This window comes from Luteibacter sp. NPDC031894 (assembly GCF_050273135.1).
Classification (GTDB): Bacteria; Pseudomonadota; Gammaproteobacteria; order Xanthomonadales; family Rhodanobacteraceae; genus Luteibacter.
On the sequence record NZ_JBNNMV010000001.1, the window covers coordinates 1,181,745 to 1,239,415 of the forward strand.

At 66.9% G+C, this 57,671-nt stretch carries 41 protein-coding genes (2 of these 41 cut by a window edge); 7 read left to right on the forward strand and 34 right to left on the reverse strand.

Annotated elements, in window-relative coordinates; translation table 11 throughout:
- Both ACQKIE_RS05695 and ACQKIE_RS05700 read right to left on the reverse strand, forming a co-directional pair.
- Positions 1 to 1,333, reverse strand: partial view of a serine hydrolase gene (locus tag ACQKIE_RS05695; RefSeq protein ID WP_427456652.1) — the 5' portion only. It extends 302 nt beyond the left edge of the window; 1,333 of the gene's 1,635 nt are visible here — the first part of the coding sequence; its start codon is at positions 1,331 to 1,333; the stop codon falls past the left edge of the window.
- 66 nt (positions 1,334 to 1,399) lie between these two features.
- Complete coding sequence (locus ACQKIE_RS05700; RefSeq protein ID WP_427456654.1) at positions 1,400 to 2,299, reverse strand: DMT family transporter; 900 nt, start codon at positions 2,297 to 2,299, stop codon at positions 1,400 to 1,402.
- Between the two features lie 98 nt (positions 2,300 to 2,397).
- Between ACQKIE_RS05700 and ACQKIE_RS05705 the strand changes: the two genes are divergently transcribed.
- Positions 2,398 to 3,276 (forward strand): LysR substrate-binding domain-containing protein, encoded by an 879-nt coding sequence (locus ACQKIE_RS05705; RefSeq protein WP_427456656.1) that lies wholly within the window; start codon positions 2,398 to 2,400, stop codon positions 3,274 to 3,276.
- 2 nt (positions 3,277 to 3,278) lie between these two features.
- Here ACQKIE_RS05705 and ACQKIE_RS05710 read toward each other — a convergent pair whose 3' ends face one another.
- From ACQKIE_RS05710 to ACQKIE_RS05725, 4 genes are all read right to left on the reverse strand, one after another.
- Positions 3,279 to 5,111 (reverse strand): ABC transporter ATP-binding protein, encoded by a 1,833-nt coding sequence (locus ACQKIE_RS05710; protein WP_427456658.1) that lies wholly within the window; start codon positions 5,109 to 5,111, stop codon positions 3,279 to 3,281.
- 38 nt (positions 5,112 to 5,149) lie between these two features.
- The gene (locus ACQKIE_RS05715) at positions 5,150 to 5,785 is read right to left on the reverse strand and encodes a Pr6Pr family membrane protein (protein WP_427456660.1); all 636 of its coding nucleotides are present in this window, start codon (positions 5,783 to 5,785) and stop codon (positions 5,150 to 5,152) included.
- A gap of 11 nt (positions 5,786 to 5,796) precedes the next feature.
- Positions 5,797 to 7,716: a M1 family metallopeptidase gene (locus ACQKIE_RS05720; RefSeq protein ID WP_427456663.1), complete on the reverse strand. Its 1,920-nt coding sequence runs from the start codon at positions 7,714 to 7,716 to the stop codon at positions 5,797 to 5,799.
- 73 nt (positions 7,717 to 7,789) lie between these two features.
- Positions 7,790 to 8,284 (reverse strand): pyridoxamine 5'-phosphate oxidase family protein, encoded by a 495-nt coding sequence (locus tag ACQKIE_RS05725; RefSeq protein ID WP_427456665.1) that lies wholly within the window; start codon positions 8,282 to 8,284, stop codon positions 7,790 to 7,792.
- 206 nt (positions 8,285 to 8,490) lie between these two features.
- Here ACQKIE_RS05725 and gnd point away from each other — a divergent pair, with 206 nt between their 5' ends.
- A complete protein-coding gene (gnd, locus tag ACQKIE_RS05730) occupies positions 8,491 to 9,495 on the forward strand; it encodes a phosphogluconate dehydrogenase (NAD(+)-dependent, decarboxylating) (RefSeq protein WP_427456667.1) in 1,005 nt (334 codons plus the stop codon).
- 142 nt (positions 9,496 to 9,637) lie between these two features.
- On the opposite strand, the gene ACQKIE_RS05735 is transcribed toward gnd, so the two are convergent.
- The 5 genes from ACQKIE_RS05735 to ACQKIE_RS05755 all read right to left on the reverse strand — a co-directional run bounded on the left by ACQKIE_RS05735 (position 9,638) and on the right by ACQKIE_RS05755 (position 15,405).
- Positions 9,638 to 10,588 carry a cation diffusion facilitator family transporter gene (locus tag ACQKIE_RS05735; RefSeq protein WP_427456669.1) on the reverse strand — a complete coding sequence of 317 codons (951 nt, stop codon included), beginning with the start codon at positions 10,586 to 10,588 and terminating at the stop codon, positions 9,638 to 9,640.
- 121 nt (positions 10,589 to 10,709) lie between these two features.
- The gene (locus tag ACQKIE_RS05740; protein WP_427456671.1) at positions 10,710 to 11,693 is read right to left on the reverse strand and encodes a malate dehydrogenase; all 984 of its coding nucleotides are present in this window, start codon (positions 11,691 to 11,693) and stop codon (positions 10,710 to 10,712) included.
- 35 nt (positions 11,694 to 11,728) lie between these two features.
- On the reverse strand, positions 11,729 to 12,928 hold the full coding sequence (locus ACQKIE_RS05745) for an aminotransferase class I/II-fold pyridoxal phosphate-dependent enzyme (RefSeq protein ID WP_427456673.1): 1,200 nt from the start codon (positions 12,926 to 12,928) through the stop codon (positions 11,729 to 11,731).
- A gap of 90 nt (positions 12,929 to 13,018) precedes the next feature.
- A complete protein-coding gene (locus ACQKIE_RS05750) occupies positions 13,019 to 13,525 on the reverse strand; it encodes a peptidylprolyl isomerase (protein WP_427456675.1) in 507 nt (168 codons plus the stop codon).
- Between the two features lie 125 nt (positions 13,526 to 13,650).
- Positions 13,651 to 15,405, reverse strand: coding sequence for a 3-hydroxybutyrate oligomer hydrolase family protein (locus ACQKIE_RS05755; RefSeq protein ID WP_427456677.1), 1,755 nt, complete (start codon positions 15,403 to 15,405; stop codon positions 13,651 to 13,653).
- Between the two features lie 172 nt (positions 15,406 to 15,577).
- Here ACQKIE_RS05755 and ACQKIE_RS05760 point away from each other — a divergent pair, with 172 nt between their 5' ends.
- Together ACQKIE_RS05760 and typA are read left to right on the forward strand one after the other, a co-directional pair.
- The gene (locus tag ACQKIE_RS05760) at positions 15,578 to 17,767 is read left to right on the forward strand and encodes a pilin (protein ID WP_427456679.1); all 2,190 of its coding nucleotides are present in this window, start codon (positions 15,578 to 15,580) and stop codon (positions 17,765 to 17,767) included.
- Between the two features lie 123 nt (positions 17,768 to 17,890).
- Entirely contained in the window at positions 17,891 to 19,741 is a 1,851-nt protein-coding gene (typA, locus tag ACQKIE_RS05765; RefSeq protein WP_427456681.1) for a translational GTPase TypA, read from the forward strand.
- Positions 19,742 to 19,810: 69 nt separating this feature from the next.
- Here the strand turns inward: typA and ACQKIE_RS05770 are convergent, their stop codons facing one another.
- Together ACQKIE_RS05770 and ACQKIE_RS05775 are read right to left on the reverse strand one after the other, a co-directional pair.
- Positions 19,811 to 20,380, reverse strand: a complete 570-nt coding sequence (locus ACQKIE_RS05770; protein WP_427456683.1) for a DUF1003 domain-containing protein — start codon at positions 20,378 to 20,380, stop codon at positions 19,811 to 19,813.
- 100 nt (positions 20,381 to 20,480) lie between these two features.
- The gene (locus ACQKIE_RS05775) at positions 20,481 to 21,599 is read right to left on the reverse strand and encodes a mechanosensitive ion channel family protein (protein WP_427456685.1); all 1,119 of its coding nucleotides are present in this window, start codon (positions 21,597 to 21,599) and stop codon (positions 20,481 to 20,483) included.
- A 44-nt stretch (positions 21,600 to 21,643) separates the two neighbouring features.
- Here ACQKIE_RS05775 and ACQKIE_RS05780 point away from each other — a divergent pair, with 44 nt between their 5' ends.
- Positions 21,644 to 22,177, forward strand: a complete 534-nt coding sequence (locus ACQKIE_RS05780) for a mismatch-specific DNA-glycosylase (protein ID WP_427456687.1) — start codon at positions 21,644 to 21,646, stop codon at positions 22,175 to 22,177.
- On the opposite strand, the gene ACQKIE_RS05785 is transcribed toward ACQKIE_RS05780, so the two are convergent.
- Complete coding sequence (locus tag ACQKIE_RS05785) at positions 22,153 to 23,373, reverse strand: c-type cytochrome (protein ID WP_427456689.1); 1,221 nt, start codon at positions 23,371 to 23,373, stop codon at positions 22,153 to 22,155. The genes ACQKIE_RS05780 and ACQKIE_RS05785 overlap by 25 nt on opposite strands.
- Before the next feature lie 3 nt (positions 23,374 to 23,376).
- On the reverse strand, positions 23,377 to 24,081 hold the full coding sequence (locus ACQKIE_RS05790) for a c-type cytochrome (RefSeq protein ID WP_427456691.1): 705 nt from the start codon (positions 24,079 to 24,081) through the stop codon (positions 23,377 to 23,379).
- Between the two features lie 130 nt (positions 24,082 to 24,211).
- On the opposite strand from ACQKIE_RS05790, the gene ACQKIE_RS05795 reads away from it, so the two are divergent.
- A complete protein-coding gene (locus tag ACQKIE_RS05795) occupies positions 24,212 to 25,795 on the forward strand; it encodes an amidase (protein WP_427456693.1) in 1,584 nt (527 codons plus the stop codon).
- A 174-nt stretch (positions 25,796 to 25,969) separates the two neighbouring features.
- On the opposite strand, the gene galU is transcribed toward ACQKIE_RS05795, so the two are convergent.
- From galU to cmk, 8 genes are all read right to left on the reverse strand, one after another.
- Positions 25,970 to 26,857, reverse strand: a complete 888-nt coding sequence (gene galU / locus ACQKIE_RS05800; protein ID WP_427456695.1) for a UTP--glucose-1-phosphate uridylyltransferase GalU — start codon at positions 26,855 to 26,857, stop codon at positions 25,970 to 25,972.
- Positions 26,854 to 28,752: a polysaccharide biosynthesis protein gene (locus tag ACQKIE_RS05805; protein ID WP_427456697.1), complete on the reverse strand. Its 1,899-nt coding sequence runs from the start codon at positions 28,750 to 28,752 to the stop codon at positions 26,854 to 26,856. Before ACQKIE_RS05805 ends, galU begins: the two co-directional genes overlap by 4 nt.
- Positions 28,739 to 29,776, reverse strand: a complete 1,038-nt coding sequence (locus tag ACQKIE_RS05810; RefSeq protein WP_427456699.1) for an MraY family glycosyltransferase — start codon at positions 29,774 to 29,776, stop codon at positions 28,739 to 28,741. Before ACQKIE_RS05810 ends, ACQKIE_RS05805 begins: the two co-directional genes overlap by 14 nt.
- Positions 29,773 to 30,945: a lipopolysaccharide assembly protein LapB gene (lapB, locus tag ACQKIE_RS05815; RefSeq protein ID WP_427456701.1), complete on the reverse strand. Its 1,173-nt coding sequence runs from the start codon at positions 30,943 to 30,945 to the stop codon at positions 29,773 to 29,775. Before lapB ends, ACQKIE_RS05810 begins: the two co-directional genes overlap by 4 nt.
- Entirely contained in the window at positions 30,942 to 31,202 is a 261-nt protein-coding gene (locus ACQKIE_RS05820; protein ID WP_427456702.1) for a lipopolysaccharide assembly protein LapA domain-containing protein, read from the reverse strand. Before ACQKIE_RS05820 ends, lapB begins: the two co-directional genes overlap by 4 nt.
- Positions 31,203 to 31,331: 129 nt before the next feature.
- Positions 31,332 to 31,631, reverse strand: a complete 300-nt coding sequence (locus ACQKIE_RS05825; RefSeq protein ID WP_427456704.1) for an integration host factor subunit beta — start codon at positions 31,629 to 31,631, stop codon at positions 31,332 to 31,334.
- A gap of 82 nt (positions 31,632 to 31,713) precedes the next feature.
- Positions 31,714 to 33,387 (reverse strand): 30S ribosomal protein S1, encoded by a 1,674-nt coding sequence (rpsA, locus tag ACQKIE_RS05830; RefSeq protein ID WP_427456706.1) that lies wholly within the window; start codon positions 33,385 to 33,387, stop codon positions 31,714 to 31,716.
- 170 nt (positions 33,388 to 33,557) lie between these two features.
- Positions 33,558 to 34,238: a (d)CMP kinase gene (cmk, locus tag ACQKIE_RS05835; RefSeq protein ID WP_427456708.1), complete on the reverse strand. Its 681-nt coding sequence runs from the start codon at positions 34,236 to 34,238 to the stop codon at positions 33,558 to 33,560.
- 123 nt (positions 34,239 to 34,361) lie between these two features.
- Here cmk and ACQKIE_RS05840 point away from each other — a divergent pair, with 123 nt between their 5' ends.
- Positions 34,362 to 34,622, forward strand: a complete 261-nt coding sequence (locus ACQKIE_RS05840) for an acyl-CoA-binding protein (RefSeq protein WP_427456710.1) — start codon at positions 34,362 to 34,364, stop codon at positions 34,620 to 34,622.
- A gap of 6 nt (positions 34,623 to 34,628) precedes the next feature.
- Here ACQKIE_RS05840 and treY read toward each other — a convergent pair whose 3' ends face one another.
- From treY to ACQKIE_RS05895, 11 genes are all read right to left on the reverse strand, one after another.
- Positions 34,629 to 37,241, reverse strand: a complete 2,613-nt coding sequence (gene treY / locus ACQKIE_RS05845; protein WP_427456712.1) for a malto-oligosyltrehalose synthase — start codon at positions 37,239 to 37,241, stop codon at positions 34,629 to 34,631.
- A complete protein-coding gene (gene malQ / locus ACQKIE_RS05850; RefSeq protein WP_427456714.1) occupies positions 37,238 to 39,319 on the reverse strand; it encodes a 4-alpha-glucanotransferase in 2,082 nt (693 codons plus the stop codon). The genes treY and malQ overlap by 4 nt, the downstream gene beginning before the upstream one ends.
- Positions 39,320 to 39,323: 4 nt before the next feature.
- The gene (gene treZ / locus ACQKIE_RS05855; protein WP_427456716.1) at positions 39,324 to 41,075 is read right to left on the reverse strand and encodes a malto-oligosyltrehalose trehalohydrolase; all 1,752 of its coding nucleotides are present in this window, start codon (positions 41,073 to 41,075) and stop codon (positions 39,324 to 39,326) included.
- On the reverse strand, positions 41,072 to 43,180 hold the full coding sequence (glgX, locus tag ACQKIE_RS05860; RefSeq protein WP_427456718.1) for a glycogen debranching protein GlgX: 2,109 nt from the start codon (positions 43,178 to 43,180) through the stop codon (positions 41,072 to 41,074). Before glgX ends, treZ begins: the two co-directional genes overlap by 4 nt.
- A 12-nt stretch (positions 43,181 to 43,192) precedes the next feature.
- Positions 43,193 to 45,379 carry a 1,4-alpha-glucan branching protein GlgB gene (glgB, locus tag ACQKIE_RS05865; protein WP_427456720.1) on the reverse strand — a complete coding sequence of 729 codons (2,187 nt, stop codon included), beginning with the start codon at positions 45,377 to 45,379 and terminating at the stop codon, positions 43,193 to 43,195.
- Entirely contained in the window at positions 45,376 to 48,693 is a 3,318-nt protein-coding gene (gene treS / locus ACQKIE_RS05870; protein WP_427456722.1) for a maltose alpha-D-glucosyltransferase, read from the reverse strand. Before treS ends, glgB begins: the two co-directional genes overlap by 4 nt.
- 3 nt (positions 48,694 to 48,696) lie before the next feature.
- The gene (locus ACQKIE_RS05875; protein WP_427456724.1) at positions 48,697 to 51,966 is read right to left on the reverse strand and encodes a maltotransferase domain-containing protein; all 3,270 of its coding nucleotides are present in this window, start codon (positions 51,964 to 51,966) and stop codon (positions 48,697 to 48,699) included.
- A gap of 169 nt (positions 51,967 to 52,135) precedes the next feature.
- On the reverse strand, positions 52,136 to 52,765 hold the full coding sequence (locus ACQKIE_RS05880; RefSeq protein WP_427456726.1) for an FMN-binding negative transcriptional regulator: 630 nt from the start codon (positions 52,763 to 52,765) through the stop codon (positions 52,136 to 52,138).
- 5 nt (positions 52,766 to 52,770) lie between these two features.
- Positions 52,771 to 53,766 carry a cell division protein ZipA gene (zipA, locus tag ACQKIE_RS05885; RefSeq protein ID WP_427456728.1) on the reverse strand — a complete coding sequence of 332 codons (996 nt, stop codon included), beginning with the start codon at positions 53,764 to 53,766 and terminating at the stop codon, positions 52,771 to 52,773.
- A 22-nt stretch (positions 53,767 to 53,788) separates the two neighbouring features.
- Complete coding sequence (gene smc / locus ACQKIE_RS05890; protein ID WP_427456730.1) at positions 53,789 to 57,289, reverse strand: chromosome segregation protein SMC; 3,501 nt, start codon at positions 57,287 to 57,289, stop codon at positions 53,789 to 53,791.
- Positions 57,290 to 57,445: 156 nt separating this feature from the next.
- On the reverse strand, positions 57,446 to 57,671 hold the 3' portion of the coding sequence (locus ACQKIE_RS05895) for a BolA family protein (protein ID WP_427456732.1). The gene runs 38 nt beyond the window's last position; 226 of the gene's 264 nt are visible here — the last part of the coding sequence; its start codon lies off the right edge, out of view; its stop codon occupies positions 57,446 to 57,448.

Sequence of the window (57,671 nt, forward strand, 5' to 3'; positions counted from 1 at the left end):
GCGGCAACGACGGCTTCGCGCCCTTCATGCGTGCCGCCTCGTGCTTCTTCATGCTGTCGTCGGCGTTGGCCTCCGACTTCTTCACGCTCGCCGCGTAAGCCAGGTTCCAATCGGTCTTCGGCGCATCCATGAAGGCGTCGAGCGCGCGCATCGTCACCGCCTGGAAGGCCGCGCCGGATTCCTGGTTGGTCAGCACGACGATACCGAGCTTGAGGTCGGGCACCAGGGTGACGCGCGACACCATGCCGGGCCAGCCGCCGGTGTGCCACACGAGCTTGTGCCCCCGATAGTCGGAGACGAACCAACCCTCGCCGTACCCGGAGAAGTTCGGCTTCGTGGCCTTGAGCTCGGGCACGCTCGGCTCGGAGATGCGGATGGGCGTGATCAGCGACCACATTTCGGCCTGGCGCTTCTCGCTGAAGAGCCGCTGCTCCTTGCCGGAGGCGTCGGTATAGGTACCGCCGGCGAGCTGCATGTTCACCCACTTGGAGAGGTCGTGGACGCTTGAGTAGATGCCGCCAGCCGCCTGGTTGTTATTCCACGACATGGGCGCGACCGGCTTCAGGTCCTTGAAGTCGAACTTCGCATGACCGGTGGCGATGTCGTCGTTCGGACCGATGCTGTCGGGCGCATGCGTCTCCGATTCGGTCATGCCCAGGGGCGTGAAGATGCGCTCGCGAACGAAGTCCGCCCAGGGCTTGCCGGAAACCTGTTCGATGACGAGACCCGCGACGGCGAAGAGGATGTTGTCGTAGGCGTACTCGGCGCGGAAGCTGTTGGTCAGCGGAACGTGACGAAGCCGCTGCACCACTTCCTGGGTCGTATACGTCGTTGCCGGCCAGTACAACAGGTCGCCCGCGCCGAGGCTGAGGCCGCTGCGATGGGCGAGCAGGTCGCGCACGCGCATCTCGCGAGTCACGTACGGATCGGACATCTGGAACCAGGGCAGCCGGTCGACGACCCGGTCGTTCATGTCGAGCTTCTTCTCATCGGCGAGGATCGACAGAGAGGCCGCGGTAAACGCCTTCGTATTCGAGGCGATGGCGAAGCGCGTGTGCGCATCCACCCTTGCGGGCTCGCCGAGCTTGCGCACGCCCGAGCCCATCTCCAGCACGGTCTTGCCGTCCTTGACGATCGCCACGGCAATGCCGGGTACGTCGAACTGCTTGCGCGTCGCGTCGACATAGGCATCGAAGTCCGCGAGTGCCGCGGGGCGCGCGGCAGTGCCGACGGTTGCGGGAGACGCCGGCGCGGCGGCTTCCTGGGCTTGCGCGGCAAGGGCGACGACGAAGCTGGTGACGCCGAAGGCGAGGAGATGACGAAGGCGCGGCATGGACGGTCCCGGCGGCTGGAAAGAGCCGAGACTATGCCATGCCGCGCCTCCCGCGAAAGGGAACGATCAGGCCTTGCGTTTCTGGCTGAAGATGACGCTGCCCAGGATGATTGCACCCGCGAGAGCCATCGTCGGCGTCAGGGCCTCCCCGAGGAACATCCACGCCCAGCCCACGCCGAACAGGGGCACGAGGTAGGTGGACGTCGCCGCGCGCGGCGCGCCGATGCGCTGGATCAGCCGGAAATAGAACGCGTAGGCGAGCCCCGTGGAAAGCACGCCGAGCGCAATCACCGCGACCCACGACCTGGTCGGGATCGGCGCGTCGGGCCAGGTCGCCAGCGCGAGCGGCGCCATCAGGAGCGTGGCGCCGAGCAGGCACCCCGCAGCGACAGCGGTGGGGGCGATGTCGGCGAGGTACTTCTTGATGAGGTTGCCGGCGAGCCCGTAACAGAACGAGGCGGCGGCACCGGCGAGCGCGGCGGGGGCGACGTTCTCCCCGGCGGTACGGCCGCTGGCGAGGATGACCACGCCCACGAAGCCCGCCACGAGCGCGATCGCCTTGCGCGTGCCGATCTTTTCGCCGAAGCCGATGAAGGCCACGAGCGCGGCGAACAGCACCGTCATGCTGTTGGCGATCGCGCCGATGCCGGCGGGCGCCCTTTCCGCGCCCCAGGCGAACAGCGTGAACGGGATGGCGGCGCTCAACGCACCGAGGACGAGCATCTTCCAGAGATGGGCGAAGCGGATCGTGGCGCGGGCGCGCCAAAGCAGCGGCAGGAGGATCGCCGAGCCGAACGCCAGCCGCGTCGCGACCATCGGGAAGGGACCAAAGTCCTTTGCCGCCACGCGCATGAAGAGGAACGAGCCGCCCCAGATCGCTCCCAGGGCCACGAGTTCGACCGGCGTACGCCAGTCGCGTTCGGCGGGTGCGGAGAGCGAATCGACAGGGGCATCTACGGCGGACATGCGAACCTCACTTGTGGCTAGTGACCATTGTCCCTGGAACTGCGCGCCGGACAAGCGCATCCTTTGCAAGCCAGCCTCTCATATGATTCATCCCTGCCATGCGTTCCGCCCTGCTCCCCGCCCTCGCCGCTTTCGCTTCGGCGGCACGCCACCAGAACTTCGCGCACGCGGCCGAAGAACTGCACCTCACCGCCAGCGCGGTGAGCCACCACGTGCGCAAACTCGAGCTATCCCTGGGCGTGAGCCTGTTCCAGCGACATGCCCGCGGCGTGGCGCTCACGCCGGAAGGACGGCTGCTGGCGGATGCCGCCGGATCGGCACTGGCCGAGGTGGAGTCGGTGCTGGACAGCCTGCGCCAGCATCGCCGCGACAACGGACTGCGCCTGAGCGTGCTGCCTTCGCTCGCGGCGAACTGGCTCACCCCGCGCCTGCACCGCTTCATCGACGCGCATCCCGATGTGCGCCTCTCGATCGATACCGATCGCTCGCTGGCGCGTTTCGACGATGGTGGCCCTGACCTCGGCATCCGCTATGGCTTCGGGCAATGGGCGGGCGTGACGTCGCGGTTCCTGATGGATGACTCCCTGCAGCCGCTGGCCGCGCCCGCGCTCGCCGGAAAGGTCACGGAAGCAGCCGATGTCGCTACCCTCCCCCTCCTGACCGACATTGCCCCCGAGGGCTGGCGGGAGTGGTTCAAGGCGGCCGGCGTGCGGTACCCACGCAGTGGCACCATGCATACGATCAGCGACTCGGCGGACGGCCTCAATGCGGCCGCGACCGGACTGGGCGCCGTGCTGGCCCGGACGCGGCTGGCCTCGGCGCACCTGGCCGATGGCCGCCTCGTTCGTCTGCCGGGTCCGGAGCTACCGACGCGGTTCGCGTACTACGTCGTGCATTCGGCGCACCGGCCACCCACGGCGGCCGCGCTGGCCTTCATCGGGTGGATCGAGCGCGAGGCGCAGGAACCGCGAGGCTAGCCCTATTCCACGCCGACGAAGCCGCCGGTCTGGTGGGCCCATAGGCGCGCGTAGAGGCCACCGTGCGCGATCAGTTCCGCGTGCGTGCCCGTTTCGACGATGGCGCCGCGTTCCATCACCACCAGGCGGTCCATCTTCGCGATGGTCGACAGGCGATGCGCAATGGCGATCACGGTCTTCCCGCGCATAAGTATTTCCAGGCTTTCCTGGATCGCCGCCTCGGCCTCGGAGTCCAGCGCCGACGTGGCCTCGTCAAGCACGAGGATCGGCGCGTCCTTCAGCAACACGCGCGCTATCGCGATGCGCTGCCGCTGTCCGCCGGAAAGCTTCACGCCCCGCTCGCCCGCATGGGCATCGAACCCGGTGCGCCCCTCGCCATCGGAAAGACCCGGGATGAACTCGTCGGCGCGCGCCTGGCGCACGGCGGCGAGCATCTCGGGTTCCGTTGCGTCGGGACGGCCATAGAGCAGGTTGTCGCGGATCGAGCGATGCAGCAACGACGTGTCCTGGGTGACCACGCCGATGTGCGAGCGCAGCGATTCCTGGGTGACCTTCGCGATGTCCTGGCCGTCGATGGTGATGTGGCCGTCCTCGAGGTCGTAGAGGCGCAGCATCACGTTGACCAGGGTGGTTTTGCCGGCACCCGACGGACCGACGAGGCCGATCTTCTCGCCCGGGCGCACGATCAGGTCGAGACCGGCGATGACGCCGCCGGCCTTCCCGTAATGGAAGTGGATGTCGTCGAAGCGCACTTCGCCGCGCGTGACGCGCAGCGGCACCGCATCGTCGCGATCCACCACGGTGCGATCCTGCGAGATGGTGGTGATGCCGTCCTGCACGGTACCGACGTTCTCGAAGATGCCGTTCACGACCCACATGATCCAACCGGACATGTTGTTGATGCGGATCACCAGGCCCACCGCCAGGGCCACTTGCCCGGTGGACACCGTGCCGCGCACCCACAGCCAGAGTGCCAGCGCGCTGGTGCCCGCGATGAGCAGGCCGTTGAGCGATGTGATCGACACGTCCATCGCGGTAATCATGCGGCTCGAGGAGCGCACCTTCTCGGTCTGCTCGCGCATCGCTTCCTGTGCATACGCCTCTTCGCGATGCGTATGCGCGAACAGCTTCAACGTCATGATGTTGCTGTAGCCGTCGACGATGCGTCCCATGAGCTTCGAGCGTGCTTCGGAGGCGCGCCAGGAGCGCTCCTTCACACGCGGCACGAAGAACACGAGCATGCCGATGTAACAGCCGATCCACAGCACCAGCGGCAAGGCCAGCCAGACGTCCGCCTTGGCGAACAGGTACACCGACGTGCCGGCATAGACGCTTACGTACCACAGCGCATCCACGACCTGCACCGCGGATTCGCGCAGCGATGGCGACGTCTGCATGATGCGGTTGGCGATGCGGCCGGCGAAGTCGTTCTGGAAGAACGCGAGGCTCTGCTTCAGCACGTAGCGGTGGTGCTGCCAGCGGACCATGTTGGTCATGCCGGGGCTCAGCGCCTGGTTCACCAGCAGGTCGTGCAGCCCCATCGCCAGGGGGCGCAGGGCCACCACGACGAAGGCCATCCAGCCGAGCGTGCGCCAGTGCGTCTGGAAGAACGCCGCCGCGGGCGTCTTCTGCGCCATGTCCACCACACGGCCGAGGAAGTCGAACAGCGCGACCTCGATCAGCGCCACCGCCAGGCCCACGACCAGCGTCGCCACGAAGACCTTCCAGACCTGGCGAAGGTAGTAGGCGTAGAAGCGGACGACGCTCTTCGGCGGGGCCCGGTCCGGCGCCTCGCGGAAGATGTCGATGAGGGATTCGAACCAGCGGAAAATCATGCGGGCATTGTAACCCGAGCCGCGGCACCCCCCGCGGGTCAGGCTTGTCGTCTGGACAAGGTCTTGTCGACGGCCACGAAGCCTAATCCCAACGCGAGGAACAGGGCCGCGACCAGCGCGGCGTTGAGCAGCGCCGCCGGATAGCCCAGCTGGCCGACGTCGAGGAACGGGTACGGATACTCGTTGACGAGCGCGCCGCGCGCGAAGGTCCAGAGCGCGAACATCGACGGGAACCACAACCAGCGCAGGGCGTCGCGCCAGCCAAGCGCGCCATGCGGCAGCAATGTGAACCACCAGAGGAGGTACAGCACCGGCACGACGTAATGCAGCGAGCGATCGGCGATCAGCTGCGGCCCCATCGGATGCCACAGCGACCGCAGCACCACGACGTACACCAGCCCCGTCACCGCGATGCACAGCGCGGCCAGCCCGCGCACCCTGGGTGTGCGCAGGAAACGCAGGGGAGCCCAGTTCCCACCCATCGCCGCCGACGCCGCGACCAGCGCCACCAACAGGTTCGAGAGGATGGTGAAGAAACTGAAATAGCGCACGGTGACCGCGCCCAGCGAATCGGACCAGACCAACAGCCAGTACTGCAGCACCAATGCTGGCCAGGCCACCGCCGCAACGACGATGGCGAAAAGGTTCGATACGGCGGTGGCGCGATCAGTCATGGAGGGGTCCGTCAGCGGGGCCACGCATTATTGCCGCGATCGCGATCGGGGATCGTGTGGTCGGGATCGATCTCCGCACGCACGATCCGGCGGCCACCCGGCACGTCCACGTCGAACGACGTGTGTTGTTGCCATGTTTCCACCGGCACGCGGATATCACGCGTGGACTTGTCGTCGAAGGTGACCCGCAGCGTCGCCGGCATCACCAGCTGGTCGCGGTTGGAAACCGTGACGGTCGAACCGTCCACCTTGTCCACCGCCATGTCCAGTTGCCAGTTGTGCGCGAACCAGCCGCGCCAGAACCAGGACAGGTCCTCGCCTGCCTCGCTTTCCATGAGGCGGAAGAAATCCGAGGGCGTCGGATGCTTGAAGGCCCAGGTGGCGATGTACTTGCGGAACGCGGGATCGAAGCGCTCCGGCCCGATGATCTGCTCGCGCAGGAGCACGAGGCCGAGCGCCGCCTTGAAGTACGTCGCGGGATGGCGGTACTTCTCCTTGACCATGTCGGCGCCGATCAACAACGGCGGCGCATCCGGGTCCGCGAGCAGCGGCAGGATCTCGTCGACCGGGTTGCCGCCCTTCGGCGCGTATTCGCCGTCGCGCTTGGGAGCGAACTCGCCATGGTTGAACGCGTCCGCCTCATACACGTCGATGAAAGTGTTGAAGCCCTCGTCCATCCATGCGTTGCGGCGCTCGTCGCTGCCCACGACCATCGGGAACCAGGTGTGGCCGATTTCGTGCGCGGTCACCATGTGCAGCGGCTTCGCCGGCGCCTTCATGGGATCGAAGACGATGCCCGGGTACTCCATGCCGCTGGCCGCCGTGCCGGCCTCATTGATCGCCACGGGATAGGGATACGGGTACCACTTCGTGGAGAAGTGCTCGACGGAGGACTTCAGGTATTCGGTGGAACGGCTCCAGCGGTCCTCGCCGACGCTTTCCACCGGGTAGACGGACATCGCGAGCGCCGTCTTGCCTTCCGGCAGATTGATCCGCGCGGCGTCCCAGACATACGCCGTCGACGCGCCGAAGGCGACGTCGCGGGTGTTCTTCATGCGGAACTTCCAGGTCAGCGTCCCGCCCTTCTTCGGCCGGCTGGCTGGATCGGTCACCTCCGCCGGCGTGCGGATCATGACTGTCTTGTCGCTCTGGCGTGCCTTGGCGAGACGCTCGCGCTGCGCGGGGGTGAGCACGTCTTCCGGGTTCACGAGCTCGCCCGACCCGGCGACGATCATGTCCGACGGCACGGTAATGGCGTAATCGATATCGCCATATTCGAGGTAGAACTCGCTGTTGAGGTAGGGCGCCGTATCCCACCCGCGAAGGTCGTCATAGACACACATGCGCGGATACCACTGCGCCATCTCGTAGATGTTGCCGTTTTTCGATGGCGCGAATCCCGTCCTGCCGCCGAAGTCCCCTGGGAGATCGTAGGAATACGCGATGGTCAGCGATAACTTGCCGCCTTTCGGCGCGAGCGCCCCGGGGAGCCGCACCTGCATCCGGGTGTCGCTGACGACGTAATCCACCTTCTTGCCGTCGATCGTCACCGAGGCGATGCGATAGCCATCGGTATGACGTTTTTCCGCCTTGCCCGAGGTGAAGTTACCGCGGGCGTCCTGGGTGAAGCGGTTCTCGTCGAGCTGCAGCCAGAGCACGTCCAGCGCGTCCGGGCTGTTGTTCGTGTAGTGAATGATCGCCTTGCCGGATACGGTGTTCTTCACCGGGTCCAGCGTGGCCGCCAGGTCGTAATCGACGCGGTTCTGCCAGAACATCGGACCCGGCATGCCGCTGCCGGAACGATAGGCGTTGACCGGCTGCGGATACGTGAACGGCGCGAAGGTCTCGCGCGGGTCGAACGTGGCGGCCATGGCGCCGCAGGCGCCCGCGAGGGCGACGGCGGCGAGCGAAAGACGGGCAAGGTTTTTCATTGGCTACACTCGGGAGGCGACCCCTCAGCGTAACCGGCAACCGAATCCGGACTCCACCATGCCGGAAGTCAGGTCAGCGGAGATCGACCTTTCGGTTCTCGCCAGCATGCGGCGTCGTCCCCGTGACCCGCGCCTTGAGGTAATCGAAGGCCAGGACCATCTTCGAGGACGGCGCGTCCCAATACTCGGCCGTGTCGACGTCCACGCGCAGGAGGGCGAGGTCCGGATCGTCTTTCCCGTCCGGGAACCAGGATTTGATCCATTCGTTCCAGTGCGCCTCGATGGCGGCGCGGTCCTCGACGATGACGGCGTTTCCCGAAAGGGATACGTAGCTGTTGTCGGCCGAACTGGCATAGGCGACGTTGACCTGCCTGTGCCCTTCCACTTCGGCCACCTTCGGCGAGCTCTTGCGGGTGAAGAACCACAGGCTTCCATCGAAGCCCTTCTGCGATGCCACCATGGGGCGGCTGTAGAGGCGGCCATCGCGCTCGCTCGTCAGCATCGCCACGCGGGCGTCCTTGATCAGGGACCAGATCCTGTCCATCTCTTCCTGGCGTACGTCGGCCATGTCGGTGCTCCGGGCGTGGAAAACCGCACCGTCCCATCCCGCCGCTCAACGCGCCGTCAAGCCGCGCCGGCCGGAGGCAAACGCCGCCCTCACATCATCGGTCACCTGCGGCGTGGCACTATTAGCGGGCTGCATCCCTACGTATACCTTGCATATGGCCTGGGTATCCGCATATTTCCCGAGTTCATACATCGAGGACCCCACGCATGAAAATCGGTTTGATCGGACTGGGCCGCATGGGCGGCAATATCGCTCGCCGCCTGATGAGGGACGGTCATCAGACCGTTGTCTATGACAACAACCCTGCCGCCCGCGAATCGCTGGCGAAGGACGGCGGCGAAGCGGTCGAATCGCTCGAGGCCCTGGTCCAGGCCCTGCCCTCGCCCCGCGTCGTCTGGGTCATGCTGCCAGCCGGCGAGATCACCGAGGCGACCATCGCCCGGCTCAGCGACCTGCTGGGCAAGGACGACATCGTCATCGATGGCGGCAACACCTTCTACAAGGACGACGCCCGTCGCGCCGAGACCCTCGCGGCCAAGGGCCAGCATTACGTGGACGTCGGCACCTCGGGCGGCGTCTGGGGCCTGGAGCGTGGCTACTGCATGATGATCGGCGGCGACAAGGCCACGGTCGACTACCTCGATCCCATCTTCAAGACGCTCGCTCCCGGCGCGGGCGACATTCCGCGCACCGAAGGCCGTGAAGGTCGCGATCCGCGCGTCGAGAACGGCTACATGCACGCGGGTCCCGCCGGCGCGGGCCACTTCGTCAAGATGATCCACAACGGCATCGAGTACGGGATGATGCAGTCCTTCGCCGAAGGCTTCGACATCCTCAAGAACCGCAACGCCGCGCACTTGCCGGAACGCGAGCGCTACACACTGGACATGGCCGATATCGCCGAAGTCTGGCGCCGCGGCAGCGTGGTGTCGTCGTGGCTGCTCGACCTTACCGCCAGTGCGCTGGCCAAGGGGCCGGAGCTCGACAACTACTCAGGTTACGTCGACGATTCCGGCGAAGGCCGCTGGACGATCAACGCCGCCATCGAGCAGGCCGTGCCGGCCGAGGTCCTTACCTCCGCCCTCTTCGCCCGCTTCCGCTCGCGCCAGGATCACACCTACGCCGAGCGCCTGCTCTCCGCGATGCGCATGGGCTTCGGCGGCCACATCGAAGGCCGCGGCAAGCCACCGAAGGAAGGCGAGCATTCCTGAGCTAGCGGGCAAGCCGCTTTTAGAGGGCCTTTCTCTGTAGGAGCCGCTATAGCGGCGAGAGCAAGTTTGCGACCTTTCCGCAGGCTTTCCTCGCCGCTATAGCGGCTCCTACAAGGGCTCCGTCGGTCACCTGGGGTTGTGATCAGGTGCCGCCATCCAATTCATCCAATCGCTCACGCCAGCGCTCCGGCGTCTGCGGTTTGACGAACAGCGCCACGATGGGCAGGTTAGCCGCCTTCGTGCGCGCCTCGATCGTCCGCACGCATTCCTCGATCTCGACCGTCGTCAGGCGATCGTCGAAAGCCGCCGACACGGCGACCAGCACGTGATCCGGCCCCAGCTGCAGTGTGAGCACGCCATTCACCGCCTCGACGCCCTTTACGCGTCCTGCGATGCCGCACACGCGTGCCAGCAGGTTCGGATGCGCCGGCTCACCGATGAGCAGGGCCTTGCTCTCTCGCGCCAGCAGCGCCGAAGCCAGTGCCAGCACCACCGCGATGCCGATCGATGCCCAGCCGTCGATGCGCGGGTCGCCGAGGGCATGGGAGAGGTACACGCCCAGGGCGGCGATCGCCAGGCCGAGCAACGCCGCGCTGTCCTCGAACAGGACGGAGAACGTGGTCGGATCCTTCGTGATGCGGAACGCCTCGAAGTAACCGAGTTTCCCCTTCTTCCTCTGCACGCTCTTGAGCGACAGCCACCACGACGTGCCTTCGAACAGCACGCCCACGGCGAGCACGACGTAATTCACCGTCGGGTCGCGCAGCGGCTCCGGCGCCAGGATGTGGTTCACGCCCTCATAAAGGGAAAACCCGGCGCCGAGGGCCAACACGAGCAAGGCGACGATGAAGCTCCAGAAATACAACTCGCGCCCATAACCGAGCGGGTTCTGCCGATCCGGCGACCGCTGCGAACGACGCAGGCCATACAGCAGCAATACCTCGTTGACGCTGTCGACGAGGGAGTGCACGCCCTCCGACAGCATCGCCGAACTGCCAGTGACCGCGGCGGCGACGAATTTCGCGATCGCGATGCCGACATTGGCGGCGAGCGCGGCGTAGACGACGAGTTTCGGGCTATGGGCCACGACCATCCCTCACGTTGACGTATCGACCTTCGGGGCACTGGCCGAAGGTAGCAGGGCTGACAGTGAGCAAAAAGAAAAAGGCCGCGCCTTGCAGCGCGGCCTCCTCGTTTGCAGAACCCTGCCGCGATTACTTCGCGAACAGGTGCTCCACGCCCGCGCGCTCCTCGCGCAGTTCCTTGTTGGTCGCGTCGATGCGCGCCTGCGAGAACGCGTTGATCTCCAAGCCCTGGACGATGGCGTACTTGCCGTCCTTCACCGTCACCGGGTAACCGAAGATCACGCCCGGCTCGATACCGTAAGAGCCGTCGGACGGAATGCCCATCGAGACCCAGTCACCGTCGGTCGTGCCCAGCGCCCAATCGCGCATGTGGTCGATCGCGGCCGAGGCGGCCGAAGCGGCGGACGAGGCCCCGCGTGCCTTGATGATGGCCGCGCCGCGCTGCTGCACGGTGGGAATGAACGTGTCGGCGTACCAGGCCTGGTCCACCTGCTCCAGCGCCGCCTTGCCCTTCACGGTGGTCTCGTGCAGGTCGGGGTACTGCGTGGAGCTGTGGTTACCCCAGATGGTGACCTTCTTGATGTCGGTCGTGTGCGCACCGGTCTTCTCGGCCAACTGCGACAGCGCGCGGTTGTGGTCGAGGCGAACCATCGCGGTGAAGCACTTCGGATCGAGGTCCGGCGCGTTCTGCTGGGCGATCAACGCATTGGTGTTGGCCGGGTTGCCGACCACCAGCACGCGCACGTCGCGCTTGGCGTGGTCGTTGAGGGCCTTGCCCTGCGGACCGAAGATCGCGCCGTTGGCCTCGAGGAGGTCCTTGCGCTCCATGCCCGGGCCGCGCGGACGGGCACCGACGAGCAGCGCGTAGTCGACGTCCTTGAAGGCGACGTTCACGTCGTCCGTGGCGACCACGCCGGCAAGGGTCGGGAAGGCGCAGTCATTGAGCTCCATCACGACGCCCTGCAGCGCCGGCAGCGCCGGGGTGATCTCGAGGAGGTGCAGGATCACCGGCTGGTCGGGGCCGAGCATGTCGCCGGCGGCGATACGGAACAGGAGGGCATAGCCGATCTGGCCGGCTGCGCCGGTGACGGCAACGCGAACGGGTGCTTTCATCTTTCGACTCCTTGGTAGTCGCTGGGGACTGGCGATCAGGTGAGCTCGGCGAAGAACTCGACGATGCGGGCCATGCCCTTGTCGAGCGCCTCGTCGGGGCAGGAATAGGAAATGCGCAAAGCGCGCGGCTCGCCGAAAGCCGAACCCGGCACGCAGGCCACGCCCTTGGCTTCGAGCAGTACCGCGCAGAAGTCGACGTCGGAGTCGATCGCCACGCCGTTGTGCTTCTTGCCGAAGGCCACGGAAATATCGGGGAACGCGTAGAACGCGCCCTGCGGACGCGGACAGACCACGCCGGGGATGGAGACGAGCGCGTTGTAGACGCGGTCGCGCTTCGTCGCGAACTCGCCGCGCTTCGCGGCGGGAATGTCCTGCGGACCGGACAAGGCGGCCAGGGCCGCGGCATTGACCACTTCCGGCAGGCTCGTGATGTGATTGGAGTTGAGCGTGGTGACGGCGAGCGCGACCGATTCCGGCGCGGCGATGAAGCCCACGCGCCAGCCCGGCATGCCGTATGTCTTCGACAGCGAGTCGACGAAGATCACGCGGTCCTTCAGCTCGGGACGGACGTGCACGAAGTTGTGGTAGCCGACGTCGTCGAACACCATCGTGTTGTAGATGTCGTCGGTGATGACCCAGGTGTCCGGGTACTTCGCGATGACGTCGGCCAGCGCGGCGATTTCCTCGCGCGTATAGACCATGCCCGTCGGATTGGACGGGTTGTTGAACAGGAAGACGCGCGGCTTGCGCGCCAGCGCCGCGTCCAGCTGCGCCGGCGTGAGCTTGTAATGCTGCTCCGGTGGGCACGGCAGGATGTTGATCTTCGCGCCGACGATGTCGGCGATGTCGAGGTAGCTGGTCCAGTACGGCGCCGGGAAGGCGATCTCGTCGCCTTCGTCCAGCAGCGCTTCGGCAAGGTTGTAGAGCACCTGCTTCGCGCCGACGCCGGTGGTGACGTTCTTGCGGGTGTAGCCCGTGAGACCAAGCGCCTCGATATGAGCGAGGAAGGCGTCGATAAGCGCGTCGGGGCCGCGATTGCTGCCGTACTGACCGGAGTCCTTCGCCAGGGCCTCGCGCGCGGCGGCATACACGTGCTCGCCTGGCAGGAAGTTCGGCACGCCGATCGAGAAACTGACGATGTCGCGACCTTCGGCCTTCAGGCGCTTGGCCTTCTCGGCAATGACCATGATCGCGCTGGGCTTGGCACGACCGATACGCTTGGCGAGCTGCGGCATCGTTTCCTCGACGGCGGATGGGGCAAAGGCCGGTATTTTAACACGGCCCCGCCACCAACCGCTGTAGGGGGAATCGCCCCTCGCAGCCGCTCAGCGCGCGTCGAGCGTCGCGTTCCACTCCTTCACCTTGGCCGCCTGCTTCTCGAGCAGGGCGTCGACGTCACCGGAAACCTCGACCTTTTCGATGGTGTCGTCCTGGCGGGTCGCGTCGACCACTTTCTGGTCTTCCGGGCCAACGATTTCGCCGAACACGCTGTGCTTGCCGTCCAGCCACGGGGTCGGGCCATGGGTAATGAAGAACTGCGAGCCGTTCGTGCCCGGGCCGGCATTGGCCATGGACAGGACGCCCGGCTTGTCGTGCTTCAGGCTGCCGTCGAACTCGTCGCCGAACTTGTAGCCCGGGCCACCGCGGCCGGAACCCTCGGGGCAGCCGCCCTGGATCATGAAGTCGGCGATGACGCGATGGAACGACAAGCCGTCGTAGTACCCACGCTTCGCCAGGTTGACGAAGTTGGCCACCGTCATCGGGGTCTTCTCGTCGTGCAGGCGCAGGTTGATGTCGCCCTTGTTCGTCTTCATGGTGACGTTGATGGTCATCGCGGTTCCTGTAACTCGTTGAAATGCGGGCAGCCGCGCTCGTCGCGAACCGCCCGGGGGGATGCAAGGCTACCGAAGATGGCGCCCTCGTCACAGGAGTTCAAGCAAGAAAGCGTGACGACGGTTCAGGTCGCGGGCACGGCGAGCGCCGAGGCCGTGAGGGGACCAGGGCCCCGTGGGCGGGTATCGCGGACCGCCGCGTCCTCGGGAAGGGCGCGCCCTTCGGCAACACACGCCCAGGCACGGTCGAGGGCCGCATAACCGAAAGGCAGCAGCGGCGCGTGGCGGTCACCAAAATCCGGGAACGCCAGGAAGGCGTCGAAATGCTGGGCGTACGGCACCTTCCAGAACACGGGCGAGCGTCCGGAGGCGCGCAACCACGTCACATACGGCTCCGAGGAGAAGCCGACGGGGATGAGGCCATCCTGCGCGCCATGCACCACGAAGATCGGCAGATCGTCACGCGGCAAGGCGGCGGCCGTGGCGGCCACGGCTTCGCGCAGCCGTCGCGCATCCCCGCCCTGCCCCGTCCACAGTTCGCGCAGGCAAAGGTTGCCCGGCAAGGTGGGATCCAGCGACAGGTCCGTGCCGCCGGTCAGCAGGATGCCCGCTCCCGGCGGGGATCCCGAGCCGTCCGCCCACCAGGCAGCGCGCACGATGGCGTCGACCGGGCGTGCCATCCCACCGGTGTGCTGCGGCCGATACTGATAGCCGCAGGGCATGTCGCCGACGGGTCGCCGCAAATAGGCAGACGCATAGGCAACGGTCACGGTGCGCCAGAGATCCAGCGAGGTGGACGAGGCTCCCACCGCCATCGCATCGTCGCGCCACCCCGACGCGCGCAGCATCGCGAGCGCCTCGCTCGCCTGGGCAGTCGGCAGGGTTTCGCTCAGCCGGCCGTGGAGGCGCAACGAAGCGCCGCGCAGTGCCCATGCCGGAGGTTGTGCGTTGGCGACGCGAGCAAACGGCGCGTCGTCGAATGCCCCCGCCGCCAGCGCGGCCGGCAAGAGCACGGCCGCTTCCGTCGCGTAATCGAAGAAGGGGCGGCCATGTCCCGCCACATGGATATTCGGCGCGAGGGCCACGACGGCCGCCAGCATGCCGTCGGTATCTTCGCCGGCCGCGCGCAGGACGGCACCGCCGCCGTTCGACAAACCGGTCGCGATGATGCGCGTGTTGCCTGGCGTGAAGGGGGCCTCCTCGGGAAAGGCGCGATCGAGCATCGCGAGCCCGAAGCGGACCGCGTGGAGGACGTGACGCCCCCAGTCCGCCTCCGGGTTGTCGCCCGAATGCGCATGCTTCACCGCGATGCCGCCGAGGGTCGTCGCGCCCTTGGGTTCGAACTCGAGCGGAACCTCGCCCGCTTTGGCCCGCGTGCCGTCCAGCGCGACGCCGCTGTCGTCCGTGGTGTCGAAGTAACCGCTGCCCGCCGCCTTGTCGGTGTAGGCCACCGCGCAACCCTTCGGCAGACCCCAGGCTCCCGCGAGAGCGATCGAGCCGTAGATGCCTCGCGTTCCAGGCGATGCCGTGACGACGAGGCATCGCTTCGTGCGATCGAAGGCGTCCGGCACCTGCAGCAGCACGCGGTGCGAGGCTTGCGCACCGGGCAACGTCGCGAACGTGGTGAATTCCCTGCCCGGCACGTCGGGCACTTGCCCGTACAACGTGCCGAAGCCGCCGAGCGGACCGAGGTCGGCGATGCCTTTCCAACTGCTCTGGATGGCGCGACGGCGCAGTTCTTCCGGTGTCGGGGCTGCCGGCTGCGCAAACGGAGCGGGCGCCCCTGCGAGTCCTCGAAGGCCCAGACCGGCGCTGAGCAGGTCGTCGCCGTGGCGGTGCGTGGTGACGCGAATGGCGCCGAACTCTTCGGATGCGTACATGCGGCCTTCCTTCGTATCGAAGAACAGGTAGCACATTTTCCCGCCTGCCGCCCGATGTGGCAGACAGCAAAATCCGACCTCGACGCGAGCGTGGCTTCCTCCCCCGCTCTCAAGCGCGCTGCTATCCTCGCGCAGCCCGGCAGGAGCCGGATGAATCCAAGGGGAAAGAGCAATGATTGCCCGTCGCACCGTCCTGTTGTCCGCCACCATCGTCGCGGCACTCGGCCTCGTCGCCTGCCATAAGAAAGACGACGCCACGCCAGCCGATCCGAAGGCCGTCGCCGCCGCGCAAGCCGCCATCGCCGCGCCCGCCTGGATGCGCCAGCACCTGCCCGCGCAGACGGTCGCTTACCTGCGTATTCCCTCGCCATGGGCGATGCTCGGCGGCGTGCCGTCAGGCCGGCCATTGGACGCCGCGCTGTCGACGAAGGCGCACCTGGACGCCATCGCCCGCATTCGCGAAGGCATGGCAAAGGACAAGGTGCTCGCCGACCTGAAGATCGCGCCGCTGGTGAACCTGCTGCTCGGCGACCTTCGTTCGTCGGTCGAGGTCGCGCTGGTCGATCCCCTTGGCATCCCCGCTCCGACATCGCGCGCGGTGGTCACCGCCGTCCTCGACTATCCGTCGGTGGCCGCGCTCAACGCGCGCGTCGCCACGCTTGGCGGCACCTCGCCCCTGCTGGCGGCACCGCTCGATGCGCAAGGCTATGGAAGACTCGCCGGCGGCGGCGCCATTCGCTATGACGCGGTCACGCATCGCCTGTGGATCACCCAGGCGGCCCAGGCGCCCAGCGACAAGGCGGTCCTCGACGAGGTCGTCGCCTCGTTCGATAAGGCGACACCCGCAACGGTGCCCGCGACACTGACCGCGCTCGAGGCTCGCATCGATGTCTCCGGCGAAGGACTGTTCGGCTGGGTCGTCGTGCGCGGCATCGGCGGCGTGGCCGCGGCGCAGGCGGGCGATTCGCCGCTCGGGCGGTTGCCCGCCGATCTCGCCTCGAAGACGGATGCCATCGCGTTCGGTGGGGGCACGGTCGACGGGCGCGCGCAGTTCCGCGTGATCGCCCACGCACCCCAGGCTCGCCTGCTGCAGTACCTCGCACCGTCGTCGTTCGCCCCGACGCTGAAGAGCGTGGGCGAACCGCATTGGGCCATGACGCTGTCCCTGCCCGACGCAAAGACGTACAAGGGCTTCGAAGACAACCTCAACCTCGATTTCGGAGCAGATGCCGCTAAGGCGTACCGCGCATCCATCGGCAAGATGCAGGCGCGCTACGATGCCGGCCCCAACGACTGGTTCCGCTGGTTCGGTCCCGAGTTCCTCGTGTTCTCCGACGATGCGGGTCTGTTCTACGCCATGCGCACGCCGGATCGAAAGGACTGGTACGCGCGAATCGAAAGCATGGGCGCCAAGGGCTGGAAAAGCGGCGTCACCACCGTGGACGGCACCGAGGTGCACTGGATGTCCATGCCGGGCCCGGGCGAGGACGACCTTCCTCCCGGAACCGACCCATCGCTCAAACCGCTGATGGCGTTGATGACGCGATTCGGCGGGCGTTCTTATTGGGTCGAGGATGGCGACTGGGTGGTGATGGCCAAGGTGCCGCAGGCGCTTTCCGATCGTGCCGCCGCCAAGCCGGACACCTCACTGGACGACTGGTTCAAGGCGCGCGCCTACCCCGGTGGCCGCACACTGTTCGGCTATACCGCCACGAGCCGCGATGCGCAGCGCGAAGCCTACTACTCGTACATCCAGGTGCTCCAGATCCTCGGTGGCGCGGTGGGGGCGGATGTCGACGTCGCCGGCCTGCCCTCGGCGCACACGTTGCACCTGCCTGAAAAGGGCGTGCTCGGCGCGGCGGTCGAGGTGGACCGCGACACCCTGGCCGTGTCGCTCACCTGGGAGCAGAGCCCGGTCGAACTGGTTGGCGAGGTCGGGGGCATGGGTGCCATTGCCGGCGTCGCCATCGTCGCAGCGATCGCCGTCCCGCAGTACCAGGAGTACACGCTGCGCAGCCAGGTCGCCGGCGCGCTCGGCGCCGCGGATGCCGCCAAGGCGGCCGTCGCCCAGCGCCGGCAGGCGACGGGCAAGTTCCCGGCGAACAATGCCGCCGCCGGCCTCGGGTCGCCCGCCAGCCTCGGCAACGACTATGCCGGTGCCGTCGAAGTGGGCCCGGGCGGCGAGATCGTCGTCACGATGGATGCGAACCCGCCGCACAAGGCCGACGCCCGGCTGGCCTCGGCCACGCTCGTGCTCACGCCCCGGGTGGAGGGGCATGCGATCTCGTGGGGCTGTTCCGGCGAAGGCGTGGAGCAGAAGTACCTGCCGGCCCAATGCCGCGACGAGCCGCTGACGCCCTGATCGACCCGGCCGGGGCTGCCCCGAGGCAGTCCTGGCCGGTCATGCGGACGTCTCCATTTTCCTTTATAATCGGCGGCTTCCCATACCAAAGAGGTGCACCGGCTGAAGGCCGGCGCATGACGCATGTCGATCGAATTCCTGCGCAATATCGCCATCGTGGCTCACGTCGACCACGGCAAGACCACCCTCGTCGATCAGCTCCTCAAGCAGTCCGGCACGCTCAACGAGCGAACCGTGCTTGCCGAGCGCGTGATGGATTCGAATGACCAGGAAAAGGAGCGTGGCATCACGATCCTGGCCAAGAACACGGCCATCACCTGGGAAGACAAGAAGAAGGGCGTCAAGAACCGCATCAACATCGTCGACACCCCGGGACACGCCGACTTCGGTGGCGAGGTGGAGCGCGTGCTGTCGATGGTCGACACCGTACTGATCCTCGTCGACGCGATGGACGGCCCGATGCCGCAGACGCGCTTCGTCACGCAGAAGGCGTTCGCGATGGGCTTCAAGCCGATCGTCGTCGTCAACAAGGTCGACCGTCCGGGCGCCCGTCCGGAGTGGGTGGTCGAGCAGGTGTGGGACCTCTTCGCGAAACTCGGCGCGACCGATGAGCAGATGGACTTCCCGATCGTCTACGCCTCCGCGCTCAACGGTTACGCCTCGCTCGACGAGAACGTTCGCGAAGGCGACATGACCCCGCTGTACGAAGCGATCATGCAGCACGCGCCGAAGCCGGACGTCGATCCCGAGGGCGCGTTCCAGATGCGCATCAGCCAGCTGGACTACAACAACTTCGTCGGCGTCATCGGTATCGGTCGCATCCAGCGCGGCACCCTGAAGAAGGGCATGCCGGTCGCCGTGATCGATCGCGAAGGCAAGAAGCGCCAGGGCAAGGTCGTCCAGGTGCTGGGCTTCCTCGGCCTCGAGCGCATCGAGCAGGATTCCGCCGAAGCGGGCGACATCGTCGCCATCTCGGGCATTCCCGAGCTGACGATTTCGGACACCGTCACCTCGCTGGACGTGCCGGAAGCGCTTCCGCCGTTGAGCGTCGACGAGCCGATGATCAGCATGACCTTCCAGGTCAACAACTCCCCGTTCGTCGGCCACAAGGACCTTTCCGGCGGCAAGTTCCTGACCAGCCGCCAGCTGCGTGAGCGCCTCGACCGCGAGAAGGTGCACAACGTGGCCCTGCGCGTGGAAGACGGCTCCGATGCCGACAAGTTCCTGGTCTCGGGTCGCGGCGAACTGCATCTCTCGGTGCTTATCGAGAACATGCGCCGTGAAGGCTACGAGCTCGCCGTGTCGCGTCCGGAAGTCATCATCAAGGAAATCGACGGCCAGAAGATGGAGCCGATCGAGGAACTGGTGATCGACGTCGAGGAAATCCACCAGGGTGGCGTCATGGAGCGCCTGGGCATCCGCAAGGGTGAACTGAAGAACATGGTGTCGGACGGCAACGGCCGCGTTCGCCTCGAGTATGAAATCCCGGCTCGCGGCCTGATCGGCTTCCAGAACCAGTTCAAGACCCTGACCCAGGGTTCGGGCCTGTTGTTCCACGTGTTCAAGCATTACGGTCCGTACACGCCCGCTCCGATCGCCAAGCGCCAGAACGGCGTCATGATCGCGAACGCCCCGGGCACCACGCCGGCCTACTCGCTCGGCCCGCTCCAGGAGCGCGGCAAGCTGTTCGCCGCCGAGGGCGACTCGGTGTACGAAGGCCAGCTGATCGGCATCCATGCGAAGGACAACGACCTCACGGTCAACGCGATCAAGCCGAAACCGCTGACCAACATGCGCGCATCGGGCAAGGACGACGCCATCCAGCTGACCCCGGCCACGAAGTTCACGCTGGAGCAGGCACTGGACTTCATCGACGACGACGAACTCGTCGAGGTGACGCCGAAGGAAATCCGCATGCGCAAGAAGCACCTGACGGAAAACGATCGCAAGAAGGCGTCGCGCGGCCAGGGTTGATCCCCGGTTTGCTGCGATGACGAAAGGCCCGGCGAAAGCCGGGCCTTTTGGTTGTGGGCGCCGCCGTGTTCAGGAACGGTCGGAGGCCGTGCCCGTCTGTCCCGTCAGCTTCGTCAGCAACTCGATCTGCTCCTGCTGTGTCGCGATCAGGGTCGCCAGCTGGATCGCGCAGATCTGGTCCAGGCGATCGTGCAGGCCCATGATTTCGAGCTCGGCCTTCAGGTTCACCTTGTAATCGTTGGCGGCATCGAGCCGGTCCATCGCCGCCTGCCGGTTCTGGCTCATCATGATCACCGGCGCCTGCACCGCCGCGAGCATCGACAGGAGCAGGTTGAGGAAGATGTACGGATACGGATCGAACGGCTTGTGCAGCACGTACGTATTCAGGCCCGTCCACAATGCCAGGCATCCCGCGAAGATGAGGATGAAGGTCCACGAGCCACCGAAGCGCGAGACGTTGTCCGCCAGGCGCTGGCCAAACGTGAGGTCCGAACGGAACTCGGCGTTCACGTCCTGGGAGACGACCTTCCGCTGCGCGAGCTTTTCGAGGATCCGTTGCTCGGCATGACCGAGATCATCGATGCCTTTCGAGAACCAGCGGTGGGCCGACTGGTCGGTGCTTTGTTCGTTGTGTGCCACGGCGGTCTCCAGGGTCGATAGGCGCGGCACGCAAGCTAGCACGCGTGGCTTTCCCGGGCCTTGTCGGGCCTTGTCGTGACACGCCGTGCCATGCCCGCCGTCAGCGACGGGATGAGGCCGTGCGGCTCACGAATGGCGGCATGGCGGCGTCCGCGGCGCGCACGGCGCTTTCCATCTCGCCCCGAAAGCGCGGGAGGAACTGCGGGTATTCGCGGCGGACGAAGTCGATGAGTCCCTCGCGCACCTTGCAGCGCAGGTCCCACGATTTGCCCGAGTCCGGAGAACTCACCAGGGCCCGCAACTGCATCGCCTTCTCGTTGCTGTCCACGACCTGCAGGATGCAGACCCGGCCGTCCCATTCCGGCGCCGATTTGCAGAGGCGTTCCAGCTCCACGCGTAACGGATCCAGCGACAGCCCGTAGTCGAACCAGAGCATCACGGAGCCGAGGATCTGCGAATTCGTGCGCGTCCAGTTCTGGAAGGGATGCTCGATGAAGTACTGGAGCGGCACGATCATCCGTCGTTCGTCCCAGATACGCACCACCACGTACGTACTGCTGATCTCCTCCACCCTGCCCCATTCGCCTTCCACGATCACGACGTCGTCGATGCGGATCGGTTGGGTCAGGGCGATCTGTATGCCGGCGATCAGGTTGCCCAGGACCGGCTTGGCGGCGAGGCCGACAGCCAGGCCCGCCAGGCCGGCCGATGCGAGCAGGCTCGCGCCGAATTGGCGCACGGTGGGAAACGTCATCAGGGCCACGCCAATACCGAGCACCACCGCCACGACCATCGCCGTGCGGCTCAGCACGCGCACCTGTGTCTGCAGTCGGCGCGCGCGCAGGTTGTCCGCAAGGTCGATCGGATTGAACCGCGAGACCGCCGCCTCGAGCGCGCCCAGGCAACGCACGACGAACCATGTGCACGCGACGATGAGCCCCACGCCCAGCACGTGCTCCAATCCACGGATCCACCGCGCGGGTTCATCCGGCGCGGCGCGAAAGGCGAGCAGCAAGGTGACGAGGGGAATCATCGCCTCCGACGGCGCGTTGGCCCTGGCGACGATGGAGGCACCCATGGGATGGCGCACGGCGAAGCGGCGCAAGAGTGCTTGCACGATGCGGCGAAGAAAACCCGCGGCAGCCAGCGCGATAACGACGATCAGCGCGAAGCGCGTCCACGGATGCGCGAAGTCCAGCATCCAGTCGGGAACGTTCATGGCTTCCTAGCTTAGTCACGCGGATGTCGATGTAGAGTGTGCGCATGACGAGCCACCGCACCACCGAGGACTTCGTTCTCCCCGATCTCCTGCGCCCAGGGCTGCGCGTCGTCTTCTGCGGAACAGCTGCCGGCACGCGGTCGGCACGGGACGGCGCGTATTACGCGCATCCGGGAAACATGTTCTGGCGCACGCTCGTCGCCGTCGGGCTGACACCGCGCCTGCTCGCTCCGGCGGAATATCCCTTGTTGCCGACCTTCGGCATCGGTCTCACCGACCTTTCGAAATTCCACTACGGGAACGACGCCGAACTGCCTGTCGACGCATTCGACGTCGCGGCGTTGCGCAGCAAGGTCGAGCATTTCGCGCCGCGCGTCATCGCGTTCACGAGCAAGCACGGTGGCACCGCCGCGCTCGGCAAGGGCATCACTTACGGCTTGCAGGCCGCACGCTTCGGCGGTGCGATGACCTTCGTGCTGCCCTCACCCTCGGGACAGGCGCGGCGCTCCTGGGACCTGCGCCGATGGCAAGCGATGGCGGACGAAGTGGCCGCTCAGCTGCCCGGCGTGGAACGATAGGCGCGCACATCGCCGGGCGAGACGGATGCCGCCTTGTTCGACCATGCCTGACGGATATAAGTCACCACGGCCGCCGCGTCGTCGTCGCTCAGCTTCTGCGAGAACGGCGGCATCGAATACGGGCGCGGGTTGTCCGTCGTGGCGGGCGCGAATCCGCCTGACAGCACGATGCGGATGGTATTGATGCCCGTCGGTTCGGTCACTGAGCCATTGCCGTCCAGCGGCGGATACGCATCGCCCTTGCCGCGTCCATCGGCGGCATGGCAGGTCGCGCACTGCTCCGTGTATACCTTCGCGCCGCGCATCGCCAGCTCGCGGGCGTCGGCCGCCGACTCACGCCGGCGCGGCGCGTCACGATCGGGCAGCGACTTCAGGTAGGTCGCCATCGCCGCAAGATCGCCATCGTCGAGGTGCTGCGTGCTGCGCATGACGACCTCCGCCATCGGACCGAAAGCCGTGCCCCTGGCGGAACGCCCGGTCTTCAGCAACGCGACGACGTCGGCCTCCGTCCAGCCCGCCAGTCCCCCGTTAGCACCCATCGAAAGGTCGGGCGCGTACCAGTTCTGTACCGGCACCACGCCGCCGGCGAGGAAAGGCTCCCGCACCATCGCGCCGAAGCTGTTGCGACGCGCATGGCATTCGTTGCAATGGCCGATGCCCTCCACGAGGTAGGCGCCGCGGTTCCACGCGGCCGAACGCTTGGGATCGGGCGTGTATTCGCCTTCGTCGAAGTACAGCGTGCGCCACGCCGCCATCAACGGGCGCATGCGGTAAGGCCAGCGCAGGGTGTTGGGCGTGGCGACGTTCTTCACCGGGGCCAGGCTGCGCAGGTACGCGAAGATCGCATCGACATCCGCTCGCGTCGCCTTCGTATACGAGGTGAAGGGGAACGCCGGATAAAGCGACCTGCCGTCATGCCCCACGCCAGAATGCATCGCCCGATAAAAGTCGTCGGCGGACCACGCACCGATGCCGGTGTCCCGGTCCGGCGTCAGGTTGGGAGCGGGAATGGCACCGAACGGCGTCGGCAGGACACGTCCGCCCGCAAACGGTTGCCCGCTGCGCGAGGTGTGGCAGGCGGCACAGTCGCCGAGGGTGGCAAGGTACTTGCCGCGCTCGACATCCGTGGCGGCGCATGTGGCCGTGGTGGCGAGCAACAGCGCGAGCCATGCGAAGAGACGGGAGGACGTGGTCATCGGTCAGCCTCCCAGCACGCCGCAGTGCAGCGGCGGCTTGACGCTGCCCGCCGGTTCCGCGTGCGCGTCCGCCGGCACCGGGCGTTGCGCGAGCCACGCGGCCACGGCGCTGATGTCCGAATCGCTCAGCCTGCCCGCGATCGTCGCCATGCAATCGGGCGCGACGGTGCTACGGGTGTCCGTGCGCCATGCGCCTAGCTGTGCGCTGATGTAGTCGTAAGGAAGGCCCACCAGGCCCGGGGTGTCGGGCTGTACGCCGGTGAGGTTCGGGCCATGGCAGGCCATGCAGGCAGGCACGCCGCGTGACGGATCGCCCTGCGTCGCCAGCCGCTCGCCCCGCGCCATCGCCGCGGGCGTCGTCGGAGGCACCGGATGCGGCGCATAAGGCACGTCCTGGCTGGCGAAGTACTCGGCGATCTCGCGCATGTAGGCATCGGTGAGCGGCGCCACCATGTACTCCATGATGTCGTAATGGCGCAGGCCGCGCTGGAAGTCTTGCATCTGCCGATGCAGGTAGCCCGCCGGCTTGCCGGCGAGGCGGGGATTGAAACCGTTGTCCCCGCCTTCCCCGTGCTCACCGTGGCAACTGGTGCAGGCGGCGATGCGCTGCGCCAGCGTGTCCGGCACGGCCGGTGCATCCACGGCAGGCGCGGATGTGGCGCAGAGCACGGCGGCCGCGACGAGCAACCCGTGGAAGAGACGACGCATGTGGCACTCCCTGGCGAGACGGTGGCGCACCCCTGGTGGCTGCGCCGGAGCGTGGCATCGGGGAGTATATGCCGTCGCTGGCCCGGTTAAGATGAGCCTGCGACTCTTCGTCCAATCCGGGGGAATACCGATGCAGCATCGCTGGACCAGGCCATTCGTCCTCGCGGCCACCATGGCGCTATCGTTCCAGGCCACCATCGCCTACGCCCGCGCGCCCGGTGAGGACGATGCCTTCGCCTCCATCGACGGGGTACGCAAGGCGTATGCGTCGGGCGAACTGACACCCGAGGGCCTGACCCGACTGTTCCTCGATCGCATCGCCAGGATCGACAAGGCCGGACCGACGATCAACGCCGTGCTCGAGACCAATCCGGATGCCTTGGCGATCGCGCGCAAGAGCGGCACGACGGGTCCGCTCGCGGGCATTCCCATCCTGCTCAAGGACAACATCGACACGGGCGACCGCATGATGACCAGCGCCGGATCGCTGGCGCTCACGATGAAGCCCGCGCCGCGCGATTCCGAGGTTGCCGCCCGCCTGCGCAAGGCCGGCGCGATCATCCTAGGGAAGGCCAACCTCAGCGAATGGGCCAACATGCGCTCCAACCACGCGACCAGCGGCTGGACCGGTCGCGGCGGCCTCACCGTCAATCCGTATGTGCTCGATCGCAATGCCTGCGGCTCGAGCGCGGGTTCGGGCGCCGCCATCGCCGCCGGACTCGCCACCGTGGCGATCGGCAGCGAAACGGACGGCTCGATCATTTGTCCCGCGTCGATGACCGGACTGGTCGGCATCAAGCCCACGGTCGGACTCGTCAGCCGCACGGGCATCGTGCCCATTTCGCACAGCCAGGACACCGCGGGACCCATGGCACGCAGCGTCAGGGACGCGGCGATCGTGCTCGGTGCCATCGCCGGCAGCGACCCGCGCGATCCAGCCACCGCGGAAGCCGACAAGCACGCCACCGACTACACGAAGTTCCTCGATCCGAACGCGCTGCGCGGCAAGCGCATCGGTGTCGTGCGGCAACTCGCGGGCATCGAACCCAACGCCGACCGCGCACTCGAACACACCATCGCCCTGCTCAAGGCGCAGGGAGCGACGGTCGTCGACAACGTTGAAATTCCGCATCTGAAGGAGCTGAGCGAGCACGAGATCGACGTACTGCTCTACGAGTTCAAGCACGATATCGCCGCTTACCTCGCGACCCGCCCCGACCAGCCGATGAAGACGCTCGCCGACCTGATCGCCTTCAACAAACGCGAGGCGGCAAAGGAAATGCCGTGGTTCGGGCAGGAGCTGTTCCTCGCCGCGGAAGCGAAAGGTGGGCTGGACGATCCGAAGTACATCGCGATGCGCGACAAGAACAAGCGCCTCGCCGGCCCCGAAGGCATCGACGCCGCGCTGAAGAAAGACAAGCTGGATGCCCTGCTCGCACCTGGCTGGGGCCCGGCATTCGTTAACGACCTCGTGCTGGGCGATCACGTGGTCAGCGGCGACCCGACGGTCGGTGGCGTATCGGCTCCAGCGGCCATCGCGGGTTATCCGTCGATCACCCTGCCCGTCGAGTTCGCGCATGAACTGCCGATCGGCGTGGTGTTCTTCGGTGCGAAGTGGAGCGAGCCGACGCTTATCGCCATTGCCTACGGCGTGGAGCAGAAGGCGAACGCCTTCCGCCGGCCGACCTTCCTGCCGACACTGCCGCTGCGTTGAACTGCCGACGTTAGATAGCCGACTCTCGCTTGCTCGGTGGGAGCCGACCCTGTCGGCGATGGGACGAAGCAAGGTCTTGCACCTTGTCGCGAGCACCCATCGCGGACAGGGTCCGCTCCCACCGAGCCCGCGTCACCGAGCCGGCGTCAGCGAGCCGGCGTCAGCGAGCCCGGATCAGGCCGGTGCGGAGCTCTTGTTCGTGAACTCGCGCACGATAGGTGCCAGCTTCGGGTCTTCCATGGCCATCGCCATCGTGGCGCGTACCAGGCCGGCCTTGTTACCGCAGTCGAAGCGTGTGCCTTCGAAGCGATAGGCGAGGACCTTGCCCTTGTCCTTCAGCAGGTTCTCGATCGCGTCGGTGAGCTGGATTTCGCCGCCCGCGCCTTCCTTCGTGTTCCTCAGGTACTCGAAGATCTCGCACGGGAGGACGTAGCGGCCGACCACCGCGAGGTTGGAGGGAGCATCGGCCGGCTTCGGCTTTTCCACCATGTGCGTGATGACGGTGGCGCGGTCGCTGAGCTGTTGCGTCGCGTCGACGATGCCGTACTTGTCGGTGTCGTTCTCCGGCACCTCCTCGACGGCGATGACGCCGGCGTCATGGGCATCGGCGACCTCGGCCATCTGGCGCAGCGCGCCCTTGCCCTTGGTCCAGATCAGGTCGTCCGGGAGCATGACGCCGAAGCGTTCGTTGCCCACGACAGGCGCGGCGCGCAGCACGGCGTCGCCGAGGCCGAGGGCCTCCGGCTGGGTGACGAACACGCAGCGGACATGGCGCGGAAGGATGCCGCGCAGGATGGAGAGCAACTCCTCCTTGTTCTTCTCGGCCAGCTTTTCCTCGAGCTCGTACGCCTTGTCGAAATAGTCGGCGATCGCGTGCTTGTAGCGGTTGGTGACGAACACCAGCGTATCGGCGCCCGCGTCGACGGCCTCGTCCACCGCGTACTGGATCAGCGGACGGTCCAGCACGGGGAGCATTTCCTTGGCCACTACCTTCGTCGCGGGAAGGAACCGCGTACCGAGGCCGGCTACGGGAAATACGACCTTGCGCAGGGGTTGGGTCATGCAATGTCTCCACTTTCGTTTCGGCGTAGCGGCAGCACGTTGTCGGTCTGCGGCTCGCTCCAACGGAAGGACGGCAGCAACTGCGACACGCACCGGCGCAGGGTTTCTTCATCGAACGCGGCCACGGCCTCCTCGGCACGTGCCAGCTGCGTCTGCAGCAGTTCCCAGGACACTTGGCGATGCTGGGCCTGGAAGATCTTCGCGTGGGTCGTGCTCGTGTAGTTCTCCAGCGGGTGGAACAGTTCCTCGAACAACTTCTCGCCGGAGCGCAGCCCCGTGTACACGATCTGGATGTCCGAACCAGGCCGCTTGCCCGCCAGGCGAATCATCTGCTCGGCGAGGTCGCGGATTTTCACCGGGTCGCCCATGTCGAGCGCGAAGATCTCGCCGCCCTTGCCGAGGCTCGCCGCCTGAAGGATCAACTGGCAGGCCTCGGGAATGGTCATGAAATAGCGCGAGATCTCCGGATGGGTGATCGTCACTGGCCCGCCCTGGCGAATCTGCCGGCGGAACAACGGGACCACCGAACCGGCGGAATCCAGGACATTACCGAAACGCACCGTAATGAAACGTGTCGAAGTATGCGCTGCGAGGTTCTGGCACCAGATCTCGGCCATGCGCTTGCAGGCGCCCATCACGGACGTGGGGTTCACCGCCTTGTCGGTGGAAATCAGCACGAAGGATTCGGCGCCACAACGCACCGCGGCGTCCGCCACGATGCGCGTACCGAGCACGTTGTTGCGGAACGCCTCGCGCAGCTGGCTCTGCAGCATGGGCACGTGCTTGTACGCCGAGGCATGGAAGACGATCTGCGGCTGCGTTTCCTCGAACAGGCGATTGACCGCCGTCGCGTCGCGCGCATCGGCCAACACGCCGTTGAAGATCAGCTCGGGATAGGCCGAGGTCAGTTCCTGCCCGATGCGGTAGAGGTTGTACTCGGACATCTCCACCACGGTGAGGGAACTCGCGCCGAGGCGGGCGACCTGGCGGCAAAGTTCCGAACCGATCGAGCCGCCGCCGCCGGTGACCAGCACGCGCCGGCCGCTGAGGTTCTCGCGGATCGCCGTCCAGTCCAGCTCCACCGCGTCGCGGCCGAGCAGGTCCTCGATGGCGACTTCCTTGATCTCGTTGAACTGCGCACGTCCCGCGACCACGTCTTCGAGGCGCGGCACGGTACGGAACGGCAGCCCGGTGCTTTCACAGAAGGCGACGATCCGGCGCATCTGCGCGGTGGTCGCGCCCGGCACCGCGATGAGCAGCATCTGTACCGCCACCGCCTTGGACAGTTCGGCCAGCTGGTCGACGGTCCCGAGGACGGGGATGCCGCCGATCTGCGCGCCGCGCAGGGCCAGGTTGTCGTCGACGAAGCCGATCACGCTGTAACGGCTGTCGCGACGGAGGTCGCGCGACAGTGCCTCGCCGGCCCGGTCCGCGCCGACGATCAGCACGCGCTTGGTCGGTACGGACTGGAACAGGTCGATCCGGCTGTCCTTCCAGAAGCGATAGCTGAGCCGCGGAAGGCCCAGCAGCACCACGAGGACCACGGGATAGACCAGCAACACCGAGCGCGGCACGCCGTCCAGGCGCGCATACATGACCATGGCGAGGCCGATGATCAGGGCGCCGATCACGGTGGCGCGGATGATGTTCCACAGGTCGGGCAGGCTGGCGAAGCGCCATACCCCCTTGTACAGGCCGGTCCAGTTGAACACCGCGCCCTGCACCAGCAAGACGATGGGGAATTCCATCGGCAGGTAAGTTACCGGCGCGAGGTCCGGCATCAGCGCATAACGCAGCGCCTTGGCGATCCACCACGCCAATGCGGACATGGCGAGGTCGTGGGCGACGACCGCCGTACGGGGATGGATGATGCCGATGAACTTACGCAGAAACATGTCGCTCCCTTCGACGCAAGCCGTAACGCTTGCCAGTACGCCAGACCGCTGCTCCCAACAGGTACACCACCCCGAAGCACGCGGGCGCCGCCGCTGGCAAGCGGAACGCGATCCATGCGACGGGAATGCAGACGAGTACGTTCCATGCGAGGTAGCCCGTGGCCACCTTCCGATGTGACGCCCCCCGTCTCACGAGCCACTGATAAAGGTGTTCGCGGTGCGGAGTGTACCAGCGGGCACCGCGCAGCATTCGCACGAGCAGCGTCAAGGTCGCGTCGACGACGAACGCGGACGAAAAGATCAACGCCGGCCACAGCAAATTCGTGCGAAAACCCCACAACATCGCGGACATCGCAAAAACCATCAGTCCCAGCGTGCCGCTGCCCACGTCGCCCATGAATATCCTGGCGGGTGAGCGGTTGAACCACCAGAAACCGAGGGCCGCCGCCGCCATGGCGAGCCCCGCGATGGCAATGGCCGGGTTCCCCGCGGCCCAGGCAAGCGCGGCCGACGCGGCTCCGAAGAACATCGCCTGCTGCGCCGCCAAGCCATCGATCCCGTCCATGAAATTGTGCAGGTTGATGCACCAGACGCCCGCCAGCAGCAAAGGGATCGACCAGAGGAGGCTGGTCGTACCCGAAGCGACGGCGATGCAGAAAAGCAGCGTGGCCGCCAATTGGATCAGCAGGCGCGGCCGGATCGGGAGCGACCCGTGGTCGTCGAGCCAGCCAATCGCCGCCACGGCGATGACGGCCACGGTGAAGGCGCCCACGGTCGCCGCACCCGGCGAGCCCGGCAGGAGCAGCAAGCTGGCCGGCATGCCCACCAGGGCACCGAGGACGATACCTATCCCACCGCCGCGGGGCGTCGGCATGGTGTGCGAGCGCCGACGACCGGGGGCATCGACCATCCCCCGGCGCCGGGCATAGGCGATCGCCAGCCGCACGCTTGCGAAGGCAACGAGGAAGGCAGCCACGACGCAGCCGATCGACACGGACCCCGCATCGGCAAGGGCCGGCGTCATTCGTTGGCCACGCCGTGGATCGGCCGGACGGTACCCCAGCTCTTGCAGCTGGGACACTGCCAGTGGTGCGCCTTCGCGCCGAAACCGCAGCGGCTGCAGCGGTACATCGCCTGCCCTTCGAGCAGCTTGCGCGTGAGGTCGCGGAGGATCAGGTAGTTCTCGCGCGCCTCGCCCGAGACCTTGTCCATCGTCGCGTCGATCAGCGCCATCAGACCGCGCACGGACGGCCGCTTGCGTAGCTGGCCGGTGAGGAAGTCGATGGCCACGCGCTCGCCATCCCGACCGTCGTACAGGCGGGTGAGCGCGAGTACCGGCGAGATGCCGTGGTAGCGTTCCATGATCTCGCGGAGGAAAGCTTCCGCACGGTCCATCTGCTGCGAACGCGCATAGCAGTTCAGCAGGGGCGGCAGGATCTCGGGAACGAAGGCGATGTCCGCGGCGATGGCGGCCTCGTACGACGCGATGGCCTGCTCCAGCTCGCCGTCTTCCGACGATAGCCGGCCGGCGATCATATGGGCGCGGACGCAATCCTGCTGGCAAGCGAAGGCGTCGCGGATATAGTCGCGCGCCTCGGTGCGGGCGCCGTGCTGTCGCGACTGCTCGGCGAGTTCGCAATAGAACTGGGCGATCATCGCCGACTCGTCCTCGCCGGTCATCGTTTCCAAGCGGCGCGCATGGTCGATCGCCTTGTGCCATTCGCGCTCGTGCTGGTAGATCGCGATGAGGTGACGCAAGGCCGACGGTGCCAGGGCGTCCATGGCCACCAGATCGGAGAACAGCGTCTCCGCACGGTCGAGCAGACCGGCTCGCATGTAGTCCTCGCCCAACTCGAGCAGGGCCACCGTCTTCATCTCATCGGACAGTCCCTGGCGCGACACAAGGTGCTGGTGCAGGCGGATCGCCCGGTCCACCTCGCCGCGCTTGCGGAAGAGGTTGCCCAGCGCGAGGTGGGTCTCGACCGTGTCCCGGTTGTATTCGGCCAGGCGCAGGAAGACCTCCAGCGCCTTGTCCTGCTCCTCGTTGAGCAGGTAGTTCAGGCCCCGGAAGTAGTCGGAGGAAAGCTCGTTGACGCGTTCGCCGGACCGGCGCACGTGGCTCCGGCGGGCGAGCCACCAGCCGCAGGCGAAAGCCAGGGGAGGAACGAGCGCCAGCAACCAGATCGGATTCATGCGGTCGTCGCGTTCTCTACCTTGCGCGCGCCCCGCTCCCGGCGACGCCGGCGCCGATGCCCCAGCGAGGTACCCAGCCAGGCGGTGATGCCGCCCAGGATCCAGCCCACCAGCACGGCGGACAGCATGGCCCCGCCCTTGGGCAGCGACAGCTGCGCGAAGCCCAGGTCGAAGGACGCCAGGTCGGCGTTCAACGCGCCGAAAACCACGCCGGCGGCGACGAACAACAACAGGAAAATGATGACAATCAGACGCATCCGGCGACTCTACCCGAATCCTGAATAACGTGGTGCTACGTGGTTGGCTTTCCATACAGCTTCGCCGGCACGGACGTGGGGTAGGTGCCTGGAAAAGCCATGGCGGTTGCCAAAAAAAACGCCGCGTGATTACGCGGCGTCGGTGCCCTCGATAAGGTTCACGCGTTCGCGTAGTTCCTTGCCGGGCTTGAAATGCGGGACGTGCTTGCCCGGGAGGGCCACGGCCTCGCCGGTCTTGGGATTGCGGCCCATGCGCGGCGGACGGAAGTGCAGCGCGAAGCTGCCGAAGCCGCGGATCTCGATGCGCTCACCCGTCGACAAGGCATGGCTCATCTGTTCCAGCACGCTCTTAACGGCGAGTTCCACGTCGCTGAAGGCAAGGTGGGTCTGGCGCCGCGCCAGCGCCTCGATCAGTTCCGACTTTGTCATGGGTCCCCTGGTGGTTCTCGAGCTGACGCAATGATCTGTCAAACAACAGCGAGGGGCGGGATCGCCGCCCCTCGCCCGACGGTTAGTCGGCCTTGTTCATCTGTTCCTTGAGGAGCGCGCCGAGCTTGGTCGTGCCACCGGCGGCGGACTGGTAGTCGGCCATGGTGTCGGCCAGCTCTTCCTCGTCCTTCGCGCGGATCGACAGCTGGAGCTGACGGCCCTTGCGATCCATGCCCGTGAACTTCGCCTCGACGGCGTCGCCCACCTTCAGGTACTGGGTGGCGTCGTCCACGCGTTCCTTCGCGATGTCGTTCGCGCGGATGTAACCCTCCACGCCTTCGCCCAGGTCGATGATCGCGCCCTTGGCGTCGACTTCGCGGACCGTGCCGTTCAGGACCGTGCCGCGCGGATTCGTGGCCATGAACTGGCCGAACGGATCCTGCTCCATCTGCTTGATGCCGAGGGAGATGCGCTCGCGCTCCGGATCGACGGCCAGGACCACGGCCTCGACTTCGTCGCCCTTCTTGAAGTTGCGAACGAGGTCTTCACCCGAGGCCTGCCACGAGATGTCGGACAGGTGGACGAGACCGTCGATGCCGCCTTCCAGGCCGATGAAGATGCCGAAGTCGGTGATCGACTTGATCTGACCGGAGACCTTGTCGCCCTTCTTGTGCATGGCGGCGAAGGCTTCCCACGGATTCGAGCGGGTCTGCTTGATACCGAGGGAGATACGACGACGCTCTTCATCCACGTCGAGGACCATGACTTCCGTCTCGTCACCGACCTGGACAACCTTGGCCGGATTGACGTTCTTGTTGGTCCAATCCATTTCGGACACGTGCACCAGGCCTTCGACGCCCGGCTCGATCTCGACGAAGCAGCCGTAATCGGTGACGTTGGAGACCTTGCCGAACAGGCGGCTGCCGACCGGGTAGCGGCGGGCGATGGCGACCCACGGGTCGTCGCCGAGCTGCTTGAGGCCGAGCGACACGCGGTTGCGCTCGCGGTCGTACTTGAGCACGCGGACGTCCAGCTCGTCGCCGACGTTGACGACTTCCGACGGGTGACGCACACGCTTCCACGCCATGTCGGTGATGTGCAGCAGGCCGTCGATGCCGCCGAGGTCGACGAACGCGCCGTAATCGGTGAGGTTCTTCACCACACCCTTCACGACCGCGCCTTCCGTCAGGCGCTCGAGCAGCTTCTCGCGCTCTTCCGAGAACTCCGTCTCGACGACCGCACGGCGGCTGACGACGACGTTGTTGCGCTTGCGATCGAGCTTGATGATCTTGAACTCGAGGTCCTTGCCCTCGAGGTAGACCGGGTCACGGACCGGACGCACGTCGACCAGGGAGCCCGGCAGGAATGCGCGGACGTCCTTGATGTCGACCGTGAAGCCGCCCTTGACCTTGCCGGAGATCTTGCCGGTGATGGTCTCTTCCTTGTCGAACGCCTGCTCGAGGTCGTCCCACACCATCGAACGCTTGGCCTTCTCACGGGAGAGCTTGGTCTCGCCGAAGCCGTCTTCGAGCGCGTCGAGCGCGACCTTGACCTCGTCGCCCACTTCCACTTCCAGCGCGCCGGACTCGTCCTTGAACTGCTCGATGGGGACGATGCCTTCGCTCTTCAGGCCGGCGTTGATCACCACCACGTCGTTGCGGATTTCCACAACGATACCGGTGACGATGGAGCCGGGCTTCAGCTTGGAAATGGCCTGCTGGCTCTGTTCAAACAGTTCGGCAAAACTTTCAGTCATGTTGATTCCAGGGTTATGAAAGGTCGTACCCGGCGCCTGCGTACCTTCTTGATCGCAGACGAACGGGGGACCCGCCGGTCGGGGGTGCGCAGGAATGCCCGGATGGACGTCCCCTGCACCGTTGCCAAGAGCCCGCGCCCACTGCGCGGACACCGATGCCGCGATGCGCCTTACGGACGCACCACGGCGAATACTTTCGCCACTACCTCGTCGATCGGCATGCCGGTGGTATCGATGACCACGGCGCCCTCGGCGGGCTTCAACGGGGCGACCGGCCGCGACGCGTCCCGCTCGTCGCGCGCCTCGATCTCTCGCTGAAGGACCGCAAGTGTAACGCTCAGACCCTTATCCTTCAACTGCTTATAGCGCCTTTTCGCACGTTCGGCCGCGCTGGCGGTGAGGAAGAACTTATGGGCGGCCTCGGGGAAAATCACCGTCCCCATGTCCCGCCCGTCCGCGACGAGGCCCGGCGCCTTGCGGAAACCGAGCTGGAGGTCCACCAGGGCTTCGCGGACCGAGGGGATCACGGCGATCGCCGAAGCGGCCGCTCCTGCCGTTTCCGTGCGTAGTTCGTCCGTGGCGTCGTGGCCGTTCACCAGGACCCGGGTCTCGCCGCCGTCGGCGCTCGGCTGGAAGCGGATCTTCACCATCCGGGCGCAGCGAGTGACGGCCTCGGCATCGGAGAGGTCGATGCCCTCCTCCCCGGCCGCATAGCCCACCGCGCGGTAGAGGGCGCCGGAATCGAGGAGCCGCCAGCCCAGCCGATCCGCGACGAGGCGGCTGATGGTTCCCTTGCCCGAGCCGGAGGGGCCGTCGATGGTCAGGACAGGGACGGCTGCCGGATGGGCCATGGGGTCAACCTCGTTCGCGAAACCCGCATGATATCGCGTCGGGGGCGCCCGCCGTCCGATGGACAGCCCCAGGGCACCGTGCTACAAGCCCCGGACTTCCACGCACCACGGATGATACGTTCCATGCCCGACGACCTCCGGAGCCAGTTCGAACAGGCTTACCTGGACCTGGGCCGCCTGGGGCACCGACCGGACAACGACACCCTCCTGCGCATCTATGCCCTCTACAAGCAGGGTTCCGAAGGCGATGTCCATGGCGACAAGCCGGGCTTCTTCGACTTTGTCGGTACAGCCAAATACGAGGCATGGGCGACCTTGCAGGGCACGTCCCGCGAGGTGGCGATGCGGGATTACATCGCCCTGGTGAAGTCCCTCGGGGGCTGAGCGGCCCTACGCCTTGCTGCTGAACCAGGCGGCGACCGGCAGGTCGCCCATGACCTCGGACATGGCGTGCTCGCCGCCGCGCAGGCGCCCTGTCCCGAACACGTCCTGCCAATGGCCCTCGGGCAGCGTGAGGCTGGTGTCGGCCCAGCACGTCGCCGGGATCGCGGGCGCGTCGGCGCCACCCAGCCATTCCGCCGTGTGCCTCGCCACGGCCACGACGAGCTTCTGTCCCCGGTGTTCGCGCAGGAAGGCGAGGACGTGCCCGCCGGACGCACCCGAAGCCGCGAGCGGCCGGTAACCGCCACGCGCGAACAGGTCGGGATGGGCCTGTCGCAGGCGTAGCAGGGCCGCGATCACCGCCTGCTTGGGCGTCCCGTCCCGCCATGTCGTCAGCGCTTCCCCGGGCGTCACGCCCCGCTCCAGCGAGGCGGCACGGGCCAGGAAATCGACCGCCCGGCGGTTATCCGGGTCGACCAGGCTGAAATCCCAGTACTCCGTACCCTGGTAGAGGTCGGGCACGCCGGGCGTGGTCAGGCGCAACACCGTCTGTGCCAGCCCGTTGGCGGCACCGGGCGCGGCGATATAGCGCGCGAACGCGGCGAGTTCCTCGGCGCAGTCGCTCGAGAGGAGGCTGCGCAGGAAATCCTCGCAGGCGTCCTCGTAGGGCTCGTTCGGCGAGGTCCAGCGCGTCCAGCGCTTGGCTTCCCGCAGCGCCTTGCGCTGCCAGGCGGCGATGCGCGTGGCGAAGCGCTCCGTCCCATCCTCGTCGCCGGGCGCGAGGTCGAGCGGCCACGCCCCCACGAGCATCTGGTAGAGCATGAGTTCGTCGGCGGCGGACGGCGCCATCCGGCCATCTTCGGTGCGGCGGCGGAACTGGGCGTGGCGCGCACGCCAGCGTTCCACCGTCACCACCCAGCGACCCGCCACTTCCGAGAGCACGGCGAGACGGACGCGGAGGTCTTCGCCGCGCTTATGGTCATGGGTGGCCGTGGCGAGGAGGTTATGCGGGAACGTCGCGGCGCGGTCCGCGCAGTGCCGGTGGAATGCATCGGGCGTGATGGCCAGCAGCGCCGCATCCACGCCGACCTCGTTGCGCGACAGCAGCCGCCCGTACCGATAGCCGGCAGTGTCTTCCACGGCCTTCGCCGCCACCGGGGAGGTGGCTTGCTGGAAGATCGCCAGCGCGCGCTCGCGTGCACGGCGAACCGGGCCGGGCGGCAAGGATCGCGGCGCCTCGCCGCCCAGCCAGCCGGCAACCAGGTGCAACAGGTCGACGTCTTCCATGCGGATCGTGCGCAGCGCGCCTTCGACGGCCCGGGCGAACACCGCCTCGTCGAACGCATCGCGGCCCGCACCGCCGGCATAGGTGCGATAGACCGGGAAATGCACCAGCAACTCGATCAGCACGCGGCGCAGCGCGGCCAGGGAGACGTCGCGGGTCGCGACGTCGGCACGGGCCGCCGCGAACAGCGAACGCGCGGTCCGGTCCAGCTCCGCCTCGAAACTGTCGACGAGGATCTGCCGCCGTGCGCGCACGGCCTGCGTCGCGAAGTCGGCCGCATCCCCGGTGAGCTTGCGCCACAGTTCGGTGAGCGGCCCCTCGCCGTTGTCGTCGTGCAGTACGGCCGAGACCTGGTCCATGAACTCGTAGCCGGTGGTGCCGTCGGTGCGCCAGTCCAGCCTCAGCGATTCGTCGCTGGCAAGGATCTTCTCTACAACGAGGTAGGCGCCGTCACGCGGTGCGCCGGGCGGACGCTGGGTACGCAAGCGTTCCAGGCGATGGCGCAACTGCCGGCAATAGCGACGGGGATCGGCCAACCCGTCGACGTGGTCGCAGCGCACGCCGTCGATCAGCCCCTCCGCATAGAGCCGGAAGATCGTCTTGTGCGTATCCTCGAAGACCGCCGTCCGCTCGATGCGCAGCCCCGCCAGTTCGTTGATATCGAAGAAGCGCCGGTAATTGACCATGTCGCTGGCGAGCTTCCAGAACGCCAGTCGGTAGTGTTGTCGTTCGATCAGGGCGTGCAGCGCCGCCCTGCCCTCGTCGGTCGCCGGATCGTGCGTCGCCTCGGCGTCGTCCGCCAGCGAGGCCACCGATGCCGGCGAAAGCGGCAGGTGATCGTCGTAGACGCGCAGCATCCACTCGCCACGGCGGCGCACCAGACGGAGATGGCCCTCGTGCAGCGTCGCATCGTAGCCGGCACCGAGGATGGGAAGCAGCAGCCTGCCGCGCAACAAGGGATCCGGTGCCTGCCAGTCGATGTCGAAATAACCGGCGTACGGACTCTCGCGCCCGTGCCGCAGCACGTCCATCCACCAGGCGTTCTGGACACCCACACCCATGTGGTTCGGCACGATGTCGAGCACGAGTCCCATGCCGTGGGAGCGCAACGCGGCGACGAGCCGGCGCAAGGCGTCCTCGCCGCCGATTTCCGGATTCACTTCATGGCAATCGACGACGTCGTAACCATGCGTCGAGCCGGCGCGTGCGCGAAGGATCGGCGACGCATACAGGTGGCTGACGCCGAGGCGCGCGTAATACCCGACGACACCGACGGCATCGTCCAGTGTGAAGCCCGCATGGAACTGCAGGCGTGCGAGGGCGCGCGGCGGACTCATGATCGGTTCCGTGTCTGGTCGATGGTGGCGCACACGGCGTGGGCGATGGGGCCGTCGAACAGCCGCGACGAGGTGTCGGGCATGCGCCGGCGCCAGTTGGGATGGATGGCGTCCGTCGGGCCCGGAAGGTTCGGTTGCTCGTGCAGGCCGAGCACGTCCTCGACGGGAATGATCGCGAGCGGCGCAGGCGTCAGCGAGACATGATGGGCCGCGGCCCAGACGACCGGCGAGATGTCGTCCGGCGCGGGCGGCGAATCTTCGTTCCAGGCCGAGCCGGAGGCGTAAAGCGCGTGCCACAGCTGCACGCGTTCCCGCTCGCGCTGCTTCGCCTCGTCCACGGCGGGGTCGTCGAGCCCGGTCCGCTTCCGCCATTCGACGTCGCGCCCGCTCCACCAACCCGCGACCGTCGGCACGTCGTGCGTGCTGGTGGTTGCCATGGCCTGCTCCGACCATTCCGCCGGCGCGACGAAACCGCCGTCGGCCGCGCGCTCGAACCAGAGCACGCGGATGCCGAGCACGCCCTTGTCGGCGATGGTGTCGCGGAAGTCCGAGGGCACGGTGCCGAGGTCTTCGCCGATGACGATGGCGCGCTCCAGGTGCGATTCGAGCGCGATAAGGCGCAGCATGTCGGTGAGGGGATAGCGCACGTACGCGCCCTCGGTCGCGCCGGCGCCGTGCGGCACCATCCACAAGCGCTTCAATCCCAGTACGTGGTCGATACGCACGCCGCCCGCGTGGGCCAGCGCGGCACGCAACATGCCGATGAATCCGCGGAAGCCCGTTTCGCGCAGGCCGCGCGGCGAGAACGTGGTCAGTCCCCAGTCCTGGCCGAGTCGATTCAGCGCATCCGGTGGCGCACCCACGGAGAGCCCTGTGAGCATCTCCGCCTGGTGCGCCCAGGCGTGACTACCTCCCGCGTCGGCACCCACGGCGAGGTCGGCGATGAGGCCGATCGCCATGCCGGCTTCCCGCGCTGCCTTCTGCGCGCCTTCGAGGCCCTGCTTCGCCAGCCACTGCAGCCAGGCGTGGAAGGCCACCTCGCGCGAATGTTCACGGGCGAACGCGTTGACGGCGGAACCGGCGGGATCATGGAACTCGGGCGGCCAGCCTTGCCATCCGCCTGGCCGACCATGCGCGGTGAAGTCCGCATGCAGGGCTTCGAACCGGGCGTGCCGCTCGAGCGGTTCGCCCTGTTCCCGGCGGAAGGCCATGAAGCGTTCCGAATGGGCGAGGTCCGCGGAAGCGCCCTCGAAGATGGAGCGCAGGATCGTCATGCGCGCCCGTGCCGCACGGGGCCAATCGATGAGGTCGAGCCATTCCAGCTCGGCGAGTTCCTGGCGCAGGTTGTGCGAATCGATCACCGAGCGCACGGTTTGCTCACCGCTGCTGCGTGCCGGGTCGATGTACAAGCCGTTGAGGAAAAGCCGGCTCGACGGCGCGTAGGGGCTGTAACGCTCGGGCGCCGCGGCGAACAGCGCGTGCAGCGGGCTGATCGCCAGCGCGTCGGCACCCTTCTCCGCCGCCGCCCGCGCGCAGATCTCCAAGGCGGTGAAGTCGCCGATGCCGCCATCGCCCGGCCGGCGCAGTCCCGAGATCTGCACCGCCATGCCCCAGGGACGGCGACTGGCGGTCGTGATGTCGCGCACGCCGAAGCTTCGCGGCGGCGCGACCGCAAGCGTCGTCTCTTCGTCGCCCAGCGAAAGTGTGTAGTAGCCAGGTAGCGAAGGAACCGCAATGCCGGCGTCACCCGACGGCAAGCTGCCTTCGCTGATCGCCGTGCCATCATCCGTCACGATCTTCCAGGGCCGTGCGCGCGACGATGCGGCAACGTCGATGCGCGTGCCCGCATCGGCGGTCAGCATCCTCGGGAGGCGGCTCCCGCTGTGCTCCTCCTCGATGCGACGCAAGCTGTCCTCGACATCGTCGGCGTGATCGGCCGGAAGGCCGAGCGCCCGCAACACCGCGCGCAACGTGTCCGCCGGCGTCGTCTGCGGGCGATCGAGCGCGTCGCGCCAGTGCACGTCGATACCGGCCTTCCCGGCCAGCAGTGCGAGGCGATCGTCGAGGGGTGCATTCACAGCGTCAGGACTCCAGACAGGCAAGGGTACGGCGCGCCGGAAGCAGGCCGCGTGAAAGCGAGGCGACATCGGCGGCATCGCCGTGCAGCCATGCCGCCGATGGCGACGGCGGCTGGTCGACGGCGACGTCCGCGTCGCCGAGGTTGACGAACAACGTCAGGGACGCGCCGCCGATGGACCACGACGCAAAGAACGCCTGGGCGCCTAGCGCGCCGGCACCGAGGCTGCGCGCCTCTTCGATATGCGGGGCCACGTGCTTGCGCCGCAGCGCGATCAATTCGCGCACCAGCGTACGGCGTCGTTCACCGGCGACTTCATCGCGGACGGGGATCGACGCGGTGAACGTGTCGTACTCGTTGGGGTCCGGGATGTCTTCGCCGGCGAATCCCGTGAAGGCCTCGAATTCCTTTCGACGGCCATCGCGCACTGCCGTGCGCAACTCGTCGTTGGGGAAGTCGGTGAAAAACAGGAACGGCGTGCGGCTCGCCCACTCCTCGCCCATGAACAGCATCGGGACAAACGGGGCGAGCAGCAGCAGGGCCAGCGCGGCCTCCATCGTCTCGGGCGAGACCAGCGTGCTCAGCCGGTCCCCGAAAGCGCGGTTACCGACCTGGTCGTGGTTCTGCAGGAAGTTGACGAACCGAGCCGGGGGCAAGTCCCCGCTGGGCTCCCCGCGACGCCGACCCGCCATGGCCTCGCCCTGGAAAGCGAAGCCTTCGCGCAAGACGCGCAACAGCTTCTCCATGGGCCGGTCGTAATGCGCGTAGTAGCCTTCGTCTTCGCCGGTGAGCAGGACATGCAGCGCATTGTGGAAGTCGTCGTTCCACTGCGCGTCGAAACGTCCACGGCCCAGGAGGTGGGCCTGGTTGGCCTCGTTCTCCAGCACCAGGTGCACGTGGCGGTCCGGTCCGGTCGCCGCGCGGACGCGGGCCGCGAGCGAGGCGAGCCAGCCCGGGTTGCCGATCGCATGCACGGCGTCGAAGCGCAGGCCGTCGAAGCGGAACTCCTCGAGCCAGTAAAGCGCGTTATGTACGAAATAGTCGCCGACCTGTGGCGTCGCCACCCCTATCGCCGCACCCCACGGCGTATGCGCGGACTCGTCGAAGAACGGCGACGCATACGTGCCGAGATAATTGCCGTCGGGGCCGAAGTGGTTGTAGACCACGTCGAGGAAGACCATCATCCCCAGCCCGTGCGCCGTGTCGACCAGCGACTTCAGGTCGTCCGGCGAGCCATAAGCGGCGGCCGGCGCGTAGGGCAGCACGCCGTCGTAGCCCCAGTTGCGCTCACCGGGAAATTCCGCGATCGGCATGAGTTCGACGGCGGTGATGCCTAGCGAGGCCAGGTGCGGCAACACCATCTCCACGCCGTGGAAGCCTCCGAGCACACCCGCGTGGAGCTCATAGATGACCGTTTCGTGCCAGGGACGCCCTTTCCAGTCGTCATGGCGCCATGTGTAGGCCCGCGGATCGGTGACGATGCTGTAACCGTGCACGTCGCCATCGGCCTGCCGTCGCGATGCCGGGTCGGGCACCACGAGGCGGTCGTCGAGGCGGAAGCGGTATCCGGCACCCACGTCCACCGGACATACGCACTCGAACCAGCCGTCGTCGAGCGCGCGCATCGGGGCTACGTGACCGTCGTCGCACTCGATGGACACCGACTCGCGGTCGGGCGCCCATAGCCTGAAGCGCGTGCGGCCGTCACCCAGCGGCTTGAAGCCGTAGGGCATCGCATGGAAATGTCCCTGGCTCATGCGGGCTCCGTCTTCACGGTCGCCGCGAGGAGGACGACGCTACGCCCTTCCACTTCGATGGTCGGTTCGCTCCACGCGACTTCTCCGGCCGTCGGCGCCGCCGTGTTGCAACGGAGGCGCCAGTTCACGGCCGGCTCGGGCAGCTTGAACACATGCGTCTCCGGCGTGGCGTTGATCATCACGAAGGTCACGTCGGCCCGCTTCTCACCCTGGGCCTGGACGCGTCGAAGCGCCAGGAGCCGGCCCTCGGTGTAGCCCCAGGTTTCCTGGTTCATCTCCGCGCCGCTTTCGTCGAACCACATGACCTCACGCATCCCGGGCACGACCTCGGTGTCGCCACGCAGGAAATGCGCCGCGCGCAACGTCGGATGTTGTTCGCGCAGTTGCACGAGGCGCGCGACGAAGTCGGTGAGTTCCCTGCCCTGGTCCGACGTCGCGAGCTTCCAGTCGTACCAGGAGATCTCGTTGTCCTGGCAATAGGCGTTGTTGTTGCCCTGCTGCGTGCGTCCGAACTCGTCGCCGCCAAGCAGCATCGGCGTGCCGTGGGAGAAGAACAGCGTGGCGAGCATGGCCCGCTTCACCCGGTCGCGCGACGTGCGGACCGCCTCGTCGTCCGTCGGGCCTTCGACGCCGTAGTTGTAGCTCTCGTTGTCGTTGCCGCCGTCCCTGTTGTCCTCGCCGTTGGCCTCGTTGTGCTTGTCGTTGTAACTGACGAGGTCCTCCAGCGTGAAGCCGTCGTGCGCGGTGATGAAGTTCACCGACGCCCAGGGCCTGCGGCGATGGTGGTCGAACAGTTCGCCTGAACCCTGGAGCCGGCCCGCGAGCGTGCCGCGCATCGCCGGCTCCCCTTTCCAGAACTTGCGCATGTCGTCGCGGAACTTGCCGTTCCACTCGCCGAAGCCCGGCGGATGGTTGCCGAGCTGGTAGCCGCCCGGGCCGATGTCCCACGGCTCGGAAATGAGCTTGACGTTCGCGAGGACGGGATCCTGGCGCATCGCGTCGAACAGGCCGCAGCAGGGATCGAACCCGTGTTCCTCACGTCCCAGGCTCACGCCGAGGTCGAAGCGGAACCCATCGACATGGAAGGTCTGTACCCAATAGCGCAGCGAGTCCATCACCATCTGCAGCACGCGGGGGTGCGACGTGTTGACGGTATTGCCGGTGCCCGTATCGTTGATGCAATAGCGCGGGTTGTCCGGCATCAGCCGGTAATAGCTCTTGTTGTCCAGGCCGCGGAAAGACATGGTGGTGCCCAGCTCGCTGCCCTCGCAGGTGTGGTTGTAGACCACATCGAGGATCACCTCGATCCCTGCCGCGTGCAGCGCCTGGACGGCTGCACGGATTTCGTTCAACGCGCCTTCGGCGAGGTAGGCCGGCTCCGGGGCGAAGAATGCCAGGGTGTTGTAGCCCCAGTAGTTGCGCAACTTCATTTCGGTGAGGCGACGATCCTGCACGAAGGCGTGCACCGGAAGCAGCTCCACCGCGGTCACTCCCAGCTTCACCAGGTAGTCGATGACGTAAGGATCCGCGAGGGCGATGAAGGTCCCACGCTCGTGCTGGCGGATCCTCTTCAGGGTGCGCGTGAAGCCTTTCACATGCGTTTCGTAGATCACCGTCTCGTTCCACGGCGTATGCGGCCGATTGCCGTGCGTCCAGTGCATGGGCTCGTCGACCACCACGGCCTTCGGCATGGCGGCGGCGCTGTCACGCCGGTCGAACGAGAGGTCGGCGCGTGGCGAGGCGACCCGATAGCCGTGCAGGACGTCGGACCAGCGCACCTGCCCGTGCAGGAGCCGTGCGTAAGGATCGAGCAGGAGCTTGTTCGGGTTGAAGCGGTGCCCCTCCTCGGGCGCGTAAGGGCCGTGCGCGCGGAGACCGTAAAGGGTCCCGCCACGAACGCGCGGCAGGTAACCGTGCCACACCTCGTCGGTGCACTCGGGAAGATCGTAACGGGCGATCTCGCGCTTTCCGGACGGGTCGAAAAGGCACAGTTCAATGCGCTCCGCGTGGGCGGAGAACACGGCGAAGTTGGTTCCCATGCCGTCGCAGGTCGCGCCTAGCGGATACGGCGTACCGGGTTGCATGCGTTCGGGAAAAGCGGGCATTCGTGTTCCTCGTCAGTCGGCGACGAAAATGACAGTGGAGAGCGGCGGCAGGCTGAGCACCAGCGACCGGTCGAAGCCGTGCGAAGGGACGTCCTGGGCGTGGCGTTCGCCCTCGTTGCCGATGCCGGAACCTCCGTACTCGGCAGCGTCGGAATTGATGGCTTCCCGCCACCGGCCGCCTTCCGGCACACCGATGCGGAAACCATGTCGCACGGCGGGAGTCATGTTGCTGACCACCAGCGCCGGCCGCGCGCCTTCGGCGCAGCGCAGCCAGGCGAAGACGCTCTGCTCGGCGTCGTCGCCGATGACCCAGCGGAATCCACGGGGATCGGCATCCCACGCGTGCAGCGCGGGCGTGTCCGCGTACAGGCGATTCAAGTCGCGGACCAGCTTCTGCACACCGAGGTGCATCGGGTGGTCGAGCAGGTCCCACGCGATCTGCGCGTCGTGGTTCCACTCGTGCGGCTGCGCGATCTCGCCTCCCGTGAACAACAGCTTCTTGCCCGGGTGACCCCACATGAAACCGTAGTAAGCACGCAGATTGGCGAACCGCTGCCACTCGTCGCCGGGCATCTTTCCCAGCAGCGACCGTTTTCCGTGGACCACCTCGTCGTGCGACAGCGGCAGTACGAACTTCTCGGAATAGGCGTACACCATGCTGAAGGTCATCTCGCCGTGGTGCCAGCGACGATGGATCGGGTCGTGCGACATGTAATCCAGCGAGTCGTGCATCCAGCCCATGTTCCATTTGAACGTAAAGCCGAGTCCGCCCTGCTCCACCGGCTGGGTCACGCCGGGCCATGCGGTCGATTCCTCGGCGATGGTCATGCAGTCCGGGTGGCGCTCGACCACTAGCTGGTTCACACGGCGCAGGAATGCAATCGATTCCAGGTTCTCCCTGCCGCCGTACTTGTTCGGCACCCATTCGCCCTGCTTGCGCGAGTAATCGCGGTACAGCATCGAGGCGACGGCATCGACGCGCAGGCCGTCGACGTGGAAGCGCTCGAGCCATGCCAATGCGCTGGCGATCAGGTAAGCCGATACCTCGTTGCGGCCGAGGTTGAAGATCAGCGTGTTCCAGTCCTGGTGGAAGCCTTCGCGCGGATCGGCATGCTCGTACAACGGCGTGCCGTCGAAATGCGCGAGACCATGGATGTCGGTCGGGAAATGAGCAGGCACCCAATCGACAATCACGCCGATGCCCGCCTCGTGGCAGCGATCGACGAAGCGCGCGAACGCGTCCGGCGTACCGAAGCGCGACGTGGGCGCGAACTGGCCCAGTGGCTGGTAGCCCCAGGAACCGCCGAAAGGATGTTCCGAAATGGGCAGCAGCTCGATATGGCTGAAGCCCATGCCGGCGACATAGGGAATCAGCCGCTCGCCCAACTCGTCCCAGTGCAGGTCGTGGCCGTCCTTCCCGCGCAGCCAGGAACCGGCATGCAGCTCGTAGATCGACAGTGGCGATCCGGGGTGGTGCAAGGCACCGCGACGGCGCAGCCAGTCGTCGTCCGTCCAATGGAAGGCGGCCGGGTCCGCGACGATCGACGCCGTCGCCGGAGGCAGTTCCGACGACAGCGCCACGGGATCCGCACGCTGGGTGAGCGAGCCGTCGGCACCCCAGATCTCGTACTTGTAGCGGGCGCCCGGAAGCAGTCCTGGCACGAAGAGTTCCCAGACACCTGCCGGGACGCGCTTGCGCATCGGGTGGCGGCGACCGTCCCAGCTATTGAAGTCGCCAACGACGCTGACCCGCTTCGCATTGGGCGCCCAGACCGCGAAGCGCACGCCATGCACGCCGTCGAGCACCACGGGATGGGCGCCCAGGCAGCGGAACAGCTCGATGTGCGTCCCTTCCGAAAGCAGGCGCAGATCCTCGTCGCCGAGCAGCGTGCCGAAGGCATAGGCATCGTGCGTGTCATGCGCCGCCGCCGGCCAGTGCACGCGGAGGCGGTATGCGCCTTCCGCGTCGAGGAAGCCGGCGAACAGTCCACCGGAATGCACGCCCTGGAGCTCGCCGAGGACACGCCCGTGCGCATCGATGAGTTCGACGCCACGGGCGCCGGGCTGCAAGGTCCGTACGACGCGGCGGCCGTCCACGCGATGCGGCCCGAGCAGCGCGAACGGATCGCCGTGCCGGCCTTCGACGAGTGCGTCGACGGCGGCGGCATCGGTCAGCCCATAGGTGCGTGGATCGGTCACGAGTCCTCCTCCGCTTCATTCACGGGCTCGCCGGCGGCGATGTGCAGCAAGCCGCGCAACGGTACGTCGAGCCATCCGGGCCGGTTGGCGGCTTCGTAAACGATCTCGTAGGCAGCCTTCTCGATCACGAAGAGTTCGAGCAGGGGAAGGAAGGCATCCGCCTCCACCCAGCGTACGGGCGCTGCATCGAGCACCGCGCGGTACGCATCGAGGAACACGTGCGACGAGCGAGCACGGAAGCGCGCAAGGAAGCCACCGAAGCCTTCGTCCTCCACGGGCGCGAGGCCGTCCTCGCCCCGGCGTGCCATGGCGGCCGCATAGTCGAGCGAACGCAGGAAACCTGCGACGTCGCGCAGCGGCGAAGTCCTGCCCCTGCGCTCTTCGAGCGTCCGGGCGGGTTCGCCCTCGAAGTCGATGATGTACGCATCGTCCTGCACGACGAGTACCTGGCCGAGATGGAAGTCCCCATGGGTACGGGTCGTCAACGCGCCATGTCCCGATCCGGCGAGCTTTCCGATCCGTTCGTCCAGCGCGCCCGCAAGGCCGCGCACGACCTCCACGTCGGCGGCCAGCGGTTCGGCCATGTCCGCCGTCGAGTCGACCGCCATGAGCGCCCGGCCAACCTGGGCACGGATGCCCTCGCGCCAGCGTTCCACGGTGGCGTCATCCGCGGGCTCGGGCGAGAAGGCCGGCAACTCGCTCGGCTTCGCCAGCAACGCGTGCAGCTCGCCCAGCCGCGTACCGACCGCGGCGGCGAACGCGTCGTAGCCACCTTCCAGTTCCGCTTTCCGCTCTTCGTCACCGGAATGACTGAACTCGTCGTAGCTGCGACGAAGGAAGTCGAGGGTCCAGGCCCACGCGTCGCCCTGGTTCCGCAAGAAACCCTGCAGCACGGCCAGCGTTGTGCGCTCGCCATGCTCGCCAACGCGAACGACTTCGCCCAGAAGCGGCGCCGTGTTGGCGTAGCCGTTTTCAGTGAGGAACCGGCCCATTTCCACTTCGGGATTCACGCCCGCCGAAGTACGACGGAACAGTTTCACCACGCCGGCGTCGTGCAGGATCATCGAGCTGTTGGACTGTTCAGCGGTAAGCCAGCGGTTTTCGATGTCGTGATCGAAGGTGACGCCGGCGAAGGCGGCCGTCGTCTCGAAACGCACCGCCCCACCGTGCATGGGCAACTCCGCGTTCTGGCGCAGGCCGATCAGTAGCCCGCTCGCGAAGGCCTCGAGGGCGAAGCCGTCGGTCAGCAGCCCGATGCGACGGCCGCGGCGCACGCGTGCGAGCGCGAGCTGCTGGGCTCTCGGGGTGGGACTTTCGTCTTCCCACACGATGCCCGCCGGGAGGCTGTAGCGCTCCTTTCCGCCGTCGGAAAGGGTCGCTTCCACTTCGGTGAGGATCAGGTCGTCACCGCGATCGGGCCAGGGCACGGCATAGAGGATCTTCACCGATTCGATGCCCCGGTCCTTCGCGGCGAACCAACGGCGCACGGAGAGGTACCCCGGCAGCACCTGTTTCTCGATGACGCCGCGATGGTGCGCCATCACCGGGCCTTCCACGAGCGCGCCACGCAACACGAGCGTTTCGTAGTCGGGCATCGGCTCGGCCGGGACTTCGTGCCACGAAGGCATCTGCGCGTTCGGGCAAATCTGGAACGCGTAGAAGCCGTAAGGCGGCACGGTGAGCAGGTACGGCAGCTGGCCGATGGGCGGGAACGAGGAGCCGCCCATGATCTCGATCGGCACCTGTCCGTCGAAGGCGCCCAGGTCAAGTTCCACGGCCTGCAAGGCTCGCGACATGTTCGCCACGCAAAGGACGTGCTCGCCCTCGTATTCGCGCAGGTAGGCGAGCACCTTGCGGTTGCCCGGATAGAGGAACTTCAGCGTGCCGCGGCCGAACGCCTTGTAGCGTTTGCGCACGGCCAGCATGCGCCGCGTCCAGTTGAGCAGCGAGTGCGGGTCGCGGGACTGGGCCTCCACGTTGATCGCCTGGAAACCGTAGAGCGGGTCCATGATCGGCGGCAACACCAGGCTGGCCGGATCGGCGCGGGAGAAGCCGCCGTTGCGGTCCACCGACCACTGCATCGGCGTACGCACACCGTCGCGATCGCCGAGGTGGATGTTGTCGCCCATGCCGATTTCGTCGCCGTAATAGAGGACGGGGGTGCCGGGCATCGACAACAGCAACGCGTTCATCAGTTCGATGCGGCGGCGGTCACGCTCGAGCAGCGGCGCCAGGCGCCGGCGGATACCCAGGTTGATGCGCGCGCGACGGTCGGCGGCATAGGTCTGCCACAGGTAGTCGCGCTCGCTGTCGGTGACCATTTCCAGCGTCAGCTCGTCATGGTTGCGCAGGAAGATAGCCCACTGGCAATTCTCCGGAATCGCGGGCGTCTGACGCATGATGTCCGTGATCGGGAAACGGTCCTCGCGTGCGATCGCCATGTACATGCGCGGCATCAGCGGGAAGTGGAAGGCCATGTGGCATTCGTCGCCGTTGCCGAAGTAGTCCTGCGTATCCTCGGGCCACTGGTTGGCTTCGGCCAGGAGCATGCGGTCCGGGTAATGCTGGTCGATTTCCGCCCGCATCAGCTTCAGGATCGCGTGCGTCTCCGGCAGGTTTTCGTTGTTCGTCCCCTCCCGCTCGATCAGATAGGGCACGGCATCGAGACGGAGGCCGTCGACACCCATGTCCAGCCAGAAGCGCATCACGTCCAGCACCGCTTTCAGTACGGCGGGATTGTCGAAGTTGAGGTCGGGCTGGTGCGAGAAGAAGCGATGCCAGAAGTACTGGCCGGCTACCGGATCCCACGTCCAGTTCGATTTTTCGGTATCGAGGAAGATGATGCGCGTGCCGTCGTACGCCTGGTCGGTATCGGACCAGACATAGAAGTTACGCGCGGCCGATCCCTTCTTCGCGTGGCGCGCGCGCTGGAACCACGGATGCTGGTCCGAGGTGTGGTTGATGACCAGCTCCGTGATGACGCGCAGGCCCCGCGCATGCGCCTCGGCGATGAAGCGCCGCGCGTCGGCGAGCTTGCCGTAGTCGGGATGGACGGCCTTGTACTCGGCGATGTCGTAACCGTCGTCGCGGCGCGGGCTCGGGTAGAACGGCAGCAGCCAGAGCGTGTTCACGCCCAGCTCCGCGATGTAGTCGAGCTTGTCGATCAGACCCTGGAAGTCACCGACGCCATCGTCGTTGGCGTCGAAATACGACTTCAGGTGCACCTGGTAGATGATCGCGTCCTTGTACCAGAGCGGGTCGCTCGAGAAGTCGGGAGCGGCCGTCTTTTTCTTTCCTTTAGCGCGGGTTGCCATGGATCAGACTCCGGGAAGCCGCACTTGCCACACCGCGTAGGGCTGGCCGAGGCCGAGCCATACGTGTTGCGTCGTGCCGCGCCAGCTTATGGGTTGGTCATGCAGGAGGTCATGCGCATCGATGGCGGCGTCGGCGGCCAATCCCCAATCGCCCAGTGGCAGGACGAGATCCGCCGCCTGCGCGTTATGCGGATCCATGCTGATCGCCACCAGCACCAGGTCGTCGCCTGCGCGCTTCTCGAAGAACAGCACCTGGTCGTTGTTGGCGGGAAGGAAGCGCACGCCGAGGTGGCTCTGCAAGGCAGGATGCGCACGGCGGATGCGGTTGAGCTGCGTGATCTCGGCGACGATGTTTCCGGGCGCCTCGAAGTCACGGATGCGAATCTCGTACTTCTCCGAGTCCAGGTACTCCTCTTTGCCCGGGATGGGCGCGGCTTCGCAAATCTCGAAACCGGAGCACATGCCCCACAGCCCCGAGAGCGTGGTGGCCAGTGCCGCACGGATGAGGAACCCGGGCCGCCCCGAGGTCTGCAGGAAATACGGATTGATGTCCGGCGTGTTGACGAAGAAGTTCGGACGGAAGAATTCTTTCGGCGGCGTCGTGGTCAGCTCGGTGAGGTAGTCGATGAACTCCTGCTTCGTGTTCCTCCAGGTGAAATAGGTATACGACTGGCTGAAGCCGACCTTCGCCAGGCGATACATCGGCTTCGGCCGGGTGAATGCCTCGGAGAGGAAGAGCGTGTCGGGATACTTCGCACGCACCCTGGCGATCATCCACTCCCAGAAGGGGAAAGGCTTCGTGTGCGGGTTGTCGACGCGGAACGTCCGCACGCCCTCGGCCGCCCAGAACAGCACGACGTCGCACAGCGCCTGCCAGAGCGACGGCACCGCGCCATCGGCGTAGAAGTCGACGTTGACGATGTCCTGGTATTTCTTGGGCGGATTCTCGGCGTATTTGATGCTGCCGTCCGGCCGCCAGTCGAACCATTCCGGGTGCTCCTTGAGCCAGGGATGGTCGGGGGAGCACTGGATGGCGAAGTCGAGCGCGAGCTCGAGTCCGTGCGCCTGCGCCGCGTCGCGCAATGCGCGGAAATCGTCCAGCGTGCCCAGTTGCGGATGGATGGCGGTGTGCCCGCCCTCCGGCGAACCGATGGCGTAAGGACTGCCGGGGTCGTCGGGACCGGGAGTCAACGTGTTGTTCGGCCCCTTGCGGAAGGCCGTGCCGATCGGATGGATCGGCGGGAAGTAGAGCACGTCGAAGCCCATGTCGCGGATGGCCGGCAGGCGCGAGATGGTGTTGCGGAAGGTGCCGTGTTTTTCCTTGGCGTCCGTCATCGACCGCGGGAACAGTTCATACCAGCTGGCAAAGCCCGCTTCGCGACGGTCCACCTCGACAAGGTAGGTGTCGCTGCTGCTCGCCTGCTCGCGTGGATCCGTGGCCGTCATCAGGTCAAGCGTGCCTTCGGCGAGCAGCAAAGCCAGGCGCTCGTCGCCTTCGCTCTTCGCGACCGCCGTCGCCAGGCTGCGGAGCGCCTTCGCCTTCGGTCCCACCGCGCCGGCGGCGCGCTTTTCGACGAGCAGCCTGCCCTCTTCCAGTTCCAGCGCCAGAGGCACCTTCGCCGCGTGCTTCAATTCGATCTCGTGCCGATAGGTCGCGAACGGATCGCGCCACGCCTCGACCTGGAATTCGTAGCGGCCGATGCGCGTCGGCGTGAAGGTTCCGGTGTGGATGTCATTGTTCACGAGGTGCATGGGCGTCTCGCGCCAAGCTTTCTCATCCTGTGCGCGGTAACGCAGGCGCACGGCGAGGACGTCGTGCCCGTCCATGAAGATGTCGGCGGTAACCGTTACCGCCTGGCCGACGATGCGCTTGGTCGGGAACCGCCCGCCGTCGACGGTCGGTTGCACGGCCTCGATCATCACCCTCGGCGCCCGCGTCGCACCCTGCAGCCATTCCTTCTGCGCACTGGCACCCAGTTTTCGCTTGGCCGGAACCGACGGCGTACCGCGCAGGGTCAGCACCTCGCCCGGCGCGAGCGTGATCCCTTCGCCCTGGTCGAACACTTTGCGGCCGTCACGCCTGGTCCATGGCGAGAAATGCGTGGCGGCACCGATCAACGCGTCCGCCGCGGACACGGCGACCTCGCGATCGAGCGACGCGTTCACGAGCGTTAGCGTCGCGCCCGTCGCGGTGCGCGGATCGGCGGCGTCGACGGTGAGGAAGTTGGCGACGCCGTGCCGGATGACGATCTCCGGGCGCCCTGCCACGCGGTCGCCCACCGCGGCGTTCGCCGCCTTCACCGCGGCGGAGAGGTCCAGCACGCCGCCCTGTGCCAGGGTCGCGGGCGTGACGGCACTGCCGCGCCGCGGGTCGAGCGCGTCGTGCACGGCATACTCGAAGCCCATGGGCATCATCCAGCCCGCGGGCGAGGTGGCACTGAACGCGATCGCGCGACGGTACGCGTGGTCGAGTTGGTTCTCCTCCCCGAGTTCGTCGCCCAATCGCGTCGCGAACGGTTCTTCCGTGCAAGCGAGCGCGGGAGCCACGGCGGCGAGGCGCTCCGCCTCCTGTACGAACCATGGGGCGCGGAAGTCCCACCAGTTCGCCGACGAAACCACGGCGTCGAAACCGGCGCCTTGCAAGGCCTCGAGCTCCGTCGGCGTGAGCCCCGGCGTCCACGCGACGAAGGCCGCCCGCGGTGCGTCCGCGCGAACGGCGTCGATCAGTGCCTTCCACACGTCCGCGCCCAGCCGTTGCGGGTGGACGACACGAAAGCCCGAGACGCCGGCAGCGGTCCACGTCCGCAGGCGCTCGGCCCACCACGCGCTCGCCGCCTCGACGACGTCGGGATCGTTCAACCGCCAGCGCACGCTGTCGCTCTCGCTGGGCGTCCAGCGGGGGTCCGGGGTGCCGTGCTGGGCGGCCACCGCGCGGAACCACTCCGGATGTTCGGCGCGCATGGGCGCATCCGAAGAGAGCTCATCGAGCGGGAGGTCGAGCCACAGCGCCAGGTCGTGCGCGCGGCACGCCTTGGCGATCTGGCCCAGGCGCGTGGTGGCGTCACCATCGCCGATCGCGGGATGCATGCGATCGAAATCGCGCGTGACGAACACGTCGCCGCACGGTGAGGTTTCGAAGGGAGGCGCGACCAGCAGTTGCCGGAAACCGAGGTCGGCCGCGTGTTCGATCCACGCGTTCCAGGCGGTTAGCGGCCCCGCGAGGAGCGGATGCAGGTAATAGATACGAAAGGGCGCACTCTGGCTGGCCTGCATGTGACTCGCGTTCCTGGGCAATGGACACAAGCATGCCGGGCCGGATGTATGCATCGTGCCAATGACCCGGGCACGCGAAGGCTGCGACAGTGACGCATCCGGGCGTTGCGGTAACGTGAATGTGCCATGGCGCAGCCTGCGATTCTTGTATGCAGGCGGCCTCGGCGGGTCAGGTGGAGCGCATGGCTCTCGCGATCGCCTGCTCATTGTCGCCCGGACTCTGGCTCAGCAGCTCCGCGGCGCCCTCGCGGTCTTCGACCGGACGGTTCTGGCCGAGCTTCCATTTGCCTTCGATACGCGCGAGGGGAATGCGGATGCCGACGATGCCCTTGAGCATCGGCGCGACATAATCCATCGGTGCATCGCTCAGCTTCCAGGGCTGCGCCTGGCCGGTGTCATGCTCCGACTGCTCGGTGAGACGAGCCAGCAGGTCCAGGAGCCGCGCGGGATCGGTGAACGTTTCAGGCGTGCCGTACGCGTGCACGGCAATGTAGTTCCAGGTCGGCACTTCGCGGTGGTGCGTGGCCTTTCCCGGGTAGCCGTTCGGCGAGATGTACGCGTGCGGGCCCATGAAGATCGCCAGTACCTCGCCCGAATGCCGCGAGACGTGGTCGTTGCCGCGCGCGACATGCGCGTACAAGGTACCCAGCGGGCCCTCGTCCCTGGCGAGCACAAAGGGAACATGCGTCGCCTCGATGCCGCCCTCGCCCGCCGTCACCAGCGTGCCGAAGGCATGGGCGCGGATCGCCTCGTGCAAGACGGGCAGGCGTGCCTCGACGAAGTCCCTCGGCGTATACATGGTCGTTATTGGCCGAACTTGATTTCTTCGCCTTCGTGACCGCGATCCCATCCGCGCAGTTCGTCGCGGATGTGCGCGATGCGCTGGCGTCCCAGCGCATTGCGCTCCTCGTCCAGCACGAGGCCGTCGAGGAGCTCGGCCAGGCGCTGCGCCGTGGGCAGCATCGCGTCCCACGCGTCGAGCGCGGGGACCGGACCCGGGAGGGCCATGAAGAACGACAGGCCCGGCGTCTGCAGCGTGGCGATACGCGCCATGTCGAAATTGCCCGGCTTCACGAGATTGGCCACGCTGAAGATGGGCCCCTGTTCCGGGTGACCGTCCACTAGGCGGTGGTAAATGCCCATGTCCCCAAATTCGAGACCGGCCTTCTCGGCGGCCACGACAAGGTCGGAGCCGTTGAACTTGCTGCCTTCGCGCGAGACGACATACAAGCTGACGATGCGTTCGACGGGCGCGTTCGACGGGCGCCGACCCAGGTCGGAGCGCGGCGGGGTCTTCGGAGGCGGCGGTGCGGGCGCCGGCGCCGGTGCCGGTGCCGGAGGACGCGCGGCGGTGAGCGGCTCGTCCAGGTCGAACGGCAGGTCGAGGCGCGGGTCCGTGCGCCCGGTCCGCGGCGCCGGATCGTCCGGCAGCACCGGCGCGGGGGAGACGGTCTGCTCACCGGCGAGCGACGCGCCGAGCCGCTCCAGTTCCGCGCGGAGGTCGACGTCGAGCTCGCCTTGCGCGGGCCTCGGATTGAACAGCGGATCGTTCGCGTCGTCATCCTCTCGCGCGCGGAACGACTCGATGCCGTCGTCTTCCGCCGCCACGTCCGCCTCGCCGCCGAACACGGGTTCGCGCCGCTCGCGGCCACGCTCCGGTTGTTCGGGCATGGGCTTGCGTCGGCCCTGCTCCTTGCGCGGCTGGCCGAAAAGCCAGAGCAGCACGAGCACGACGACGCCCACGAAGAGCATCGGGATGCCTACCGCGGGGTTCCAGGCGAGGCCGATAGCGGGATTCATGGTTCGATTCCTCAGGTAATGCTCAAGCGACGCCGACGAGCTTCGATGCTTCGGCCAGGTCCACCTGGACGAGACGGGAGACGCCCGGTTCGCGCATGGTAACGCCGCAAAGCTGGTGCGCGGCTTCCATCGTGGCCTTGTTGTGGCTCACGAAGATGAACTGCACCTTCTCGCTCATCTCGCGCACCATGGCCGAGAAACGACCCACGTTCGCCTCATCGAGCGGCGCGTCCACCTCGTCGAGCAGGCAGAACGGGGCCGGATTGAGGCCGAAGATCGCGAACACGAGGGAGACCGCGGTAAGCGCTTTCTCGCCGCCGGACAGGAGGGTGATGTTCGACACGCGCTTGCCGGGCGGGCGGGCCATGATCGCCACGCCGGTGTCGAGCAGGTCCTCGCCGGTCAGTTCGAGGTAAGCGTGCCCACCGCCGAACAGGCGCGGGAACAACTCCTGCACGCCGGCATTCACCCGGTCGAAGGTTTCCTTGAAACGCTGGCGGGTCTCGCGGTCGATCTTCTTGATCGCGCCTTCCAGGGTCTCCAGCGCGCCGCCGAGGTCCGTCAGCTGCGCATCGAGGTATTCCTTGCGCTGCGACTGCTCGGCATGTTCCTGGATCGCGGCGAGGTTCACGGGCTCCAGGCGGGCGATCTTCTGCGACAGGTCGACAAGCTGCTGCTGCCAACGTTCCGGCTCGGCGTCCTCGGCCAGTTCGGCGAGCAGCGCGTCCAGTTCCAGGCCCGAGGCCGAAATGGCCTGGGCGAGCTGTTCGGCGCGTAGTTGCAGTGCCTGCGCGGCGAGGCGTTTTTCGGAGACGCTTTCGCGAACCTGGTTCAAACCATGCTCGATCCGCTGGCGGTCCTGCTCCAGCTTGCGGAACTCGGCGTCGCAGTCCTCCAGCGCCCGGCGCGCGTCCACCAGCTGCCGGTCGACCAGCAGGCGCTGGTCGAGGTAGGTCTGCCGCTCCGCTTCCAGTTCCGCGATGGGATCGGAGCCGGCCGCCAGTTGCTGGTCGATCTCATCGCGACGCGCCACCACTTGCCGCAGCTGCGCATCGAGGCGTGCGAGTGCCTGTTCCAGCGACGTCAGCGCCGCGCGCTTGGATTCCATGCCCAGGGCGAGCTGGTGCGCCTGGTCTGCCGCCTCGCGTGCGTTGATGCGCGCTTCTTCACGGGCTTCGAGCAGTTCGCGGCGTTCGTTCTCGAGGCCGCGGCGCTCGTCCTCGCGATCGCCCATGTGGCCCACGGCCTCGTCGAGGCGGGCACGGGCCTCGCGGGTCTGGCCCTCGAGTTCGTCGAGCTGCTCGACGATCGTCGATATCTCGCCGCCGACTTTCTCGGCGCGCGCACGCGCCGTTTCCATCTTGCCGCGATGGCTCTGCAACTGGCCCGCGAGCTCCGAGAGGCGACGATGCGCGGCATACAGGTCGCGCTGCGCGTCGTCGCGCTGGCGTTCGGTTTCGAACTTGCGCGTGCGCAGGCTTTCGAGCTGTTCGGTGCGCTCCTCGATGGCGGCCTCGAGCGTTTCGACCTGCTCGCCCAGCTGACGGAGTTCGCGCTCACGCGCGAGCACGCCGACCTGGTTGCCCTGCGCGCGGCGCACACGAACCCAGCCGGGCCCCATCCAGGCGCCGTCGCGCGTGATCACCGATTGGTGCGCGGCCAGCGCATCCACACGGGATGCAGCATCCTCCACCGAATCGACGACGAACACGTTGCCGAGCAGGTTCACGGCGGGAAGCGGACCGCGCACGTGCGCCGCCAGCGTACCGGTGGCACCGGGCCCGCCTTGCGCACTCGCAAAAAGCGCCACGTCGGCCTGGCCGAGGGAAGCGAATTCCGGCGTAAGCGACGCCGGTGCGTCGACGAGCACGCCGTCGAGCACCCCCGCCAGCACGGTTTCCACGGCCGATTCGTAACCGGCGTCGACCTGGAGCGCTTCGCCGAGTCGGCGCGACCGGTCCAGCCCCAGGCGGGACAGCCAGCCGCTGGCGGCGGATTCTTCCTGGCCGAGGGCGGCGGTCTGCAAGGCTTCCAGGGAGGCCTGCCGTCCGCGCGCCGTCTGCAATTGCTGGCGCGCGTCGTTGAGCGCCGACTGCACCTGGCGCTCTTCCTCGAGAGAACCCTCGTAGGCCGTCTTGTGCTGATCGAGCACGCCACCCAGTTGTTCCACCCGCTCGCGCTGGGTTTCGTGCTCGGTATCGAGTTGTTCGGCCGCGGCGTCGAGCGCGGCGACGTCGGTGGCGCGCTGTTCGGCCTCGAGCGCCTCGCGGCGACGGGAAAGATCGACAGCCTGGCGATCGAGATAAGCGAGCTTGGTCCGCTCGACTTCCGCCGCGCGGCTCGACTCCGAGGCGCCGCGGGTGTGCGCATCCCAACGTTGCTGCCAGTCGGCCAGACGGGCCTCGGTGGCACGCTGGGCTTCGCCGGTTTCTTCCTGGATCTGTTGCAGGGCTTCGAGCTTAGGTTCGCCTTCCGCCAGCGCCATGCGCAGTGTCTCGACCTGCTCGCGGTCCGCCGCGATGTGGCCTTGCAGCTCCTCGTGCTCGCGTTCCGCGTCGGCGCGCGAGCGAGTCAGCCGTTCGCTCAGGTCGCGGTTGTGCCGGACCTGCTGTTCGACGCGCGCGATCTCGGCGCCGACCTTGTAGACATCCGCCTGCACCTGGTTGAGGTGTTCGCTGGCACCGTGATGACGCTCGCGCACGCTTTCCAGCTGCGCCTCGACCTGCCGCTGGCTGGCGAGGTGCTTCTCGATCTCGAGCTCGGCTTCGCGCAGGCCGGACCCCTCGCCCTCGTGCTGGCGATGCAGGGTGCGGTATTCCAGGGCGCGCAGTTCCGCCTCGCGGCGGGTGTGCTCTTCCTTGAAGGCCTTCCAGCGCTCGGCCGCGCGAGCCTGGCGATTGAGGTGGTCCAGCTGCTTCTCGACCTCGTCGCGGACGTCGCGCACGCGGTCCAGGTTCTCGCGGGTGGACTTGATACGGCTCTCGGTTTCCTTGCGCCGCTCCTTGTACTTGGAGATGCCCGCGGCTTCTTCCAGGTGGGTGCGGAGTTCTTCCGGCGCCGCCTCGATGATCTGGCTGATCATGCCCTGCTCGATGATCGAGTAGGAACGCGGGCCGAGGCCGGTGCCGAGGAAAAGGTCGGTGATGTCGCGCCGGCGGCAGCGCCCGCCATTGAGGAAGTAGGCGGACTGGCCGTCGCGGCTGACGACACGCTTGACCGAGATCTCCGCGAAGCTCGCGTACTCGCCCTGGATGGTGCCGTCGCTGTTGTCGAAGATCAGTTCGACCGCCGCCTGGCCCACGGGCTTGCGGGCGCTCGAGCCGGAGAAGATGACGTCGGTGAGCGAGTCGCCACGCAGCCGGCTGGCCGCCGACTCGCCCATGACCCAGCGGATGGCGTCGATGATGTTCGACTTGCCGCAGCCATTCGGGCCGACGACGCCGGTCATGTTGGTGGGCAGGTGCAGCGTGGTGGGGTCGACGAAGGACTTGAATCCCGCCAGCTTGATCGTGGTCAGACGCATTATGGTTTCCGTTGGGACGCGGCCGTGGGCTCCGTTCGGGAGCCTCCCCCTGGCTGATCGATCACTTTGCCAAAGGGGGACGGGGTGCGCAATACGCGAAGACGGATGAAGTTAAGGCGCTAACCCATTGTTCCATCGGATTATGGTACCCGGAAACTATTCTCCCGGCGCCTTCGCCTCGATCGACAGGGCGTGGATGCCGTCCGGCATCATCTCCGCCAGGGCCTCGTACACCATGCGATGGCGCTGGATCGGGTTCTTCCCGGCGAAGGCCGGGCTGACGATGCGGGCGAAGAAATGACCCTTGCCCTGCCCCGTATGGCCGACATGCTTGTGGCCCTCGTCGATCACGTCCAGCTCGACCGGGGCCAGTGCCCCGGTG

Coding starts and splice junctions, on each gene's coding strand:
- ACQKIE_RS05805 (WP_427456697.1), bottom strand. CDS start 28,752: ATGTTTCTGCGTAAGTTCATCGGCATCATCCATCCCCGTACGGCGGTC.
- ACQKIE_RS05820 (WP_427456702.1), bottom strand. CDS start 31,202: ATGCGTCTGATTGTCATCATTTTCCTGTTGTTGTTCGTCGCCGCCGGC.
- treZ (WP_427456716.1), bottom strand. CDS start 41,075: ATGAGCCAGGGACATTTCCATGCGATGCCCTACGGCTTCAAGCCGCTG.
- rpsA (WP_427456706.1), bottom strand. CDS start 33,387: ATGACTGAAAGTTTTGCCGAACTGTTTGAACAGAGCCAGCAGGCCATT.
- ACQKIE_RS05715 (WP_427456660.1), bottom strand. CDS start 5,785: ATGACTGATCGCGCCACCGCCGTATCGAACCTTTTCGCCATCGTCGTT.
- zipA (WP_427456728.1), bottom strand. CDS start 53,766: ATGAATCCCGCTATCGGCCTCGCCTGGAACCCCGCGGTAGGCATCCCG.
- ACQKIE_RS05740 (WP_427456671.1), bottom strand. CDS start 11,693: ATGAAAGCACCCGTTCGCGTTGCCGTCACCGGCGCAGCCGGCCAGATC.
- ACQKIE_RS05750 (WP_427456675.1), bottom strand. CDS start 13,525: ATGACCATCAACGTCACCATGAAGACGAACAAGGGCGACATCAACCTG.
- ACQKIE_RS05840 (WP_427456710.1), top strand. CDS start 34,362: ATGCCCGACGACCTCCGGAGCCAGTTCGAACAGGCTTACCTGGACCTG.
- ACQKIE_RS05725 (WP_427456665.1), bottom strand. CDS start 8,284: ATGGCCGACGTACGCCAGGAAGAGATGGACAGGATCTGGTCCCTGATC.
- cmk (WP_427456708.1), bottom strand. CDS start 34,238: ATGGCCCATCCGGCAGCCGTCCCTGTCCTGACCATCGACGGCCCCTCC.
- ACQKIE_RS05775 (WP_427456685.1), bottom strand. CDS start 21,599: ATGAACGTTCCCGACTGGATGCTGGACTTCGCGCATCCGTGGACGCGC.
- ACQKIE_RS05790 (WP_427456691.1), bottom strand. CDS start 24,081: ATGCGTCGTCTCTTCCACGGGTTGCTCGTCGCGGCCGCCGTGCTCTGC.
- gnd (WP_427456667.1), top strand. CDS start 8,491: ATGAAAATCGGTTTGATCGGACTGGGCCGCATGGGCGGCAATATCGCT.
- ACQKIE_RS05705 (WP_427456656.1), top strand. CDS start 2,398: ATGCGTTCCGCCCTGCTCCCCGCCCTCGCCGCTTTCGCTTCGGCGGCA.
- ACQKIE_RS05875 (WP_427456724.1), bottom strand. CDS start 51,966: ATGCAGGCCAGCCAGAGTGCGCCCTTTCGTATCTATTACCTGCATCCG.
- typA (WP_427456681.1), top strand. CDS start 17,891: ATGTCGATCGAATTCCTGCGCAATATCGCCATCGTGGCTCACGTCGAC.
- galU (WP_427456695.1), bottom strand. CDS start 26,857: ATGACCCAACCCCTGCGCAAGGTCGTATTTCCCGTAGCCGGCCTCGGT.
- ACQKIE_RS05880 (WP_427456726.1), bottom strand. CDS start 52,765: ATGTATACGCCGAGGGACTTCGTCGAGGCACGCCTGCCCGTCTTGCAC.
- ACQKIE_RS05825 (WP_427456704.1), bottom strand. CDS start 31,631: ATGACAAAGTCGGAACTGATCGAGGCGCTGGCGCGGCGCCAGACCCAC.
- treY (WP_427456712.1), bottom strand. CDS start 37,241: ATGAGTCCGCCGCGCGCCCTCGCACGCCTGCAGTTCCATGCGGGCTTC.
- ACQKIE_RS05745 (WP_427456673.1), bottom strand. CDS start 12,928: ATGCCGCAGCTCGCCAAGCGTATCGGTCGTGCCAAGCCCAGCGCGATC.
- ACQKIE_RS05810 (WP_427456699.1), bottom strand. CDS start 29,776: ATGACGCCGGCCCTTGCCGATGCGGGGTCCGTGTCGATCGGCTGCGTC.
- ACQKIE_RS05755 (WP_427456677.1), bottom strand. CDS start 15,405: ATGTACGCATCCGAAGAGTTCGGCGCCATTCGCGTCACCACGCACCGC.
- lapB (WP_427456701.1), bottom strand. CDS start 30,945: ATGAATCCGATCTGGTTGCTGGCGCTCGTTCCTCCCCTGGCTTTCGCC.
- ACQKIE_RS05700 (WP_427456654.1), bottom strand. CDS start 2,299: ATGTCCGCCGTAGATGCCCCTGTCGATTCGCTCTCCGCACCCGCCGAA.
- treS (WP_427456722.1), bottom strand. CDS start 48,693: ATGGCAACCCGCGCTAAAGGAAAGAAAAAGACGGCCGCTCCCGACTTC.
- ACQKIE_RS05710 (WP_427456658.1), bottom strand. CDS start 5,111: ATGATTTTCCGCTGGTTCGAATCCCTCATCGACATCTTCCGCGAGGCG.
- ACQKIE_RS05720 (WP_427456663.1), bottom strand. CDS start 7,716: ATGAAAAACCTTGCCCGTCTTTCGCTCGCCGCCGTCGCCCTCGCGGGC.
- ACQKIE_RS05735 (WP_427456669.1), bottom strand. CDS start 10,588: ATGGTCGTGGCCCATAGCCCGAAACTCGTCGTCTACGCCGCGCTCGCC.
- ACQKIE_RS05780 (WP_427456687.1), top strand. CDS start 21,644: ATGACGAGCCACCGCACCACCGAGGACTTCGTTCTCCCCGATCTCCTG.
- ACQKIE_RS05795 (WP_427456693.1), top strand. CDS start 24,212: ATGCAGCATCGCTGGACCAGGCCATTCGTCCTCGCGGCCACCATGGCG.
- glgX (WP_427456718.1), bottom strand. CDS start 43,180: ATGCCCGCTTTTCCCGAACGCATGCAACCCGGTACGCCGTATCCGCTA.
- ACQKIE_RS05760 (WP_427456679.1), top strand. CDS start 15,578: ATGATTGCCCGTCGCACCGTCCTGTTGTCCGCCACCATCGTCGCGGCA.
- ACQKIE_RS05785 (WP_427456689.1), bottom strand. CDS start 23,373: ATGACCACGTCCTCCCGTCTCTTCGCATGGCTCGCGCTGTTGCTCGCC.
- smc (WP_427456730.1), bottom strand. CDS start 57,289: ATGCGTCTGACCACGATCAAGCTGGCGGGATTCAAGTCCTTCGTCGAC.